Raw genomic sequence first — 57,157 nt, 5'->3', positions numbered from 1 at the left:
CGCGGATTTGCCACAAAATTTTATACAGATGAAGGTAACTATGATTTAGTAGGTAATAATATGCCAGTATTCTTTATCCAAGATGCTATTAAATTTCCTGATTTTGTACATGCAGTTAAACCAGAGCCACATAATGATATTCCTCAGGGAGCTAGTGCTCATGATACATTTTGGGATTTTGTTGCGCATAATCCCGAGTCTACTCATATGGTTATGTGGCAGATGAGTGATCGCGCAATTCCGCGTAGTTTACGAATGATGGAAGGTTTTGGAGTTCATACATTTCGACTTATTAATAAAGAAGGAAAAGCCCACTTCGTAAAGTTTCACTGGAAACCTACCCTAGGGGTTCATTCATTAGTATGGGATGAGGCTCAAAGGATTGCTGGGAAAAATCCTGATTTCCATCGTCAAGATTTATACGAAGCAATTGAAAAAGGCGATTATCCGGAATGGGAGCTTGGATTACAGTTAATTCCGGAAGAAGATGAGCATGCATTTGATTTTGATATTTTAGATCCAACGAAACTATGGCCTGAAGAAGAAGTTCCTGTAAAACTAGTTGGTAAAATGACACTGAACAAAAATGTTGATAACTTCTTTGCCGAAACGGAACAGGTAGCTTTTCACCCTGGCCATGTCGTACCAGGTATTGATTTTTCAAATGATCCTCTTCTGCAAGGAAGATTGTTCTCCTATACAGATACACAATTATCTCGTTTAGGAGGTCCTAATTTCCACCAAATTCCTATTAACCAGCCTGTATGTCCTTTTCATAATAATCAACGTGATGGTATGCATCAAATGCAGATTCATCGCGGTCAAACAAGCTATCATCCTAATGGCTTAAATAACAATCAACCAGCAACCGTCCAAGCCGAACAGGGCGGATATGAACATTATCAAGAAAAGGTTGATGGACATAAAATTAGGGGGCGCAGTAAAAGCTTCCTTAACTTTTATTCTCAGGCTAAACTTTTCTACAATAGTATGAATGCTATTGAAAAGCAGCACATAAAAGACGCATTTTGCTTTGAAGTTGGGAAGTGCAAATCAGACATGGTGAAGGCAAATGTAATTGCTCTTTTAAACCACGTCGATCGTCAATTAGCAAAGGAAGTCGCTAACATGATTGGAGCTCCCTTGCCTAAGGAAAATCAAGAAATAAATTCGGATGCAAAATCACCTGCACTCAGCATGTCCAATACTATTTTTAAAGCTGATTCCAAAAATGTGGCAATTCTATTAAATGGCGATCCAAGCATTTCCCTTCTGTTCGAATGGATTCAAGCTTTTGCACAGCACCGAATTAACTATGGCATCATAGATAATAAAATTCATCATTTCAATGATTCTATTAAAGTAACGGATACTTATACAACAGCAGACTCCTCACTTTTTGATGCAGTCTTAGTGTTTAGTAGTGAATCTGTCATTAAACCCCCTGTTTTAGAATTTGCAGAAACTACTTTTAAACACTTTAAACCGATAGCCTATGTCCTTAGCGACCCTCATGCTTTAGACCATAGTAAGGTTAAACTGGATGGAGGAGGAGTTTACAACTTAACAGATACTTCAATTGAATCATTTATAGAAGGCATTGCCCAAGGACGATTCTGGAACCGATAATATAATGTAAGGAGCGGATTAGAATGAGTAAAAAAATTGCTACTTTAATAACAGATTATTTCGAGGACACAGAATACACAGAGCCAGCAGAAGCTTTTAAACAAAAGGGATATGAATTAACAACTATTGAAGCAGAAAAAGGTAAAACGGTACACGGTAAACAAGGAAAAAGTGAAGTTGTAATTGATAAAGGTATCGATGATGTTTCTCCAGAGAACTTTGATGCCCTCTTCATACCAGGCGGATTTTCCCCAGATATACTTCGTGCAGATGAACGTTTCGTTCGCTTTAGCAAAGCATTTATGGATGCGAAAAAACCTGTTTTTGCTATTTGTCACGGCCCCCAATTACTCATCACTGCCCAAACGCTTGAAGGACGTGATGTGACTGGATATAAATCCATTTCGGTCGATTTGAAAAATGCCGGCGGAAATTTTCATGACAAAGAGGTTGTCGTATGCCAAAATCAGCTAGTAACAAGTAGACAACCGGAGGATATCCCAGCGTTTATTGAAGAATCATTGCGTATATTAGGATAGTTATTAGAGGTTAACCAAAATAGCTGTTTAGCTACTTTGGTTAACCTTTTTATTTGTATGAAAATTAAAAAGGAATATCATTTTTAATGACCTGTGGATTCCTCCCTTCTTCGTCCCCAAATTTCTAATCACTTTTCATAGGCATTTCTCATATAGTGAAAATGACTATACGATTCCTATCCATAAGTTAAATAATAATTTTACACATATATAAATAAAAAAAGATGGGAGCCTAGCTATGAACAATAATCCACCTTCAACGCCCCCAAATCCAACGGAAACGAATAATAATGAAGTAAGCTTACAAACGTTACGCGTCATTGGGCTTATTGTACTGATTAGTGGCTACATATTAGTAGCTCTTTCTGAAGTAGGAACGTTAAAAAATCTTTTGCTACAGCCTAGTACTACTCCAAATTTAGCTGAAGTTGATCCGTTTTAAAAAGAAAAAACATACCCTTCTTCTTTAAAAAATGTAACAATTGATTCATTCGGCTGGGCAAATTTTGCGAAATTATGGATACAGCCATCCCCGCATTAAATATGGGGATGGCTGTAATTATTAAATGATTTCTTCTAAATGATTCTTCAAGTTCTCTAAATACTTATCAATTGTAGGATTCTTCACCACATCATAACAAGCAAAGCTCTTTAACGGACTCATGCCAAGAAACTTTTGCACGCGGTGTAAATGGCTAAGCGTTGACTCTAAACTTTCCCCTTCAAAGAACTTCGTCTTATCTCCAAATGCCTTTTCAGGTGCATTCCAAGTTGTAGAAAACATATACTGCTTCTCTTTTAATAAACCACCTGTTCCATATTCATCAGCACCTTTAAAGAACAAACCATATTCATATACTTCATCCATATACGTTTTAAATAAGCCCGGTACACTAAACCAGTAAATCGGTGTTTGATAAATCACAACATCCGCCCATAAAAACTTCTCTTGTTCTTCTTTAATACTATAGCCATCTTGAATCGTTGTTGTTTTCACATGATGCTTCTCACTTAATACAGTTATCATATAATCAACTAACGTTTTATTTAATCTGCCTTCCTTTGTACCGTATTTTTCATGTCCATTTATAATGAATATATTTTTCATCGCTTTTCTCTCCCTTATTTTACTCCTCGGCTATTAACCCCAGTTGCTGTTTCAGCGTAAGATTATCTTCTAAATGCCAGTCTTCCGTTATCTTTCCGTCTTTCACATGTAAAATATCAATTGCAAAAAAATTGATTTTCTTATCCTTATGCGTTCCTGTAAAAGAAAGACGAGCTGTTACTTTATCACCGACGACTAATAAATCTTCAATCTCGCAATGTATATTAGGAACGACTTTACGAAAATTTTGTGCCGCAAACTTTAATCCTTCAGTGCCTTGTGGTCGCCCTTTCGGCAATGTATTATCGGAAAAATTTTCAGAAACAGTTTGCAGAATAAGTTCCTCCTTACCTGTATCCCAAAATGCATAAAAACGCTGCGCTGCATGAACCATTTCGGTCGCTTCCTTTTTACTTAGTGAGGGATCAATTGTCATTGCTTTTGGCTTCGGCATTTCTTTTAATAACTGGATTTCCGTTTTTTGTTCCCCGCTACATGCTACAAGTACAATACAAACAACAAACAAACTAAGGAATCCAAACAACTTTTTTATCCCCATGAAAATCACCTCCTCCTTCATATAAACCCTTTGTATTTCATATTGCTATTGTATATGCACTAACTTCCTTTATGGAAGTAGTGATATTTTTTTCATATAGTTACCAAAAGTATAGTTTTGTGATACTATAAAGCAAATTCATCCAAAAAAATTTTATGGAGGCTAGTTCCATGAACAATATAGATCCAGTTGAATTAACGAAAGGTTTACCTGGCATACCTTGTCCTATCGCTAAAACACTTGACGTAATTCGTACAAAATGGACGTTTTTAATCATTCGCGACCTTCTTATCGAAGGAACATTACGCTTTAGTGATTTACAAAAATCAATGAATGGGATTAGCCCGAAAACATTATCGCTTCGACTAAAAGAACTAGAATCTCAAGGCATTATAACGAGAAAAGTATATCCAGAAGTTCCGCCTCGTGTAGAGTACACATTAACGGATAAAGGAAAGCAATTAGAGGGGATTTTCATTGAATTAAAACGGTTTGGATTAAGCTTATAAAGTGAAACTTTTATGGGCAGTTGATCCCCCACCTAAATTCTTTGCTTTCAGTGAATTTTGAGGCGGGGGTCTTACTGCCCATTAAAGCGGGATAAAATAAAAACCCCTTACCGTCGTAAGGGGTTTTATTACTTCGCAAAACTTTCAGCTAGCTGTTTCTCTCTCCACATAAATGTAATGCCAAGACCAACTATTAAAACAACTCCTGAAAATGCATATGGATAATGAATATTCATATCAAATAATATTCCGCCCATCGCTGGTCCTGCAATATTTCCTAAACTCGTATAAGTCGAGTTCATACCAGCAACAAATCCTTGCTCTTTTCCAGCTGCTTTTGATAAAAATGTCGTTAAAGCTGGACGAAGCAAATCAAATGCAAGGAAAATAAAGCAAGTAACGAGAAGTACAATCCAATAATTAAAGACTACAGTTGAAACAAACGCTAATACTGCACCTACAATTAAACATATTTGAATCAACACTTTTTCACCGAACATATCAACCAATTTACCAAACATAAATACTTGCACAACTACCCCAAAGATGGAGCTAATCGTAATAATTGCCGCAATATCTTTGGGTGTGAATCCAAACTTATGATCAGAAAATAGACTAAACACAGTTTCATACGCTGATAATCCGAATGCGAGTACAAATACGATAATAAATGCAATTGCATACATTGGATGTAATGATTTCTTTAAATCACCAATAAAACTTGATTCTTTCGTGTTAGCAGAAATCTCTGCAAGTTCTTCTTTCGTTAACGGTTCTTTTAAAATAAAGATCGAAATTACACATGCTATAAAGGCAATTGCTGCTGCAACGAAAAACGGCACACGTATACCGTATTCTGCAATAAATCCGCCAATTCCAGGTCCTATAATAAAACCCGTACTAATCGCTGCTGATAAATACCCCATCGCTTTTGGACGTTCCTGCATAGATGTAATATCCGCAACATATGCCGTAACACCAGGCATAATAAACGCCGCACTAATTCCGCCTAACACCCGTGCTGCATAAAGCATCCAGACATCTTTTCCTAATCCAAAAAGAAGTTCTGAAACACCAAAAATAAATAATCCAATGATGATCATTTTCTTCCTACCGTAAAGATCGACCCACCGGCCTGTAATAGGTGACGTAATGAGCTGAGCCATTGCGAATACTGCAACGAGATATCCCATCGTCTTCCCTGTTAAACTCATGTCATTCATAAAGGACGGCATAACCGGAATGATTAATCCAATCCCTAAAAAAGCGATAAATATATTACTCAAAAGAATGACCAATACCATCTTTTGTTCTTTTATCGGTTTCTTCACTTTTTAACACCTCTTCCCGTAAGTTCCTCAAAAAAATAATGCCCAAGAAGTTTTTTCTTTATCCTGCTATTTGTGGGCTAGTCATGAGTAGAGATGCCCCCACTCATTAGAATTTCACTCTATCCTTCCACACATACATACGCATTAGGTGAATGACTATCATTCAGTTTTCCTCAAAAATGAACCTACCTTTTCAGACAGGTTCATCTTACTACTTCTTTATATGTAGTGCATGCGTTAAAAAATCTAGTACTTCTGCCTTTTGTAGCTCGACTTGCTCATCATCTTTATGGTCATATAAATAAACTTGTTCCGCTGCAGATTCAACAAGAGCGATAAATAACTTAGCCGTTCTTTCCGCGTGAACCGAATCACGAATTTCACCAGCTTCTTTCGCCGCACTTAAAAACTCGCTTAGCCACATATAAAGAGGCTCATACACAGCTTCCCATTCTTTTATATGCTCTGTAGATGCAAGACCCGCATACATTAAAGCTTGTATTTCACGATATTCCGCTATAAAGTGAAACACCGCATCTATTACTTGCGTCACTTTACTTGAGAAAGGCGCATCATTTTGCACTTTTTCTTTCACTGCAAGTATCATCTTTTCAACCATTACTTCTGCTATTGCAGGCATAACAGATAACTTAGAAGGAAAATATAAATAGAAAGTTCCTTGTGCAATGCCAGCCAATTTCACGATATCAGAAATCTTCGTTTTTTCAACGCCCTTTTCCTGAAACACTTCAATAGCTGCATAGACAATTTTTTCTTTTTTATTCATCATCTAAACCCTTTCACACACATATTGAATGACTGTCACTCATTTTATAAGATAATCGATTGTACTGTCAATGATAGTGAACTCTAAGAGGAAATCATTTTTTAATAATAAAAATCTCCTAATAAACCATTAGGAGATAAATACAATATATCTTTAAGAAAGAGCCTTCAATCCTGTCACTCCGCATACAATAAGAGCCACACTAATGATACGTGCTTTACTTTTCGACTCACCAAACAGGAACATGTTTAATAAAACGGCACCTGCTGTTCCAATACCAATCCAAACCGCATAAGCGACACTTACTTGTAAAAATAAGAAAGATGTATACAAGAATGCGAAGGATGTAGCAAATCCACCTATATAAATTGCACCATTTGCTAACGTTTTATCTTTACTATACATTTTAAGACCAATCACACCGACTATTTCACTAATTGCAGCACAAAATACGAAAAACCAACCCATCTTTAAGCAGCTCCTTCCACAGTTTCTTCTTTATTATCAGCCAGCTTTAAACCGATAACACCGGCTACAACCATCATGATAAAGAATAGTTTCCCTACGCTAAAACTCCCGCCGAAAAGGAATACATCCATTAAGAAAGTACCTACCGTACCAGCTCCGGCAAAAATGGCATATACAGTCCCTGTCGCAAGATGTTCACACGCTTTAGAAAGGAAGTGAAAATCAACAGCGATAACTCCTAAAATAATAATCCAATGCCACCAAGTATCCGCGGTATTAAAACCAAACACCCAAAAAATTTCAAAGATACATGTTAATATGACATATAACCAAGCTCTATTTTTCATACCTCTCACCTCTTATGACTGACTATCAGTCATTTTTGTTTTAAAAAAATATACTCCTTCATCACTAATATATAAACAACTATCATCCTCATTTACCATTTATATTTGTTCCATTGCCAAACTAACTAAATCCTGCCACACGAAAATGACTGAATGTCATTCATATGTATTGTACATGAATATTTTAAAAACTGTCAATACCGAAAGATTATTTGAAATTTCTTTCATCCGATTTGTATATTTCCTAATAACCTGTCAATACTGCTAGTAACATAATATTTTCTCCACTCCCCCTTGGAGAGATCCCTTGAATAGAGCAGTTAGCTTTTGCTAGCTGCTCTTTTTTATTTGCCGGCACACTATGAGATCAAATCCATTTTTATCATAAAGAATTAAGGGTCGGATTATGTTTTCTATTTACTTTCCAAAGAGGCCTTATATGCAATAATTTTATTCTCCAGCATCTTTTCTGTAATTACTAAGTTTTCTCTTTGAATCTGAATAGATTTCCTATGATCTTCTAGGAGCTGTAAACGAGCTTCGGTTGTATGCTCCCCTTCTAAATATAACCTAGCATATTCTCTTATTTTCGCTATTGGCATTTGCGTTTGTTTTAATTTCATGACAAAATGCAACCACTTTATATGTGACTCTTCATACATTCGATTCCCATTTGTATCGCGATTTGCAATTAATATATTTTCCTTTTCATAATAACGTAGTGTATGTGTACTCACTCCTATTAATTTAGCCACCTCGCTAATTGTGTACATACTCTAACTCCCTCCACGTGCTTATCCTCATATATTTTATAGCCTTATCAAATTCATAAAAAACATTTGACTTAGAGTATACTCTAACAAATAAAATCTAACCATAATATATTTATTTGAACTTAGGGGGATTTTATATGAAATACACTGTTATTACTGGTGCGAGTTCTGGAATTGGCTATGAATCGGCTTTAGCCTTTGCAGCTCGCGGAAAGAACTTAATACTTGTAGCTCGAAGACAAGAAGAATTAGACGGATTAAAATTAAAAATTAACGAAATGAATCCAGAATTGGATGTTGTTATTCGAAGAACGGATTTATCTATCACGGAAAATGTTTATAAGCTGTATGAAAGCCTACAAGCCTTTCAAATTGAAACGTGGATTAACAACGCCGGTTTTGGTAATTTCGCCTCCATTGCTGAACAAAATTTAAATAAAATAGAAACGATGTTACATGTAAATATAGAAGCACTAACAATACTCTCCTCTCTTTTCGTTCGAGATTATTCAATGGTTGATGGCACACAACTTATTAACGTTTCATCAGGCGGTGGATACACAATCGTTGCTGATGCTGTTACGTATTGCGCTACGAAATTCTATGTAAGTGCATTTACAGAAGGTTTATCTCACGAATTGAAACAACAAGGTGCAAAACTGCAAGCAAAGGTTTTAGCACCTGGTGCAACTGAAACAGAATTTGCAAAACGTTCATTTGATATTGATGAATTCCAATACGATAATGTTGTACCGAAATTCCACACCGCAAAACAAATGGCACAATTTATGCTTGATCTTTACGAAAGCGATAAAGTTGTAGGGCTTGTCGATGGTTCTACTTATAACTATGAGCTTAAAAATCCCATTTTTAATTTTGCGGTAAGAAAAACGAATTCAAGTTCTTAAATTCCCCTAAAATATAGATGCCCACTATTACGTACATAATAGTGGGCCTTTTTTCTCTGAAAATTTCACCCAACATATCGAATCATCGCCACCTCATCACAATAATCCACCTTTGGACAATGTCTACAATCGATCCATACTTTCTCTGGTAACGCATCTCTATTCACAAAATCAAACCCGCACTTTTGAAAAAATTCCGTTTCATATGTTAAAGAAATGACTCTATTCACTTTTATTTTCGCTGCCTCATTTATTACATGGTTCACTAACATACGCCCGATTCCTTTCCCTGCATATGTATGCGAGACGACTAACGACCGGACTTCTGCAAGGTCCTCCCCTAACACATGTAAACCAGCAACCCCAACAATCTCATCGCTTTCTTTCACAACATATAAACATTGTAAATATTGATAGAGAGATAAAAGAGAACGTGGTAAAACTACTCCTTCTTTTGCATAAGCTTCAATAAGACTATAAATTTCTTTCACATCACTCGTAACCGCATTAAAGATTTTCATATTATATCCCCTTGTCCCCGATATTAATATTTATAACCTAAATTGAATTTTAATACATAATTTTATATAATAATACATCTCTCTTTTCTCCCCGTCAATCACTTTATACAAACAAAAAACCAAGCAATCTAATCGATGCTCGGTTCCTCATTTCGGATCGGTAATACTGTCGAATATTTAATTTCACGAAGTGCTAAACTCGTCTGTATCCTTGTAATACCCAGCTTATTCAACTTTCTAATAAACTGCTCCAGCTCTTTACGATCACGATTTGCAACCTTTAATAAATAATCATATTCTCCTGTTAAACAGTGACATTCTAACACTTCAGGCATCGCTTCTAATTCTTTCTCCAACACCTCAAGTTTATCCGATTGATGAATATTCGTACTCATAAAAATGAAACATAACAAATCAAAACCAAGCTTTTCTTGATTTAAAATGGCTACTTGCTTATCAATGAACCCTTCTCCATCTAATCTTTTTATTCTCGCATGCATCGCAGCTGGTGATAAATTAACGCGTCGCGCAAGCTCAGCATTACTTACTTGAGACTCCTTCTGCAATATATCTAAAATTTGTACGTCCAAATCATCTAACACTTTAATAACAGACGACTCCATTACAATTCCCCCTTTTTCTTACCGATGATTATTCGAAAAAACACCTTACAACATATACAAAACTGAATATCATTCTACAAACACTATTTACAACAAAATATTTTATCGACTTTTAACCATTATACAAAAGAATATATTACACAACGAAGAAAAATGCTAAAATTATTTACAATTCACATTGATTATAACAAAGGGGATTTTAATATGCCTTATTTTTATGTCTTTTTACTATTACTAACGAGCTTATTATGGGGAGGAAATTTCGTCGTTGGAAAATCGCTCGTTGATCATGCATCACCGATGACACTAACAAGTTTAAGATGGATGATTGCGATCGTTTGTTTATTACCGATCGTATGGTTTAAAGAAAAGAAAATCATTCCACCTCGTGCCGCAATACTTCCGTTAATACTAATGGGAATCTCAGGGGTCGCTCTTTTTAACATCTTTCAATTTCTAGCACTAGAAAAAACATCCGCAACGAATGTAGGGCTTATTTCTACATTAAATGCGATTTCAATTGCACTATTTTCAGTATTATTTCTAAAAGAAAAAGTAAATACACTTCAAATTCTATCCATGATTCTTTCATTCTTTGGGGTTATTCTTGTCCTATTAAAAGGTAACTTTGCACTTTTATTTTCACTACATTTTAATAGCGGCGATTTATGGATGATTGCGGCTGTTTGTATTTGGGGAATCTATTCTGTTTGTAGTAAATGGGCAACAAAAACAACGACACCACTCATGGCAACATTATACTCTGGTATTTTCGGCGTTATTCTATTACTGCCATTTAACATAGGGAGCTTCACCGTTTCCAATATTAATACTTCTTTCATAACATCACTTTTATATACTGGGCTTATTTCCACAGTTCTTTGTATGGTGTTTTGGAATATTGGCGTGCAAAAATTAGGAGCGACTACATCCGGTATTTTTCTAAACTTCAATCCGATTTTCACAGCTATTTTAGCATTCCTTTTCCTCGGTGAAGATCTAACGTGGATACAAATTTTAGGGACAATGATCGTTGTGACAGGATGTTATTTATTTTCTCATTTCAAAACGGTTACTGTTCAACCAACTAGAGCTTTAATGCGAAAACATTCTTAATGAAAAAAACATCGTCATCCGGGTGGCGATGTTTTTATTTACTCTTCATTTCTTTTATATACCGCTTTTCCTCTTCTGGCGATAAACGTTCCGTCGCTTTGCCGGTATCTCCACCTTGAAGGCCCCATAAAAAGTTATGCTCCTCAACTGTTTGTGAAAAATCTCCTTTTTCCCATCTATTTATAATAGAAAGTAACCTCGTTTTATATTGAAAACCTATACTATTTTCAATATCTTTCTTTACGCTATAAATTTCTTTTGTTGTCATTTCTACAAATCCCCATTTCTCAGAGGATTTTACCTTTTGGTGTACCATTTTGTGCATAGTAGAAATAATTTCACCTTCGCTAACTCGTGGGGCTTCTTCTGCAACTTTCTTCTCCTTTTCGTTTGCCACTCGCTCAATTTGAATATTTTTATTCTCTTTTTCCACATATGCAAGCAATTTCTTTCCGCCAACTATAGACGTGATAATTACTATAATTGTAATACATATGCCTACAATCCATTTAAAAAGCATTAGCTCTTCATCGCTTCCTTAACAATATGACTATCTACATACTGCTTAAACTTCACGATTTTTCCGTTCTCCAGTTGCCATACATGAACAAACTCTGCTTCAAATGATTTTCCCGTTTCTTTATAAACTCCTGAATAAACACCTTCAGCAATAATTACATCTTTTCCGTTTACTTCATGGTACATATTTACACTCGCCTTAAAATCATCCCATTCTGATCCTAATCGGCTAAATACATTTTCCATTATTGCTTCTACACCTATATAAGTTCCCCCGTATGGGAATCCTTCTGCCTCTGTCCATTCTACTTTTTCAGAGAGGGCTTCTGCTAAATGTTTTGCATTCGAAGAAGCTGATCCTTCATACGTGCTTCGAATAATTTCTAAATTTGATTTAGGCATGTTACTTCCTCCCGTTTTATTTATTTTTTACACAAGTCGTAACCACCTCAGTTACAGCTTTTGTAAAAAAATATTTATATTGTTTTATTCTTAATCAACTAGTTGTAATCATTATAGTTACAATTATGATTCAAGTCAACAATTTATAAATAAGTTTACTTCGCTTTCATTACTTTCTCTTTTACGAAACGATCTACATATCCTTCTGCTTTTACAACGAATAAATACGCACCCATTGCTAATAATGCAAGATCTAATTCATACCCTGGATTCTTTCCATCTCCTAATAAACCTGCTGCTCCATTTACCTTTACGATAGCTCCAGCTAAAATAAGAGCGAATAACAATCCTACATATTTTACGCCTAAACCGATAATTAATAATATACCACCAACTAATTCAACTGTTGCTACGCCGTATGCAAGACCACCTGGTAAGCCGATGCTTGTAAACCATCCTGCTACGTTATCGATACCTGATTGAAACTTCGCTAAACCGTGCGCAAAGAATGTCACTCCTAACACGATACGAATAATTAAATTCCCAATATATTGGTTCATTTTGAACTCTCCTTTTTGTTTTGTTATGGTGAACTTTTATTTACAAGTCAAAACAATACGGTATTTCATTTCATTCGTCAAATACTTTTTTTAAGAAAACAAAAAACATTATCCCTTTTACGGATAATGTTTTCCTACAAAATAGTGCTAATTCAAGCTTTTACTCTATTGCACAAAAAAGTTGAAACATTTTTCCAGCGCCAACATACGGCAATAAAGACAAGTCCTCTTCTACAACCATGCCAACAACATTCACTTTCTCATCTTTAGGCAAATCATGTGTGGCAACTTGCATCTCTCCTACATATCTACCGTACAATTCATTATCAATTGTAATGCTGCCTTTCTTTCTTGCAATTGTATGCATCGGCTTTAAAATCACTTTATTTCCTTCTCTTGATTCAACTGAACGAATGACATCACGAGCTGGATCTAGTCTATTTGTATGCACTCGCTCCACCACTTTTAACACTTCACTTTTCTCTATCAATGGCTCGTATCGCAGCGGAATAATTCCTCTACTCGCACTCGCTATCTCTTGTACACTTTCTATACTTCCGCTTATATCCCCGATTAACACCTTATCGACACCACAATCTTGTACAAGTTCTAAGTACGCTTCAAGCGGGCGCATATTGCGGTGCTTTTCTAACGTTGGTAAACCTTCACATAGCGGACCGCGTTTTTCACCATCTCCCGGAATAAATGCCATCGTTTTTATTCCGCACTCATGTAAGTATGCGTTTTGTTTTTGTAAGAATGATTTTGCTAGTCCTGTTTCTGGGCGCGGGTAAAAATTATGCCACGCTTCTACATTCTCTACTTTTATATTTTCTATGATTAACTCTTTCCAAAATGAATCTGTAATCGTACTCGCATTTAAAGCTACTTTCATTTTATGAGATACGCGTGCGATTTCTTTCGGCGTGATGCCGTAGTCCATTCGTAAACCAGTAATGCCCCATTCCACTAACTCTTCTACATTTTCGTAAGTTATCCCTAAATGGTGTAACGATTTTGGAGAAACATCGACCATTAATTCCATTTCATATTTGAGCGCTTGTTTCCCAAGTATTTGAATTAGCTCTTTGTACGTACCAGGATCATCTTCAGGAATGTGAAGTGATGTAAAAATAGATGAAAACCCGTTTTCCTTCGCTACTTTTAGCCACTCTTCTTGCTTCTTTACTCGTTCTTTTGAAAGATAAATTGAAACTCCTATCATATGAATCTCCCTTTCTATGAATAGAAAAAGAGAAAGGAATCCCTTTCTCTATATGTTTTCTGCCATTTCTTCTTTAAAGCCAAAGAAGTACGTAAAAATGAATCCGAAAGTATATGCCACTACTAATCCAAGGAAATATAATAAATATTTATTATCAGCAATTAACGGAATTAATGATAACCCTGATACACCGATTCCGAGTGCGGCTGTTTTCATAACTGCTTGGAATGCACCGCCAACTGCTGCACCTAAACAAGCTGTAAGAAACGGTTTCCCAAGTGGTAATGTAACCCCGTATAATAACGGTTCGCCAATTCCTAAAAATCCAACTGGTAATGCACCTTTAATTACGTTACGAAGTCGTTTGTTTTTCGTTTTCACATAGATGGCAATCGCTGCTCCTACTTGCCCAGCGCCAGCCATTGCTAGTACTGGTAATAAAGGCGTTACGTGCGTTTGATTAATAAACTCCATATGAATTGGTGTTAAACCGTGATGCAATCCGACCATAACGAGAGGTAAAAATGTTCCCGCAAGCACTGCTCCAGCAAATGCGCCGCCAATACTTAAAATACCATTAATTCCGCTTGTAATTCCTTCAGATAAGAAACCTGCTACCGGCTGAATGGCTAACATCGTTACAATACTTACGACTAACACAGTAATGAGCGGTGTCACGATAATATCAACTGCATTTGGCACTGCTTTTCGAACTTGTCTTTCTACTACAACCATAAGCCATGCTGCAAAAATAACTGCAAACAATCCGCCCCGTCCGGGTACGAGCGCTTCACCGAATAATTTTACGTTCGCCATCGCCGGGTTAAAAATTAAAATACCCGCAATCGCCCCAAGAACTGGTGTCCCGCCAAATTCTTTCGCTGTATTCCAGCCGACTAAAATTCCTAAGAATGTAAAGATACCGCCACCAATGAGTAGTAGCATTTGTAGCCACGTTGCATTCGGATCAGCACCTGCGTTTTTCGCAAAGTTAGCGACCCCGTTTATAATTCCTGAGGCAACAAGACCTGGAATTAAAGGAATGAAAATACTTCCTATTTTTCTTAAAAAGTTTTTCACTGGTGTATTATTTTTCTTCTTAATCTCTGACTTCATTTCTTGCCCAAGGTCTTCAAGGTGATGATCTGCCACCTCACCGATTCGCAGTCCCGTTAAACCTTCCATTTCAGCTGCTACTTTATTTACTGTCCCTGGGCCAACAACAACTTGAAGCGTCTCATCTTCAATAACGCCCATAACCCCTTCAACCTTTTTCAAAAGGTCCATATTCACTTTACTTTCATCATGAAGCGTTAATCGTAGCCTCGTCATACAATGAGCAATGCCACGAATATTTTTTACTCCCCCAAGTTGCTCTGATATTTCTTTGGCCATTCTCTCTTCTTTCTTCATAATAGAATCCCCCTCCCTATTATTTTATAGTGCCTTCTTCACAAACCCTTTCGCTTCTTTTAATTTCTCCAGTGCTTCCCCATACTCACACTGTAGTAACACCATAACAATCGCGGCTTTCACATTACGTTCTGCTTTTTCATAACACTCTGCTGCTATTTCATAGCTCACACCTGTTGCTTCCACAATAATGCGTTTTGATCGTTCTACTAACTTTTCATTTGTAGATTGAACATCTACCATTAAGTTTTTATATACTTTCCCCACACCAATCATAGAAGCTGTTGAAATCATATTAAGTACTAATTTTTGCGCTGTACCAGCTTTCAAACGCGTTGAGCCTGTTAAAATTTCTGCGCCTGTTTCTACTTCCACATTTAGTTTTGCATATTTACTTATTTCAGCATTTTTATTACAAGAAATACTCGCCGTGCTCGCTCCCACGCTAGCCGCGTACTTCAAACCGCCAATTACATAAGGAGTTCGACCACTTGCCGCAATTCCAATCACTGTATCTTTCTCGTTTAATCCAATACTTTTTAAATCTTCTTCTGCTAACTCTTCGCGGTCTTCTGCACCTTCCACCGCCTTAGTAAACGCTTTCAATCCACCTGCTATAAATCCTTGTACCATTTTATCATCTGTGCCAAATGTCGGCGGACATTCCACCGCATCCAAAATACCTAAACGGCCACTCGTACCAGCCCCAATGTAAATTAATCGTCCCTCATCTTCAAAGGATTTAATGACAATCTGTACAACCTTTTCAATTTCTTCTATTTCATTTTCAACTGCTAACGCAACAGTTCGATCTTCTTCATTCATACTTTGTAACACTTCTTTTATACTCATCTCATCTAAATTCATCGTCTTCTCATTACGATGTTCTGTCGATAAATTTTCTAACATATTATCACCTGCTTTGAAATTTAATTTCATACTTTTATTATAACTTTAAGAAATTTAAAATCAATATCACTTTATTATTTTATGAAATTTTATTTCTTTTCATGACGAATTTATCCCACTTTAACTGGCAGTAAGACCCCCACCTCAAATTCAGCGAAAACAAAGAAGATAGGTGGGGGATCAACTGCCTGTAAAAGTCCGATTGGTTCAACTAATAATAAGTGGGGGATGCCCCCCACTTATTAAAGTTTCACTTTATGTCAGTACGCAAAAAAAAGATGGGTTTCCCCATCTTCTCATTTTAACTTCCGTAACCGTAGAGCTTCTTCCCTTGTCTCCATAAATTGATCCAGCACTTTATTACCAATACGATTAAAAGTAATCACATATAAAGCATCAATCATATTCAGCTGTGTCATTCTCGAAGCAATACTCGCAATACGATGATCTTGCTCTACATCTGGCATACAAAGACGAATATCCGCTTCTTTATATAAAGGTGATGATTGGTCAAGCTTTGTAATCGCAATAACTGTTGCACCTTGTCTCTTCGCATATTGCGCCATTTCAAGTACATCTTTCGTACGACCAGATGTTGAAATGGCAACAAATATATCGCCCTCTTTTAAATTCGTCACAAGCGGCAACATCATATGAAAATCTGATAGCATCATCGCTGTAAATCCGAGCCTTGTAAATTTGTAAGCCCCGTCCATCGCAGGAGTAGCTGATCCGCCTACTCCATAAAATATAATTTTATCTGCATTTACAATACGATCTGCAGCTTTCTCAAGTTCCTTTTTATCTATCGCAGTAACGCTCGCCTCAATTGCAGCTTTATTCACATACGTAACTTTATTAAACAAATCATACGGTCCATCTTCCGTATTCATAACTGAAAAATCATTAATATTATAATCAGCAATCGTCAATTCACGAACGAGCGCGATTTTAAATGCTTTAAAGCTTCCGATTCCAATTGACTTACAAAAGCGAACAACACTTGCTTCACTCGCGCCTGCATTCGTTGACACTTCTTTCGTCGTTAAGTTCGGAACAATCTCTGCATTCTCCATTATGTACATGGCAACCTTCTTTTCAGCTGGTGAAAATTGATCCATATTACTTTCAATTTTAAATAGTAATGTTGAAGCTTTCACTATTTAACCTCCACTTCTTACGGTTGCGTTTATTCTCTAATATCATTTACATCGTATAGATAAAAACCATCATTACCAGGTGGATGGTGAACAATTACAGTTCGATCCCCTTTTTTATACGACGTTATTTCACCTTCAGATCGCTGTTTTTCCCATCCATGTATCCAAATTGCAAAGTCAGGTACAAAAGCAGTATAATTATAGTCTTTCGGGTTTTCGTCTTCTACATAGGAAGAAAAAATAGAAACAGGAAAGTCTTTCGCTTTTGACTCTTTCCATGCAGTAAATGGTATACATAGCGCAATAAGTATGATTATACCGATAACCTTCCCCTTCGTAATCCTCACACATTTTCTCTCCTCGACTTATCATATACGTAGATTTTACCATAATTACAACCTATTCACGCTATATGACTATTGCTTTTTTCCAATAAAAAAGAGCTTACCTACATCAGATAAGCTCTTCCTCTCTATACAAAATACTTCTTCAAAAGCGGCGGCGTAATAATCGTCGTTAATATAACAACAATAACAATCGCTGTGAAATTTTCTTTCGCTAATAAATTCGCCGCAAGTCCATTCGCTGCGATGATAAGCGCCACTTCTCCGCGCGAAACCATCCCCGCACCAATACTAATAGAAGATTGAAGGTTGAACCCTGTCAGTCTTGCTCCTAAACCTGATCCGATTAACTTTGTAAAAATTGCAATAAGCGTCATGATGATAATGAACCAAAGCTGGCTTCCGATACCTTGAAATGTAATTTCCATTCCGATACTTACGAAGAACACCGGTACAAATATTGCATAAGCAATCGGTTCAATTTTATGTTCTACTTCGTGCTTATACTCTGTTTGCGAAATGGCAATTCCGGCTGCAAATGCCCCAATAATACCTGCGATCCCCATCATTTCACTGTAATACGAAAATGAGAAACAAATAATAAGAGCTGCACTAATTAACGCTTCTGTTACGCGAAGTGGTACGAGCATTTTCATAATCCATGGAACAACTTTCCAAGAGATGAAAACGATACTGACAAAAAAGATAATTTTCTTTGCAATGACAAGCGTTACATTTACATCTTGTGTACCTAAAAAACTCATCACAAATGCTAATAAAATAACAACAATTACATCATCAAATACAGCTGCCCCTAAAATCGTCGTACTTTCTCTCGTATTCATTTTCCCTAAATCTCTTAGTGTTTGAACAGAAATACTAACGGAAGTGGCACAAAGTAATAACCCTAAAAAGATCGCATGCGACTGTAACATTCCAAACGCAAGTCCCGCTAAATACCCACCAAGGAATGGGAAAATAATTCCTCCCATCGCTACTGCGAATGCAGATTTCAAATTTCGATTTAGCTCTTCTAAATCTGTTTCAAGCCCTGCCATAAACATAAGTAGTAAAACACCAATTTCACTCAGTTCATCGATCAATTCAGAACTATTAATAATACCAAGCACAGCCGGACCGATAATAATACCAACGATTAATTTACCAAGTACAGAAGGCTGGCCAAGCCTAACGCTAATATCACCAGCTAATTTCGTACAAAGTAAAATGACGACAAGTTCAAAATAAAATAACATAACATCTTCTCCTACTTTAACTTTAATCAGTGGGTTTTCTCCATCCAAAGTAAATTTACAACCCTCGTCCATTCCTGCCAGTAGTTTCCCCTATTCATCCGCATTTTATTTGTCACATTTTTATTTGACAAAATATTCTGAATTATATTAAGATTAATCCAGCAATTTTAAAAACAACCTACCATAACTGTACCTCCATTTACTTACATACTCTTTTCTAGTGGGCTCATACTATATTCGCAGTTATGGAAATGAAAAAACGGGGGGGAGAGTCCAAAGTGAAGTCATTATTACGAAAAAAACCGCTTAGTACTGAATCACCACGGCAGTTAGATAGAACATTAACTGCACTTGATTTAACATTTTTAGGAATTGGCGCCGTAATTGGGACAGGGATCTTTGTATTAACAGGTATTGTCGCAGCGAAACATTCTGGTCCTGGTATTATGTTATCATTCCTTATTGCTGCATTTACTTGTGCTTGTGTAGCCTTTTGTTATGCTGAATTTGCTTCTTCTATTCCTGTCTCAGGAAGTGTGTACACTTACGCATATATGACAGTCGGAGAAGTCGTCGCCTTCATCGTCGGCTGGTGTTTAATGCTCGAATATTTACTTGCAGTCGCGGCAGTAGCTGTCGGTTGGTCTGGTTATTTACAATCTTTACTACAAGGATTTAACATCCATTTGCCCACCATAATAGCCTCGGCCCCTGGCGTAGGAAAAGGCGGCATTATCGATTTACCGGCTGTTTGTATTTTACTACTCATTACGGGACTTTTAAGTTTCGGTATACGCGAAAGCGCACGCATTAATAATATTATGGTTCTTATCAAGTTAGCTGTTATTATCGCCTTTATCGTAGCAGGGGCAAAATATGTAAAACCTGAAAATTGGACTCCGTTCATTCCATTCGGATACGACGGTATCATTACTGGGGCTGCCACTGTATTCTTCGCCTTCTTAGGCTTTGATGCAATCGCAACCGCTGCAGAAGAAACGAAAAAACCACAGCGCGATTTACCAATTGGCATTATCGGTTCCCTTCTTATTTGTACTGTTTTATACATGATTGTATCTTTCGTTTTAACAGGTATGGTTCCGTATACACAATTAGATGTTTCTGATCCGGTTGCGTTTGCCTTACATTTCGTTGGCGAAGATACAATTGCAGGACTACTCGCTGTTGGGGCGATGACTGGAATGACAACCGTTCTCTTAGTCGTTATGTATGGACAAGTTCGCGTTTCGTATGCAATGAGCCGCGACGGTTTACTTCCAAAAGCGTTAGCACGTGTGAATAAAAGAGTAAAAATCCCTTTATTAAACACGTGGATTACTGGCGTTGTGTCAGCTTTATTAGCAGGACTTTTAGACTTACATTTACTAGCGAATTTAGTAAACATCGGTACGTTAACAGCATTCACATTCGTTTGCTGCGCTGTACTTATTTTACGAAAAACACATCCTGATTTAAAACGTGGATTCCGCGCACCTTTCGTACCTGTATTACCAGTTGTTGCAATTCTTTGCTGTTTATATTTAATGATCAATTTGTCTAAAACGACATGGATAAGCTTTGCAGTTTGGCTTCTAGTCGGCTTATGCTTCTATTTCTTCTACTCTAGAAAACATAGTCATTTAGCTACTGAAAAAACAAGTGATGAAAAGAAAAAAGCATAACAAAATAGCTCGCCGATAAAACGGCGAGCTACCTTCATGTCTGATTATTTTTTTTCGTTAACGATTGTAAAATGAAAAACATGCCGATGCAAGCTGTAAACGATGCCCAATTCCCTATCGGTGTGGCGTATTTAAAAACGCCAATACCTACAAGCAATAGGAAAATAATCACCTGATATATAAGCTTCCACTTTTGCATATGTTCCCTCCTTTACTTCGTTCCCTTCTTTTTCTTCTTCCATGCATTTAAACTATCAAAGAAGAAGTTAATAAATAACGTGCCTAAACCCGCTAATAAAAACGTCATTAAAAATAGAACCCATATACTTTTCTCTTTTAAGAAATAATATCCTACAAGGAGCACAACCGCGATCCATACATATTCAAGAATTCTTTTTAGCTTTTTCTCTTCCAAATTATTCGCTCCCTCATACTATGCTATTTTTAGTATAACAAAAAAGAAGCCTATCATGATAAGCTTCTTTTTCTTCTCTCTTATTTGCTTATGCTTTTTTCAACGAGTGAAATCGCATATTCTATCGTACGATTCATCGTTTCTACTTGTGCATCTTTTACTTTCGCATCTTTTAATACAGCTTCTGCCACTGTAATTTTTTGACTCAATGATTTCACTGAACCGTCCGTTACATTTGCAGCTTGCGCTTTTTTCACTACTGCTTTTGCAGTTTCAATATTGATTTGTAATTTTTCTTTCGGTGTTTTCGGTTGTTCTTCTGCTACTTTAGATTGTACAAATGTTACATTAGCTGTTTTTAATTCGTTATACGCTTGAACGATTTGCTCTCCAGTACTTCCTACATTTTCAAATGCTTGCTTTGCAGTGTTATAGCTTTTCTCTAGTGCTTGAAATGCTTCCTTTGAATATTGACCTGGTTTGTCACCAAACTCATACGTTCCAGCTAACACTTCTTTTACTTTTCCAAGCTCTTCATATAAAGCGTTTACTTCTTCTAATTTTGTACGATTAGAAAACTCATTATACGCTGCTAATACTTCTGAAGAACTTAACGCTTTACTATATAATTTCGCAAGCGCAATTTGTCCATTTAGCGGAATACCACCATTCCCATTACTATCAGGGTCTGCCCCAAGCGCAAATGGTACGTTCGGGTGATATACTTTCCCTGTAGCTGGTTGGCTATTTACTTTTTTACCATCTACGTAAATTGCTACTTCACTTCCGTTATACGTTCCTGTTAAATGGTACGTTTTATTAGCCTCTAATTGAACGCCAACACGTTTATAACTTCCACCAATATGAGCCCATAATTCTACATAACCACTTCCTGTAGATTCAAAACCAATTCCGCCGCTCTCTGTATTTTGTAAAATACCTTGTCCGCAAATTTCATTCATTGAAAACACAGTTTCTAATGTAAATGTATTTGCTACTTTCTCTTTTTGTGCTGCTGAAAATGGAAGGTATCCAAATGTATTTGCTTTTCCGTTTAGCTTCATAACATTCTTTTTCAACACTTTATCATATTCAATAGTCACATTACCCTTAACATCACCTTTTGTACCAAATGATGAATTGTCTTTAAATGTACCATCTGCAAAGTTTACATCAAAAACATCCGCCTTTGGTACTTTCACATTCGGGTCAATATTATCTTTTTTCGTAGTAATCTCTGCCGTTAATGGTTGTACACTTTCGTTGCCGAATGAATCAATCGCAACGACTTCCAGTGTATATGTTTTCCCGCCATCTAGTCCTGCAAGCGTAAATGTCAGTTCTTTCGGCACTGGATCACGATAAAACTCTGAGAATGCTAACAATTTATTTTTTATTTCTCCCGTTTGCTTATCTCTCGCTTGTACACGGTAAGAATGAACAAGAAGGTTGTCCAACGCTTGCTGGAATGTTACTGTTGCTGCATTTTCTGTTACATTTGATACCGACAACTTCGCATCTTTTGCAAAGTATGGCTTTTCTTTATCACGATCTTCTACATGTGTAAATGTGTCTTTCTTTGATGGTAATTTAATTTTCCAAGGCTCGCCTGTCCAAGAATTTGTATGGAAATCACGGCGATTAATCGTTACTTCTTTATCATCTACTTCTACTAATAAACCTTGGCTTAATGTACTAGCTCCTGACGGGATATTTCCTTGTACTTTACCACCTTCAACCTCCATATAACTTACTGAAGATGTGCCAACTGATGTAAAGTCTTTTTGATGAATCGATCTTGGATCATCTAACGGATAATGTGAATGACCTGAAAACGTAATAACTTGTGGGTATTGTTTTAATACCTCATTAATTTTCGCACTATCTTTTGTTCCCCATTCTTGACTACCGTATACTGTATCTTTAATATGTTGATGTAAAAATACGAAAATTGGTTTTTCTGGATCATCTTTTTGCGCCTTTGCCATCTCTTCTTTTAACCAATTAATTTGCTTGTCTGAATAATATCCGTGAGTTGTCCCGTCCTCTGGAGACATTACAAGGAAGTGATACCCTTTCACCACTTTATGATAGTAAATCGATTCCATACCTGTTTTTTCTAAGAAACGTTTCTGCGCTCCCTCTACAGTTAAACCGTTCCAATAATCATGATTGCCTAGAGAATTCATTCGTACCGCATCTTTATTTGCATTTTCATTATATACTTGCATGAAACGATCATATTGTTGTACCGATCCTGAATCAGTAAAGTCTCCCACAATTACGAACGCATCTTGTTTAGGTGCAAGTGTATTAAGTTGCTCGATTGCTCGTTTCCAGCGAAACGTATCATCCGTTCCACTATTTTTAATATGTACATCACTTACGACTGGAAAAACGATCTTCTTCTCGCTTGGTGCCTTTTCTTGCTTCTTCTCTTCCGCTTTGACTGATGTACTCCACGGAAATGATACGAACGCTAATACAAAAACCATTAATAATCCAATAAGGCCTTTTACTTTTCGTAAAATAGTTCTTTCCACGTGAATCCTCCTCATAATAATTGATTCATTACAAGGGCTATTTTATCTAAAACATATTAATGCCGTTTAAATAACAAATTAATTTTATTAGATTTTTGTAAATATACAGTTAATTAGAAGTTAAGTCCAACATTCCTCGTACTATTGTATACAACCACCTTTTGTCTAAAAGAGTCTGATCATTCTTTTCCTATGACTATTCACATATAATCTTTTCTATAACACTAATGATAAATTAAAGTTTAAGCCTATTGGACAATCTTAATTTTTAACATTTCCTTCTTTTTTAACACATCGGCCATGCTTCTACATTTAATAGTAGTAAAAGACAACTTAAAAGGAGGGGTTATATTGAAGAATAAAAGAAATATTGGCTGTTTCGCTCCTTTATCTATTATTTGTCCAGACCCTTGTCCACCGCCCCCTCCCCCAAATCCAAATTGCGAGCGAGTAACAAATGAATTTGCAGGGAATTTCCTCATAACTAATAACACCATCCCATCTGCCAAAGATGCATTACAGTCAATGATACTATGGCAAAGTGATGGGATACTACTTATATCAGGTACTGTCTCGGTTTACAATAGTACTAGCAGCACAGAAGCAATTACAATTCAAATCACTGGAGCAGTAACTAATGTTTTCACTGTGTTTCCTGGTAATACAATATCGTACACAGGAAAAGACTTAGAGTCAGTCAGGATTATCAATATACAAAGTAATCCTTCACTATATTTAGAAGGTAAGTACTGTTGCCAATTTACATGTTGCTTATAAAATACCAATTTCATTACGTCCTTAATAAAAAAAGCATACCATTTACGGTATGCTTTTTTATGAAATTGGATAACGTACAGTAATACAAAACTCTCCTTGATTAACAGTTGTTCCTGTCGTAGTAATTCGGACAGTCGTAAAATATCGTACAGTGAAAGTACCACTACTTTGTGGTTGTACAGTAATTGTATCAACTACTGTAGCACCTACTAAAAAATCAACTGTAATCGGAGCTGCCCCTACATCATATTTCACGTAACCTGAACCATATACTTCTTGTGTAATATTATTCGTATATACAATTTGAGTACCAGCACCTGTAATAGACCAGTCTGTACATACTTGATCTTGCACAAGTGTTTTATTAGAACAACAAGACAAACCGGAACTTCTCATTCCCATTTTGATCCTCTCCTATTCTGCTATGAAAGTGGATAACGTGTTGTAATACAAAATTCTCCCTGATACGTTCCAGCAGGTGTTGCAGGTAACACAACTTGTATACTATCAAAGCGACGATACGTGAAAGCAATACTCGTTCCTGGGTTTAATGTTTGTGTATCAATTGTAGCCCCAGCAGAATCAAGCGCTTCTACAGTAATTGGACCTGGGCCAACATCATATTTAACAAAACCAGTACCAACTACATTTTGGTTAATATTATTTGTATAAAGAACATTATCAATTGCTGTTGCAACTACAGTAGCAGACCATGGACTACACACTTTATCTTGCACATAATTTTTATCTGGACAACACGTTAATGCCGCCCCTGAGCATTCACAAGACATAGAAGTTTCCCCTCTCTCTTACTTATTCCTTATATGTGTATGTCCCTCAGAGTCTTTTGCCTGTACTATTCATCTATTTTCAAAAAATAAGACAACTCCTGTACTAATGACTAGATAGATTCCGTTCTGTTTCTTTTTTTCATAAATTTATAGATTAAAATACCACCTACAACAATAACTACGACTAGTAATATCGGTAGCATATATTGTCCAACAACATCCGCCGCTTTTGCCCAATGCGGACCTAATTTCATCCCAAAATAAATATACAAAGTCGTTAACGGGAACATTGCTACAAATGTATATATACTAAATTTCCATATGTTCATTTTTGCCATACCACATGGAACAGAAATAAGCGTTCGAACTCCCGGTACAAAGCGTCCAACAAATGCTACAACTGGTCCATATTTCTCAAAGAAATCATCTGCTTTTTGAATTTGTTCTTCTTTAATAAAGAAGTATTTCCCGTACTTTATTAATAGAGGACGACCACCGTAATAACCGAGTGCGTATAACGTTAATGGTCCTGTCGTTCCCCCCAGTGTTCCAGCTAATACAGCTAGCCAAAAATTCATATCCCCCTCGTACACCCAATATCCAACCATGGGCAACACTACTTCTGCTGGAATAAATTCAAACGTTAATGCTAACACAACTCCAAAATAAGAAAACTGCTTTAAAAACTCAATTATATCTAAAATAATTTGCTCCATATTTTTAACTCCTATCCTACGTTTACGTTATGCTTTTCTTGTAATTGAACTGGCGCCATTTTTACAATTCGGTTCAAAATGAATAACACAATTCCAATATCATCTAAAATACCGATAAACGGCAGGAAGTCTGGAATTAAATCAAGCGGCATCGCAACATACCCAACTAAAAAAGCAACAGATAAAATTTTCTTCTTTATTGAAACCTCTTTTGAAGTAAAAAAGTCAAATAGGAATGGAACGAAACGACGGACATGAAATACAACTCTTAATCTACTAATAAGTTTTTTCATTTTTATTTCTCCTCTCTTTGTATACAAAAAGGACCCTACCAAATATGGTAAGGGTCCTAAAAAAGACAATAAGGGGCCTTTACCATTGCTGGTAAAGGTCTCACTAACAACGAAACGTTGCCAATAAAGCCGAGGGTTTCTCCCTGTAATGACGACTTTACTGTAATAAGTTACTCCCCTTTATACACAATTTTATACACTCACATTAAAATATTTCAGAGGGCTTGTCAATATATTTTATATCCCAATCCCTCCTGCTTACCCTTCCGTAAAAAACAAAAAACGTATAGGAAATTTCTTACTATCTCATAATATACATAATCATTTTTGAATGAAAGGAGAGGTTTCATTTGCATACCGTATGGAAAGGTGCACTTTCACTTGGACTATTAAATATAGGAATTAAACTATATAGCGCCGTAGAAGAAACCGATATAAAATTTTTAAGTCTCCATAAAGAATGCTTAACACCTATTAAATATAAAAAATTTGCTCCTGATTGTACGGATGAAGAAATTGATGATAAAGATATTGTAAAAGCCTATGAATATGCACCTCATAAATACATCATTATTGATGAAAAAGAATTAGCTGCGTTGCAAAAAGCTCACGAACCACGATCCATTCGTATTATATCTTTTATCCAAAATAACGAAATCGATTCTGTTCTTTATGACCGTTCTTATTTTATAGGCCCTACCCCAGGACATGAAAAATCATATTTATTATTAAAAGAAGCTCTTGAACGTACAAATAAACTTGGGCTTATTCATATTTCTATTAGAAAAAAACAACATTTAGCTATTATCCGTAACTTTGAAGATGGACTTATGTTACAAACCATCCACTACCCTAATGAAATTCGCGATATAACAAATACACCTAACTTACCAAGTAATGAAAATTACCCTATCCAAAAACAAGAACTCACCGCAGCAATTAATTTAATCCACCACCTTACAAATCCTTTTGAACAAGAAATGTATATAGATGAATATACAGAAGCCCTTACCGAATTAATCGAGAATAAAATTGAACAACAAGAAAAAACTGAAACAATCTCTCCAGCTCCGAACATCATTAATATTATGGAGACATTACAGGCAAGCATTGAACAAGCAAAAATAAAAAGAGAAAACAAAAAAGAACAAGAGGCCAAATGAAATTGACCTCTTGTTCTTTAAAGCGGATTACATTTCGGCATTTCGAGTCCAGATGATTGAGCTAATTTTAATAAATAATAACATTCCTCTCTTGCCATATGATCTGCCATTCTAGCTGATAGTGCACTTAATACTTCATGCGATAACTCCAGCTCTTCCACTTCATGTAAAAAATGCGAAAATAATTTCAATTCAAGTGAAACATCTTTTGTAAACTTCTTTAATGCTGGAAAATGATGAAGCTCCGTTCGTAAATACCCAGTCATCTCAACTGCCTTTAAGTAAAATTGTTCAAAATGCTTCGTAAATTCTTCGCTTTTCTCTTTTAATCTTTTTTCAACAAGATCTAGCCCACCAGAAATAGAGCCCGCATGACCAGCCGCATCCGTTAACCAAACGAGATGATAATGCAATTCATGAAAAACAGGCGGAACTTCCCCTTTCTTCAAAAACTCTAAAACCGTTATATACTCTTCCACTTCGTTTACCATATGATTAATAAAAGTTGGTGTAAAATGAATAGTAATTTTCCCTTCCAACTGCTTCTGTATAATACTTAATTTAAACGTCCGAATTTCCTTTGCAGCTTGTTCTGCCTCTTTTGAGAATGCCATCAGATTCACATTCCGAACTTTATTTAACAGGTTCGTAAATGTTTCAACAAAGTAAGTAGCTTTTTTTATATCCTCTTTTTCCTTCGGAGCTAATGCATCAAGTAAAAATTGTGCATGATCAGTAAGTACCTTTAGCCAAAATTGATGCTCAAACAACGCACTTTCTTCATAATTTCTCTCCACTAAATCCCCTCCGTTTATTCATCCTTCTCTACCACTTGAAGTTTATATCCATCTGGGTCTTGTACTACAATACTTTTCTCACTTTTGTTTTCTGTATATGCAATTTTATAAAATACTAACCTCTTCTTTACATTCTCTATGTTAGAAATTGAAAACGTTAGAACATCAACTGAGTCCGTAACACTCTTCTCACGCCCGCCCAAGCTGCGATTCATAACAAAACTAATTCTCGTTGAATCGGTATCATACCAAACCCCTGTAATATCTAATTGCGGCCTCTCTGAACTAGGTGTTATTCCTAAAATCCCTTCGTAAAAATACAGAGTTTCCTTTAAGTTCTTTACTTCTAACACAATTAAATTCTTTACATTCTCCACATTCATTCCCCCTGTACTTATTACTTTTTTATATGTGTCATAAATGCTCATTATGTCTGAATACAATACGTAGTAATGAACATTTAAGGAGGTTTATTCGTGAATAAATATATGAGATCATTCGTGCCCTATCATAGTCCTCTCGACCCTTGTCCTCCTATCGGAAAAAAATATTATTCTACTCCTCCTAATTTATTTTTAGGCTTTCAACCGCCAAAAGAAGCGCTACAAAAAGGGACTTTATGGCCTATTTTTTATGACTATTATGAAAATCCTTATAAAAAAGGGCGGTGACTACTGACGTGACTCAATCGCTACCAGAAGAATACTATCAGCTTTTACTGGAGCTTCAAGAACTGGACTTTGTACTAGTTGAACTCACTCTTTATTTAGATACACATCCAGATGACACCGCTGCGATTAATCAATTTAATGATTTTTCCTATAAACGGCGAGTATTAAAACAAAAGATGGAAGAAAAATACGGGCCACTCCAACAGTTTGGAAACAGCTATTCCAATGCTCCTTGGGAATGGAGCAAAGGTCCTTGGCCATGGCAAATATAAAGGAGAGAAACTATGTGGATTTATGAAAAGAAATTACAATACCCAGTTAAAGTGGGAACTTGCAATCCAGCACTTGCAAAATTATTAATTGAGCAATATGGCGGTGCAGATGGCGAGCTAGCTGCTGCACTACGTTACTTAAATCAACGTTATACAATTCCTGATAAAGTCATTGGCCTACTTACTGATATTGGTACAGAAGAATTTGCTCACCTTGAAATGATTGCTACGATGGTTTATAAACTAACGAAAGATGCAACTCCTGAACAAATGAAAGCCGCTGGACTTGATCCTCATTATGTTGATCATGATAGTGCACTTCATTACCATAATGCTGCTGGTGTTCCCTTTACTGCAACCTATATACAGGCTAAAGGTGATCCAATTGCCGATCTATACGAGGATATCGCAGCTGAAGAAAAAGCACGTGCAACATATCAATGGCTCATTAATTTATCAGATGATCCAGATATAAATGACAGCCTACGCTTCTTACGTGAACGAGAAATTGTCCATTCACAACGTTTCCGAGAAGCAGTTGAAATTTTAAAAGAAGAACGTGATAAAAAAATATTTTTTTAAAACACGTATCCTAGTGATATGTGTTTTTTTACGTTAAAAGTTAAATCCTTCCTATTAAAGATATAAATAGTATATTTATTCGATTTAATGTATTATTTTTTAATATTTTCAAAATTCCCTATTGCTTTCTAGTCATCAGACCTTTAAAATAGTAACAGTTACTCGACAAATTATTTGAATTTTCGACAAAAATACTCATTAGGAGGATTTTCTTTATATGCGTACAACTTTAAAGCCAGCGCAAATACTTTCGATTAGTTTATTACTATTCGCAGTTTTCTTCGGTGCTGGTAATATGATTTTTCCGCCCCTTCTCGGTCTTTCTTCCGGAGAAAATATGTGGGTCTCCATTACAGGATTTATTATTACAGACGTCGGTTTATCTTTACTAGCTATCGTCGCTGTTGCCCTTGCCGGTGGTAGTTTTAACACTTTAGCAAGCCGTGTTCATCCAAAATTCGCAGCAATATTCGCTATCATTATTTATCTTTCAATCGGCCCACTATTTGTTATTCCACGAACTGGATCTGTATCTTACGAAATTGGGGTTGCACCACTTTTCCCGGACCAATGGTACTCTATGTTAATCTTTAGTGCGATTTTCTTTACAGTCGTTTACTTCTTATCATTAAATCCATCAAAATTAGTAGATCATATTGGAAAAATATTAACGCCAATTTTACTTGGAATTATTGCAATTATGGCAACAAAAGCGATTCTTTCACCAGGAACGTTTACAGAACCTATTGGTGACTATAAAGAAATTCCACTTTTCAAAGGATTTCTTGAAGGATTTTTAACGTTAGATGCAATCGGTGCTCTCGTATTATCAACAATTGTTGTAAATGCAATTCGCCAAAACGGTATACAAGAGAAGAAATCAATTGCGAAATATACAATTATTTGCGGAAGCATTGCAGCCGTATTCTTAACAATTGTTTATTTCTTACTTGGTTATATCGGCGCTTCAAACGGCAACTTAGGACAATTCGAGAACGGTGGTCAACTGTTAGCTACTGTTATGTACCAATTCTTTGGGACAAGCGGTAATGTTTTATTAAGTATCGCCATTATCTTCGCTTGTTTAACGACAGCAATTGGTGTTGTAAGTGCATTCGCCAACTATTTTGCAACAGTATTAACAAACGTTTCTTACAAAAAGCTCGTACTATACGTTTGTATTTTTAGCTTCGTGATTTCAAACTTAGGATTAAGTTTATTAATCAAAATTACATTACCTGTATTAATTATTTTATATCCAATTACAATCATTTTAATTTTCGTATCATTTCTTGATAAATATACGAAACGTAAACCTTCTGTCTACATCGGAGCAATGATCGCAGCATTCATTATTAGCTGTATTCATGCACTGGATAATGTGGGAATGATACCAAGTTTTATCGCTAATATCGTACACACCATTCCTTTTTATAACTTAGGAATTGGTTGGATTATTCCAGCAATCGTTGGTGGTATAATCGGATACTATATTCCTCAAACAGAAGCTGAAGGTGAAGTTTCTACAAAATAAAGAAAAGAAGCAAGCATGAAATCCATGCTTGCTTCTTTTCTTTATTTTGTATCGCTACATACAATATTTGTGTACGAACGGACCGTTAACGTATAGTAACCAAAGTAAATGATTATATACACACCTATACTGCCTAGTAAAGGAAGGCTATATTCAAACATTCCTGTAAAGCCCATCAAACTTAAAAATGCAAAGAATGTATGACATATTGCCAGCAGTAATGGTACTACGAATATCGCCCCCACTTGCTTTCTTACAGACTCTGTTGCTTCCTTTTTCGTTAGTCCAATTTTCTTTAACATTCCGTACGCTGGTCGCTCTGCCATCGCTTCTGTTATTTGTTTAAAGTATAAAATACAACCTGTTGCAAGAATAAAAACAATCCCTAAAAATACGCTAGCAAATAATAATACTGCACCATCTTGCAGTTCAGATTGGCTCGCCTCTTCAAATGATTGGAATTTCACTTCTTTAGGAATGATTGTCCCTAGCTCTTTCGTTAGCTCTCTATTACCGTTTCCTTCAACGATAAATCCGCTAACTGTTGAAACATCCTTTCCTTGCTGCAACTTATTAAATAGCGAATCTCGAACAACAAGCCCCACTGGTGCAAGTTTCGCACTAACAACTGTTTCTTCGCGGTGATCAACGATTGTTAAACCACTCTTCATCCCTTCAAAGGACACATTACTTCCTTCAAGCGAATTCTTTTCGATGTTATATGATTTATATGGATCTAATAAAATAACTTCCTTTTCAGAACCGAGAATAACTTGTTTATTGCCTAACATAGAAGCTGATTTATTATAATCTGTCACTTTTATAACTTGTACATTACCATTACCTATTAAATACCCTGTTAATATTTGTTTTCCATCTATCTTCCCTTGCATAGACAGCATAGCTACAGACGTTTCATGTTTGATTGCTAACTCATGCTTTTGAATTTCTTCTCTAACTTTCTTATCTAATCCTTTTCCAGTTGTTACATATTCATAACTAACTGGATTCATTAATGCCGCTGTCTTCTGCGCTCCATAATACATACTAGAACTAATTCCAATCGTACATAATGTTACCGCACTTAATAAAGATAATAGCGCCAGCATCTTTACGTTCCCTTTTATTCTAAAGAACAATGAAGAAATCGATAAAATGTTCGTTCCATTCCAATATTTCGTTTTATCTCCCTTTATTTTATGGAGTGATTTCACTGTATATTGCTCAAATAGTAAAAACGTACCTTTTACAATACAACCAAAATAAGTAGACCTGTAATGAAAATGGCCCCAAACCCAAAGATTTGTGTAAGTAGCGCAATGATATAACCTGTAATTAATAAAGCAATCGCTCGTTTTGCCTTCTCACTTGCATACGTAGGTGCCTCTTCTTTCTGATTTTCACCATATAGTAATTCAACTAAACGATGCTCATAAATTAACCTTTTACTTTTCCATGATGCAATAAAGAAAATTGCGCCTATCGTTATAAGAACTTCTACTATAGATAAAAATGAAATCGTAAATGTGAACGTAAACGCACTTCCCATTAGCTTCACAAGAAGCCCTGCGCACATATTCGCTATAAATAAACCAGCAAGAATACCTAACACACTTGCCGCACCACCAACTAATAACGTTTCATAAAAGAGTAACTTCACAATTTCTTCTTTACGGATACCTAATAAACTGTATAGCGCAATTTCTTTTTTCTTCTTTCGCAAAAAGAAGCTATTACAATAAAAAATAAATATCGTTAAAAAGATAATTAACAATATTTGTGCAAACGTAAATGTCGTTTCCACTTTATCCGACTCTTTTAAAAGAGTTACTACACTTTCATTTCGTTTAATCGATACGAATGTAAAATAAATAATAATGCTGCCTACTAATGAAATAAAGTATAGAAAATAATCTTTCATATTTCGTTTTATGCTACGTTTTGATACTTCTAAAAAATCCATCGTACACCTTCACCCGCTCTCGCATTTCTCTATACATGAAGTGTATACGAAATTGTATTTCTCCCCTATCGATTTTCATTACATCTCTCTTACGATATTGTAATATAGCAAAATAAAAGAACCTAGTTTCCTAGGTTCTTCACATCGTATGTTTAAAAGTAAATAACTCTTCTTTTGACTGCACAGCAGATTGTTCCTCTTCTGCAACGTCCTTCTTTATCTCTCCTCCTAACCTTACTTTCATCATCGCCTCTTCTATACTTTTTACAATCATATTTCCTGAAAAAATAGTAAGTCCAAAAAATGTAATGGGAACGAGAGGAATCCATGGATTCACTGTTAATGATCTAAAATAGACTCCAATTAAACCTGACCATAAAAAATCACTAGGTTATGATCCTAGTGATTCTTTATGCGCATGCCCTTCTCTTTTCGCAAACGGCATATACAAAATAAAACATCCAATAAGCGCAGCTATTTCTAATGAAATAATATAGTAAGGGTGTGGCCCTAACATATCGAGTAATGAAGCAGTTTCTGGCTTACGAGCTAAAAACATATAATTGCCACCTGTTTTGTAGTTCACAAAAGAAACGATTGGAATTATTATGTTTAAAAATATCATCGTACGCTTAATTGATTGCAAGGTCGGTCTATATCCTTCTACCCACGTCATAAAGAGTGGTGCCCAAATGAGTAATACATGTGCAACGAAGAATTCTATAAAGCGAAAATGCGGAAAAGCATATTGCACGTTCGGCGTTACAATAGCTTGTGATGCACCGATAATCCCTGTAAAAAATACAATCTCATATATGCGGTAACTTTTCGTTACAATCATAATCGATGCTAACAATAAACTAATCGTACATAGCTCAAATGGTAATGAAGTGCCTAGTTCAAAAATCCCCGCTTTCCATTCCCACATATGGAGCCCAATTTCACTCCCAACAAATAAAAATGCAATCGCATATCGAACCGTTATATTCCACTCATTTTGACGCAATAAATCTTGGTATTGATATAGAAAAAATATCCCCACCAACATAATAAATAATATAAGGACATGTTGCCTTGAGTATGGAATAAATGGTTTTAATGGATGCGCACTAAAATAAGCTTCCATCTTGCCTCCTCCTCCCTTTCATACAATATTATTGTTAGAAAGAAACGACGAGTCAATTCATTTGCTCACACTTGGACAAGCTCTACCTTACATTTACATATTCATACCTTACAAAACTGTAAGGTTATTGTAAGCTAAAACGATTTGTCAGATTCTTCACCTCTTCTATACTTAATGTAGATACTAAAACGAACGAAAAGGTGATAAATAGATGAAGAAGAAAAATAAAGTGTTAATTACTAGTGTAGTAGCAATCGGTATTGCAGCTGGATCATATTTTGCATTTGCTGGCGGTAGTTCAGAAGTAGCAATGGCATATAGCGGATATAAAGTAACAGAAAAACAAATTGAAAACGCGCAAAAATTTGGCGGTGAAGTCATTCCAAACGGCATCGAAACAATTTCATTTGATCCAACAAAAGGTACGTATGAATTAGCTGTTAAAAAAGGCGATGAAGTTAAGAAAGGGCAGCTTCTGTTTAAATATAATGACCCTACTGCGAAACAAGGTGTAACGGAAGCAGAAATGCAAAAGAAAATCGCACAAAAAGAAGTAACATTGTTCCAAAAACAAATTGATACAGCGAAACAAAAATTACAAAAAGATAAAAATGCAGGCCTTCCTGCTGAAGCATTAAAAGCATCAGAAATCGAAGTACAACAATTAGAATCACAAATTGAAATGAAAAAGTTTGAAGTTGAAAAATCTGATGAAATGATTAAAGCAGCAAAAGAGAAAGTAAATACACTTTCTGTAACGAGCCCTACTGATGGCGTAATTGATGATATCGTAAAAACTGCTGATGAAAAAACAGGTATGAGCGGCATTACACTTCGCCACGCTGGGCCATTTAAAGTAAAAGGTCAACTTTCTGAATATGAGCTTGCTAGTATGAAAGTCGGGCAAGAAGTAACTGTTTCCTCAAAAACTGTCGCTGGTAAGACTTGGACAGGAAAAGTAACAGAAATCGGTTCTACACCATTAAAGAGCATGGATGAAAACAAAACAGTTTCTAACTATCAATTCACTGTCACATTAGATAATAGTGAAGAATTACAAAACGGCTTCCACGTTTACGTAACAAGTAAATCTGGCGAAGCAACTGGTACGATTGTTCCGAAAAGCAGCATCGTGAAAAAAGGTGACAAAAATATTGTCTTCGTTGTAAAAGACGGTAAAGCGAAAGAACAAGCTGTTACTGTTGAATTCGAGACTGATAGCGAAGCAAAAGTTTCTGGAGTGAAAAAAGGAGAGCAAATTATCTCTAAACCTGAAAAAGACTTAAAAGATGGTATGGAGGTCGTCGCCCGATGATTAACTTAAAAGGCATCACGAAATCTTTCCAAAATGGTGCAGAATCCGTTCAAATATTACACGGCATTGACGTAACACTGAACCAGGGAGAATTCACTTCTATTATGGGACCATCTGGTTCTGGTAAATCAACATTAATGAACATTATCGGCTGCTTAGATAAACCAACGACAGGTGCGTATGAACTAGCTGGTCAAAATATTTCAAACATGTCTGAGACAGAACTTGCACGCGTTCGTAATAAAGAGATTGGGTTCGTATTCCAAAACTTCATGTTATTACCGAGACTTACAGCACTTCAAAATGTAGAGCTACCTCTTATTTACGCTGGAGTCGATAAAAAAGAAAGACGCGAGCGCTCATTAGCCGCTTTAACAAAAGTAGGTTTAGCTGATCGTGCTACTCACCTACCGAACGAATTATCAGGTGGACAAAAACAGCGTGTCGCAGTCGCACGTGCAATCGTAAATAATCCAAAGTTCATTTTAGCCGATGAACCGACAGGAGCACTTGATACGAAAACAAGTACACAAATTATGGATCTCTTTTACGAATTAAACAAACAAGGCTCAACAATCATTATGATTACCCATGATCGTGAAATTGGGGAAGCTGCAGCAAGGCAAATTGTAATTCGTGACGGAAACATCGTCCAAGATTGGAGAGGTTAATTTTGAACACGAGTGAAAATATACGCATGGCCCTTTCCTCTATCTTTGCCCACAAAATGCGTTCTATCTTAACGATGCTAGGAATTATTATCGGCATTAGTGCCATTATTACTATCATTTCAATGGGTGATGGTACAAATGCAAAGTTTAAAGAAGAATTAGGCCAAGGAAAAGATAATGAAGTAACGATTTACTACAACAATCCTGATTATGGAACGGATAGTGCCAAAATCACACCTGATATGCTAAACCGTCTTCAAACCGTACCAGGCGTTAAAGATGTGTATCCAGATGTAAGTATGAAAGTAAAAGCATCTGCTGGTTCAAAAGATGTAAATCTTGATTTAAAAGGTGGAACAGGCGCCTTTATGACAGATTCGAAAATAAAATTAGTTCACGGTCGTGAATTAAACGACAGCGAATTAAACCAAGCAATCCCTGCTGTTATATTAAATGAAGAAGCTTTCAACAAATTATTTAGTGGTTGGGAATCAAATCAATACACAGATATAAAAGGAAAGCCGTATAAAATAGTCGGTGTATACGAAACGAAAAACGAATTTGGAATGGCTATGCCTGAAGGTTATACATCACTGGAAAACGCGCCTGTCATTTCAGGAGTAAATGAGTATGACTCTGTAAGATTAACGATGACCTCTCCAACAGAACGTAAAAGTGTAGAAAAACAAGCCGTTTCTATTTTAAACGAAATGAAAGCTCCTAAATTTGAGCACAAATTCGAAGCACAAGATTTAGGTGAATTTACGAAGCAATTAGACGAATCAATCGGCATGATGAAAATGGTATTCGGTGGTATTGCTGCTATCTCCTTACTTGTTGGTGGTATCGGCGTAATGAACATCATGCTTGTATCTGTAACAGAACGTACACGTGAGATTGGTATTCGTAAAGCACTTGGTGCAACACGTGGTAAAGTATTAACACAATTCTTAATTGAATCTTGTATTTTAACAGGACTCGGTGGTTTTATCGGATTCATGCTCGGTATCTTCTTCGCTTGGATCGTCTCAATCTTTGCCGGATGGCCACTCGTTGTCTCAAAAGAACTTGGACTTCTTGCAGTAGGTATCTCCATGTTAATCGGTATTATATTCGGTTTACTACCGGCTAACAAAGCTGCAAAACTGGATCCAATTGAATGTTTACGATATGAATAAACAAAAGCGTAGGAGTTTACACTCCTACGCTTTTTATTTATCCCGCTTTAATGGGCAGTAAGACCCCCACTGATTAAAGTTTCACTTTATCTATTAAATCGTGTTTCTTCTATTATATATGTTTCACGTTTTACATACCTTTAACTATTTCAAAGTACTAAAGCTATTATAGAATCCTATTATTGCAAAAATAATATGTGACAGACTAAAATCAAGGCGTAATTTTTTCCATACCTCGACTTATTTTGTAACAATTATGGCGATATTTTATCGATTTTCACCTCATTTATATTTCTCTACAACTAAAATAGTTATTTTTACATAACTACTTTCCTGTTCCAATAGAAAAAAACGCCGTTTTTGTAATGATTTCGAAATGATTACGTAACACTACAGAAACGTTATTAACCTATTAGAAATTGAAATACTCCTCTTTTTATGTATTGTATGCTCTAACCTCCCCTATAAACTATAAGAAAGCGCTTTTAGGATATTACTGGAATTATTACAGAATATTAATGACCCGTTACGAAACCTTTGTAATTTTATGTTTTCCGCAAATAAGAAAATAATGGTTGCTATAATGAGGTCAACGAAAACAAATGCAATGGAGGCTATTATGAAAAAATTTATGGGTATAGCAACAGCAGCGGTTTTTGGTCTTGGGATTTTCACAACATCTGCTAAAGCAGAAACAATCGTAACGACTGATGTACTAAATGTACGAGAAAACCCAACTACTGAATCACAAGTTGTAGGAAAATTATTAGATGGATATAAAGTTAACGTTTTACATACAGAAAACGGATGGTCAAAAGTGAAATTAAACAGCGGTAAAGAAGCTTTCATTAGCGCTGACTATACTAAAGACACTTACTACGTAACAGCAAACGTATTAAACGTACGTGCTGGTGCAAACACAGACTCAGAAATTCTTGGTAAATTGAAACAAGATGATGTAATTGAAACAACACACCAAGTACAAAACGACTGGATCCAATTTGAATATAACGGCAAAACAGCTTATGTTCATGTTCCTTACTTAACAGGTAAAGCACCAGTTAAAGTTCAACCAGTAGTTAAAGCTGAAAAAACAACTAAAGTTCAAGATACAGCTAAAGCAGTGGAAGCAACTAAAGCTCGTGAAGTAGCTGAAACGCAAGCTAAAGCTAAGGCGGAGGAAGCAACTAAAGCTCGTGAAGCAGCTGAAGCTCAAGCAGAAGCTAAGGCTCAAGAGGCAGCTAAAGCTCGTGAAGCAGCTAAAGCCGGGGCAGAAGCTAAAGCTCAGGCAGCAGCTCAAGCAGAAGCTAAGGCTCAAGAAGCAGCTAAAGCTCGTGAAGCAGCTAAAGCTCAAGAAGCAGCTGAAGCTCAAGCAGAAGCTAAGGCTCAAGAAGCAGCTAAAGCTCGTGAAGCAGCTAAGGCTCAAGAAGCAGCTGAAGCTCGTGAAGCTGCTAAGGCTCAAGAAGCAGCTGAAGCTCGTGAAGCGGCTAAAGCTCAAGAGGCAGCTAAAGCTCGTGAAGCGGCTAAAGCTCAAAAACCTGCTACACAACAACCTGTTGCAAAAGAAACTGAAACAAGTGCACCATCATCTTCTCGTGAACTACGCGTTGTAGCAACAGCTTACACAGCAGATCCACTTGAAAATGGTTATAAAGCAGGCGACCAAGTAAAATCAGCTTTAGGTCACAACTTAACAGCTAACCCAAACATGAAACTAATTGCAGTTGATCCAAGTGTCATTCCATTAGGTTCAAAAGTATGGGTTGAAGGTTACGGAGTAGCAATCGCTGGTGATACTGGTGGAGCTATTAAAGGAAATAAAATCGACGTTTTAATGCCTGATAAAGGTACATCTAGTAACTGGGGACGTAAAACAGTTACAGTTAAAGTATTAAACTAGTTCGTATAAAAAGAGTCAGTCTCATTGAGGCTGACTCTTTTTTTGATTCTCACATTCTAACTTTCTCTTGAAACTTTCACTCTGACATAAATAAGTTCCCTCGGTTTTTATATACTTTATCAAACGCCTTTAAAACTTCTTCATGATTAACAAACTTAGGTAAAAAACGAAGAGCGATGACAATCTCCTTCTCTCCCGTCCAAATTAAATCTATCTCTTTGCATTCTATATAATTTCACAAAAAAAAGAGGATGCCATAGCATCCTCTCCTGCCCTTCCCTATTCCACACAAGTAAACTGCGTCCAAGCTCCTACATAATCTAGTAAGAATAACTCTTCTTCTGCAATTGTACCGACAATATTTTTCCGTTCATCTATCGGCATTTCTTTTAGAATGATTTGTAGTTCACCTTTATACTTACCAAACGAGTTGTTACCAATTACAACTTGCCCTCTTTCCTGTAATACACTTTCGCGCACTGGGAAGTCATAGTCTTTGTACTTTTTACGCACTTCTGTAGAACGTACCATATACTCTGTTATGTCACCGCGCCTTACATGTAATTCTTGCAGCGTGGCTCTCTTTTCTACTTCAGTCGCTTCGTCTACAAAGTGTACTTTCAGCTGTAACATGTAACGATTTAAGTTTCCTAGTTTCTCTAACTCTTCTTCACTCGCGTAAGCATTTCCAATAATAACGTCATCAATAAGCCCTGTCGCCCATAAATGTTTCGCTTGTACTTCAATCGGTAAGTTACGATGCTCTTCTAACGTACATAATCCGTCATTAATATCCCATGGACCGATGTTAGCTGCATGGGACGTAATAAACGCTGCCGTGCGAATGCCATGCTTTTTAAAGCGTTCACTACAGCGAATGAAATAATCATACGGAAGACCAGTGAATTTTTGCGGATAAAAGTTATGACAGCCAATTAAAGCTGGTTTATTCGCCTGATGCGAAAGGATATTCTCTAAGTATGCAATATCGTTACTTACGTTTAGTTCAATTTTTAAGCCGTACGGATTATTCGTCATTTTTGCTTCTGTTAATCCGTCAAAACCTAAATCTAAACGAATACCGTCTGCACCTAACTCTGCAAAGAATGATAGATCACTATAGCTAATACTAAGTTGATCGAATACTGCCGGAGCTACATCTAAAATAACTTCCATATTGTTATCTTTTGCATGATTAATAATTTCTTTAAATTCAGCTACAATTTCTTCTTTTGGACGATTCACAGATAATAGACATGTGAATATTCTTGAAAAACCGTGGCGTGCCGCTGCCGAAATGTATGCCATATCTTGTTCTTTCGTTGAATGCTCTGGATAAAGTGAAATTCCTAATTTACGCTCCATGCTTTTGCATCTCCTTCACACGTTGTATTAATGCCATGCTCGTAAATCTATATTTTGCAGATAAACATGTTGCACATAAAATCGTTGGTACAATAATTACGTACGGTGATTGTAAGTTTAGCATTACATATGCACCCATTGAACTACCGATAAATACAATTGATACGAGTAGTAACACTAATAAAGATTTACTTTGTACCCATTTTGAATAATGTGCAATACACTGCCCCGCTACGAATGTAATTAAGATGATAATTGCTCCGAGCATTCTGTTTTCTCCTCTCCTGCTAATTGTTGTTTCTCATACATTTTGAAGAATGGGTAGTAAATAACGAATGAGATAACAAAGTTAATAAGTACAAGTACACCAGCCATAATTGTCCAGTCTGTACTAATAATCGCTGCAATTGGTGCTAACATCGTAAATGGCAGTTTCGCCATCATGAGCGGAATCATGCCTGAAACAACTGCGAAATATGATACTGTCGTTGTAACTAACGGTGTTATAACGAATGGAATAATTAAGATTGGGTTCATTACAATTGGTGCCCCGAAAATAATCGGTTCGTTAATATTGAATAAACCTGGCACGAATGATAATCTACCTAACTCTTTTAGGAATTTAGATTTAGAGAACATAAACATAATAACTAAAGCTAATGTTGAGCCTGATCCACCGATCCATACAAACCATTGAATAAATTGCTCTGTAAATAAGTTTGGTAATTGATGTGCATTTCCTGTAGCTGTGAATACTTCCATATTTTCAAGAATTGCTGAATCCCACATCGGACGAATGATTGGTCCTAAAATCGCTGGGCCATGTATACCGAATGACCAGAAGAACACGATTAAGAATACTGTTAATAAACCGCCGAATAAATTATTTCCTACTAATACTGATTTTAGTGGTGCGATTAAATATGTGATTGTTGTATTCACATCGAATTTTAAACCGTAACGAATACCCCAGAATAAAAGAATAACGACTAAAGTTGGAATTAATGCTGCAAACGAGTTTGCAACTGCTGGTGGTACACTATCTGGTAATTTAATCGAGATATTATGCTTAATCATAAAGTGATAAATTTCTACTGCAATTAAAGCTGTAACAATTGCGCCGAATAAAGACGTTGCACTTAATGTTCCTACTGAAATATATCTTCCCGCATCAATAACACCTGGTACAGCTTTCGTAATTTGAATTGGTTCAACTGATGCTAGTAAAAAGGCGAGTACAGATAACAACCCTGCACTTAACTGATTGAGCTGATAAAAGTTTGCGAGTGAAGCTCCTACCCCAAATGCTGCGTATAACGCCATTAAACCTACTGTAAACCGGAATGGAATATCTAAAATATGGCGAAATGGTGCAATCCATTCCATATATGCATCAATTGGTAAATTTAAAAAGATAACGAAAAATGATCCGACAATCGTTAACGGCAATGTAGAAATAACTCCGTTTCGAATTGCTAATAAATGTCGTTGTCCTGCAATCTTTTGCGTTGTTGGCATAATCTTTTGTTCCATAAAACTCATAAAACCATTCATCAATACCCCTCCTCTTTCTCTTTACTACGTAAGAATAAAAAGTTATAACATTATAATGTTTATATTTAAAAAAATATAATTATGCTAAAACTAATTGTTCTGCTTGTTTCAGTACTTTTAAACCGTCACACATGCCATAATCTCTTTGTTCTATTATTGCAACCGGTATATCGTATGACTTCGCAAGAAACTGTACCGCCGGAAACAAATACTTCACTTGTGGTCCGATTAAAACAACATCAGCATTTTTTATTTCCAGTTTCACAAGTTCTGAATCAACTGCTTTAATTTTATAATCCTTCCCTTGTTTCTTTGCCTCTTCTTGCATTTTTCTTACAACCATACTCGTTGACATGCCTGCTGCACAACATAATAAAATGTACATCTTATACCGTCACTTTCTCTTCCACTCGTTTATGAAGAGTAATAAATTCTTCAGCAAGTTCTTTCACTGTAATTGCATTCATTAAATGATCTTGTGCATGCACTAACAGTAAACTGATTTCTGCATGATTTCCTCTTGCTTCTTCTTGAATTAAGTCTGTTTGAATGCGATGAGCTGCTGAAATCTCTTCACTAGCAAGTGTCATCTTTTCACTAGCATTCTCAAAATCTCCTTGTCTTGCAAAAGCAATTGCTTCAAGCGCTGCGCTTCTCGCATTGCCACCATGTAAAATTAACGCAAATGGAGTTTGCATATCAGTCATTTTAAATTCCCCCAAGCTATCTTTTTTCTATATTGTTATCTTATTATGAAAACGCATACAATTAAACATAAAAAACTTCCGTTGTGTAACGGAAGTTTTTATATACTTTTTCAAAACGATAGTAAAATCTCTTGAAATTCTTCAATCATTCCAGCCTGAGTTAATTTTTCTATCGTATGCTGACTAGACATAATATCATATAAAAAATCATAAAGCTTTTGTAAATCTTCATTATTATTGCGCTTTACACTAAATAAAATAATAACTTGTACTTTCTTATCTCCCCAGTCAACCGCTTTATTAAGTGTACAAAACAGCAAAAATGTATTCTCACTTAATAACTGCATCGGATGTGGAATTGCAACTAAATTCCCAACGGCTGTAGGAGATGTATTCTCTCTTTCCATAACAGAATCATAAAAGTTTTCTGGTACATAGTTTTTCTCAGCGGCTTTCTCACATAAAAATTGGATAACCTCTTCTTTCGTAGAAGCGCTATGATTTAAAAAGATCAAATCTTCCTTTATATACTGCTGTACACTAGTATTCACATGCGTAAACAACTGCTGACCGATGGATTTAATTTCTTTATCATCAAATATTGAGTTCACTTTTATAACTGGAACAGGCAAACCACTCGGTATATGAATCGTACTAATAATACAATCTATTTTATCTTTATAAAGGTCTTCCACTTTCAATTGATAATAACCTGTAATCCCTACAATCTCTAATTTATCTCGGAACTGTGATAAAATTTTATATTTCAATAGCTGGGCGCTTCCTTGACCAGTCGCACAAACTAGTAAACATCTTTTCTTTTGATTCTGTTCCTGTAAACGACTCATCGCTCCGCCAAAGTGAATCGCAATATAACCAATTTCACTTTCCGGAATCGATTCTCCCGTATATTCACCAATTATATCTCCTACGAGAACCGCAATTTCAAAAGCATACGGATAATTCTTTTTCACTTCTGCCAATAGAGGATTTCTTGTATTTAACTTATACTTCAAACGGTTTAATAACGTTTTTAAATGAACACCAAAACCAAATAATAATTCTTCATCATAATAAAAAATAAGATTCCGTTCTTCCGCTACTTTAAAAAGAATATGTTGCATAAATGCATATAGATCTTTCCCTAATAGTTCTTCCACATTTTCATAACGATCTCTCGCTGTAACAGCAGTACTCAATAAATGCATCGTCACATATAAAACTTCTTCTTCTGGAAATGAAAGATGCAACTCTTTCTCTAAATCCCCTACAATCTCTTTCGCAATTGTATATTCTTTCTTTATTATGAGTTCTGATTGCTCCGCATTCAGTCCTTTCATATAATGTTGATCTTCACAACGCCTTATTGCAATTGCAATATGAATGACTAAATTATCAATTTCTATATCTGATAAATATATCGTTCCTCCCTCGATATACTTTAAGATAACCGAACGGATAAGCGGTATATGAGGTAACGATAAATATGTATCCCTCTGCTCAAACTGCTCATGAAACGGAGTATGATCATAGCGCGGTAAACCATATTGTGATAAACAAGACCGAATATGAAACTCCTCTCCCACAATACGTATACCATAATACGGTCTCTTTTCAATTTGTAATTGATAGCGACCACATATATCTGTCACATCTTTCATAATTAAATTTACAGTCGATTTACTCACATAAATCTCCTCTGCTAACTGTGAAAGCTTTACATATCCCTCTGTCGTTACAATACGTTGCAGGATGTACGCTATCCTTTCTTCATAAGAAGTCGGGATCTTTTCAGTCTGTTTTTGAAATAGACCCACGCAAAACTCTTCAAACTTCTTCGTTTGTATAATTTCCAGTTCGTATCCAGTCCCTCTTTGCGATTCAATTTTCGCTCCGTTTTCTTCCAATATATCATTTAATAATTTTATATCTTTTTGAATCGTCTTCGTTGATACATGTAAACGGCTCGCTAAAAAAGCTCGATTTAACATCGATTTCTCTTCTAAAAACTCCTCTAAAATAGAAATTAATCGCTGATGCACTTTTGTCATAGCTCTTCCTCTCACAATTTATATATAAAAAGGAAAAAGCTGCTGAGGTCAGTAGTTGTTTCCTTTTTCATTTTATCTATTTCTTTAATGTAAATCCGAATTTATCCCACGCTTGTAAATAATCTAATAAGAAAATTTCTTCTTCCACAATTTGGCCAACTACATTTGTTTTTCCTGTATTCACCATATCTTTTAAAGCAATTTGTAATTCACCTTTGTATTGACCATACTGTTCATTATCAATTAAAAGATCACCGCGTTTAATTTCGCGTGTATTATGCGGTTTGAACTCTTCTTTCTTATATTTCACACGACTTTGTGTCGAACGAATCATATATTCAGATACATCTCCGCGGTAAAAATGAGGCTCGTCTAATACGATAATTTTTTCTAGTTCTGTTGTTGTATCATATAATCCTATATCAAATGTTTGTTTCTCTTTATTTAATGCACCTAGTGCTTGTAATTCTTCTGCTGATGCATACGCGTTCGCAATAATAACATCATCAATTAATTCTGTCGCAAATAAATGCTTCGCTTGTGTTGTCATCGGTAATTCACGATGCTGCTCTAACGTACATAACCCTTCTGTTACTGGCCAAGGTCCGTATGTTGCATCAAATGATGATATAAACGCAGCCGTTCTCATACCGTAATCTTTAAATTGTTTCGAGCATTTAATGAAATGATCGTATGATAATCCTGAATAACGATGCGGATAAAAATTATGGCAACCAATTAAATTTTCACGATTTGGTCTATGGCTCATAATGTTATCTACATATTTCGTACCGTTACTCATATTAATTTCAATTTTTAAGCCGTATGGATTGTAAGTCATAATCGATTCTTCTAAACCAGAGAATCCAACATCTAAACGAATGCCGTACGCTCCCAACTCATGGAAGAACGATAAATCATTATATGAAATACCTAATTGTGTAAAAACAGACGGACTAATATCAACTAATACTTGGAACCCTAATGCATTTGCATGAGAGATGGTTTCTTTAAACTCTTCTATAATTTTCTCTTTTTCTCCATCTACAGACAATAAGCATGTGAATACACGATTAAATCCGTATTTACTTGCTAATGTTAAATATTCCTTATCTTTCTCTACTGTTGAATGTTCTGGATAAATAGAAATACCTAATCGTCTCATATGTACACGCCTCTTTCTTCATTGTTTTGTAAACCTTTTCAAATATATGTAGTGAAAAAGTATATTTCCCCTTCTCATTCACTACTTTTTGAATCCGCTTTCTTTAAAGAAAAACCAATTTCTATCATTCATAACAACTACAAGTCTATACATCTATACTTTACAACTTTTTTTCATAGTTGTGTAGCTTTTACACAAATTTGTCAGTTTTTCCACCTCGAAAATTGTTATACGTTTTCAAGGCACCTTCCTTGACTGTTACATTGACCAATACATATACTCGAAAGAAAAGAGAAAATTTTATATAGGGGATGAATATATGGGAGAAGCAATACTCGTAAAACGAGAATCGTTATGGACGAAAGAGTTTGTCGCTTTAATTTTTGCAAACTTATGTATGTTTTTAGGGTTTCAAATGTTAATTCCTACTTTACCTGTTTATGTGAAAGAAATTGGCGGCACAAGTTCTAATATCGGATTTGTTGTAGGCATGTTTACCGTGGCGGCACTTTTTGTTCGACCACTGACTGGAAACGCCTTGCAAAAATTCAATAAAAAAATCATTTTAATGATCGGTACTGCTATTTGTTTACTCGCTATGGGTAGTTATCTTTTCGCTTCAACCGTCTTCCTATTGCTTGCCGTGCGAATTTTACACGGAGCTGGCTTTGGTATTACAACGACTACATATGGAACTGTCGTTTCAGATTTAATTCCGCAAGCTCGTCGCGGCGAAGGTATGGGATATTTCGGTCTTTCTGGAACGATTGCAATGGCGCTCGGTCCACTTATCGGACTTTGGCTCATGCAAACATATAACTTCACGATTCTTTTTTTATGTGCACTTTCATGTACAATTGTTTCATTAATATTAACGAAACTACTTCAAATCAAAAAATCGCCGCAACCACCACAGCAAACATCTGGTACTTTTCTCGATGGATTTATTGAGCGCAAAGCTTTACTTCCTTCATTATTAATATTATGTATTACATTAATGTACGGCGGAATCGGGAGCTTTATTACATTATTTGCTACGGAAGTCGGAATTGCTGATATAAGCCTCTTCTTCTTATTTAATGCACTTGCAATCGCTGTCACTCGTCCGTTTTCTGGAAAGTTATACGATGCGAAAGGTCATGCATTCGTTATTATTCCAGGGGTTATCATTACGTTTACAGGTATTATTTTATTGTCGTATACAACTACAATTCCGAGTTTAATTATTGCAGCAGCATGCTACGGAAGTGGTTTTGGAGCGATTCAACCTGCACTACAAGCATGGATGATCGACCGAGTAGCACCACACCGACGAGGAGTCGCAACAGCTACATTCTTCTCAGCATTTGACCTCGGCATTGGCGCTGGCGCAATTATATTTGGATTCATTGCACACTTTACCAACTATGCAACTGTATATCGATATTCCTCTCTATTACTTATCGCTTTTCTTTTCATTTACATCACAAGCTTACGGAAGCAAAAACAAGGGGATAAAACAAAAGAAAAAGCCGTTGGGTAATGCTAATGGGTTCTTTTTCGAAGTACTTGGACCAAAAAATCATGTATACACATTTGTAAAAAGCAGTGGATTCCTAAAAAATCACACTGCTTTTTGCATTGTATTGAAGAGTGAACCGCTGTTCTATTTATTCATGTTGTTCGTATGATATTAACATATAGAACGAATTGGAGGAAATATTAATGAAAGCAATAGTATATACAGAATACGGTCTCCCCGACGTTCTTCAACTGAAAGAGATAGAAAAACCTGCTCCTAAGGACAATGAACTACTAGTAAAAATAAAAGCGACAACCGTAACAGCAGGAGATATTCGCTCACGAAGTTTTACGGTTCCCTCTTCTGTTTGGCTACCCGCTCGAATCGCACTTGGCTTTAAGCAACCGAAAAAACAAATACTTGGAATGGAATTGGCTGGTGAAGTTGAATCAGTAGGAAAAGACGTCACACGATTTAAAAAAGGAGACCAAGTTTTTGCAGCTACCCAAGTAAATTTTGGTTCTTATGCTGAGTATATTTGTCTACCTGAAGTTGGAGCAGTGTGCATGAAGCCCTCCAATATATCCTATGAAGAAGCCGCAGCCATCCCAATTGGAGCACGTACAGCTTTGTTTTTCCTTAGGAAAGCTAACGTTCAAAGCGGTCAAAACATTCTTATTTACGGAGCTTCTGGAAGTGTCGGAAGTTATGCAGTACAAATTTCCAAGTATTTCGGCGCAACAGTTACAGGTGTGTGCAGTAGCTCCAATTTAGAATTGGTCAAATCTCTAGGAGCTGACGAAGTAATTGATTACACCACAAAAAATTTTTCTACTACAGACGAAACTTATGATGTTATCTTTGAAGCGGTAAACAGGAGCTCCTTTTCAGAGTGTATTAAAATGTTAAAGGAAGATGGTACCTATATAAATATTGTTGAACCGTTACCAAGTGCTCAAATGTTCTGGACTAAATTGACAAGTCGCGTGAAACTCATATTAAGTCAAAACGCACCTGAAACTTCCGAAGCATTAAATTTCCTTAAAGAACTTGTTGAGGACGGTAAAATAAAAGTGGTCATTGATAGGCAATACACTTTTGAGGAAATTATTGAAGCTCACATATATGTTGAAAAAGGACATAAGAGGGGAAATGTCGTCATAACTATGGAGCATGATGACGATTCTAAATAAAGAAAAAACACTTTGCATAATTGTTAAAATGCAAGGCACCGAAAGTTTTTAACATAAAAAGGCAGAGCAAATTCATATGCGAATTGCTCTTTTTTATTGTTGCGAGCATCTCAAAAGAAAACAGTTTAAAATAATTTAATCGTTTTTTACTTTCATTAAATAAATCCATTTCAAACCTCCCCCGTTTCCCTACATATTTTTCTAACTTTAATCAAAAAATATGCAAAGAACCATCATCATAACAAAATAAAATTCCAATCCGCATACCCAGTTGGGTAGTTTCCCTTCACCTATTTTTACTATCAATAAATAGTGTGACAAATGTGACTTCTTTACAAACCGATTAGATATATCATCTAAAAAACCAATTAAATCCAGGTGTTTCTTTAAAGGTTTGTAAACTTTTTATCACTTTGTAAATTTAGTGTAAATTTTACTGATAAACCGTTTACAGTGCCTCAAGGTTTAGTTAATAATTACATCGTACATGAAATTTAAGGAGTGGAATGCGTGGAATACAATATTCAAGATATGATCTTCCAGTTCATTGGTGGATTAGGTATTTTCTTATTCGGTATTAAATACATGGGCGATGGACTGCAACAAGCAGCTGGAGATCGTCTTCGCGATATTTTAGATCGCTTTACAACAAACCCACTTATGGGTGTGCTAGCAGGTATGTTAGTTACTGTATTAATCCAATCAAGTTCAGGAACAACCGCTTTAACAGTCGGACTTGTAAGTGCCGGATTTATGACATTAAGACAAGCAATCGGTGTTATTATGGGTGCGAACATCGGTACGACAGTTACTGCATTTATTATCGGAATTAAAATCGGAGAATACGCTCTCCCAGTTATGGCAGTTGGAGCAATTTTGCTATTCTTCTTTAAAAATAAAAAAGTACATTCTGTAGGTCAAGTTGTATTTGGTTTTGGTATGTTATTCTTCGGTTTAGAATTAATGAGCGCAGGTATGAAACCTCTTCGTTCTTTAGAGGCATTCCAAGAGTTAATGGTTAGCATGAGTGACAATCCAATTTTAGGAATTATTGTCGGTACAGTGTTCACTTTAATTGTACAAAGCTCAAGCGCAACAATCGGTATTTTACAAGAACTATTCGGTCAAGGTGCTATTGATTTACAAGCTGCTCTTCCTGTATTATTCGGTGATAATATCGGTACGACAATTACAGCAGTATTAGCAGCAATCGGTACTTCAATTGCTGCAAGACGTGCAGCATTAGTTCACGTTATCTTTAATATTATCGGTACCCTTATCTTTACGATTATATTAATACCATTTACAAGTTTAATTCAATATTTCCAAACGTCATTAAATTTAAATCCAGAAATGACAATTGCATTTGCACACGGAACATTTAACGTAACGAATACAATTATTCAGTTCCCATTCATTGCAGTATTAGCATGGATCGTAACAAAAATCATTCGTGGTGAAGATTCATCTATTAACTTCAAACCGCAACATCTAAACCCAATCTTTATTGAGCAATCTCCAGCTATTGCTTTAACAGAAGCTCAAAAAGAAATCATCCGTATGGCTGAGTTTTCATTACACGGATTAAAAGAAGCGAATCAATTTTTAAATACACAAGACAAAAAACACGCTGATATGGCTACTCAATTAGAAGGAGCTATTAACAATTTAGATAAAAAAATTATCGAGTATTTAGTTTTACTATCAGAAAAACCACTTTCACCTACAGACTCTGAAAAGCATTCGGTGCTAGCAGGTGTCGTTGGAGATATTGAACGTGTCGGTGATCATGTAGAAAACCTTGTAGAACTTGTAGATTTCCAAATTTCACATCGTGTTTCACTATCAGACGAAGCACTAGCTGAATTAAATGAAATGCTTGAGTTAACAATTTCAACATTACAAGATGCAATCAATGCTTTAACTAACTTCGACACTGAACTAGCTCAAACGGTTATTGCAAAAGAACGTAAAATTGACCAAATGGAACGTGTTCTTCGTAAACGTCACGTATTACGTCTGAATGAACGTAGCTGTTCAGGTGATGCAAGTATCATCTACGTTGATATGGTAAGTAACTTAGAGCGTATCGGTGATCACGCTGTAAATATCGCTGATGGTGTTTTAGGTGAACAAGGTAAAATCAATTTAAAACAATCATTATAATAAAAAAGAGACGCTTAAGTTAGCGTCTCTTTTTTATTTCATATTTACAACCGTTCTTCCTTTTAACTTTCCTTGCAATATAAGTGTAAACTTTTCATCTAACTCTTCCAATGTACATTCTTCTGTATAAGATAGTAACTCATTATTTTCCCATTCACTTGCTAAGAGCGTCCACACATTTCTTCTCACATCCACTGGGCATTGCACAGAATCTATTCCTAAAAGACTTATACCTCGCAAAATAAACGGATATACCGTTGTTTGTAACTCCTGCCCTGCCACATTACCGCATGTCGTTACACAACCACCATACTTTACCGTTTTTAAAGCGGTTTCTAGCATATGTCCACCTACAGTATCGATAACCCCGGCGTATATCCCTTTTAACATTGGTCTTCCTGATTCATCATTCAACTCCGTACGATGAATCACTTGTTTCGCTCCTAGACGTAGTAGCATCTCTTCCTCTTCCATTTTCCCTGTCGCTCCTACTACGTTAAATCCTAGCTTACTTAAAATACTAACAGCTACACTCCCTACGCCGCCTGTGGCACCCGTTACTAAAACATCTCCCATACTAGGCGTTATGCCTGCTCCAATAAGCTTATATACTGATAAAGCAGCTGTAAAACCTGCTGTCCCGTACATCATACTTTCCTTTAATGACATTCCCTCTGGTAAAGGGGTGATCCAAGATGCTGGCACGCGAATATATTCTCCGAAACCACCAGAAGTATTCATACCTAAATCATATCCCGTTACAATGACTTGATCTCCTACCTTAATGGTTTCCCCTTCACTACTCACAACTTCTCCTGCTGCATCAATTCCTGGCGTATGAGGATATGTTCTCGTAACACCTTTATTACCCGTGGCTGAAAGCGCATCTTTATAATTTAATGAAGAATAGTGAACCTGTATTAATACGTCCCCCTCAGGTAAACTACTTACTTCTCTCTCTACAATGTTTCTTACAAACTGCTTACTTTCTGTTTCGTTCACAACGATTGCTCGGAATGATGTATGATTCACTATGCCCGCTCCTTTATCCGTAAAATTCTTCTTTATTATATAGAAGAAACCAGTAAACCTACTCATTTCTTCTTGGCTATATTTCAACAAATCTTACTTCTCTATCACTTTCTCACAATACATGTTTTCATTTCCACTAAAACAACTTATACTTATTCTACATCTGAAAAATAAAATATAGAAAATCTGACTTTTTATAAATATATTGAATTTTTACGAAATGTAAATGATTTGTAATGTCTTTTTTCGTCAAATTTCATTATAATAAGTGGATGTGAGTGTCGTATTTCAATCCAAATGAAGGAGTACAGGAAATGGAGCAAAACCCATCTTTGCAAGAAAATACACGCAGTAAACCGAAAAAAAGTAGGAAAAAAACAAAAATTATTATAAGCGTTATTCTATTCTTTTTAATAATAGGTGGCGGTTATACTTGGTTTTTAGTAAATAAAGCATCTTCTGCTGTTCGAAATGCCGCACACGATTTAGCGCGCGGTGATAAATCTGATTTACGTGATAAAGCTGTAAAACCTATCACAAATAACGTCTCCGTCTTAATCATGGGTGTTGATGAAAGCGATGTCCGCGGGAAAGAATATGGAGAAGCTATAAGAACGGATGCACTACTACTTGCAACGTTTAATAAAGATAGCAAAACTGTAAAACTATTAAGTATTCCACGAGATACATATACTTATATCCCAGTGGAAAAGAAAAAAGATAAAATTACACACGCTCATGCATACGGTTCTACTAAAAACGGAAAAGATGGTGGACCCCAAGCAAGCATTGATGCAGTTGAAAAATTAATGAATGTTCCCGTTGATTACTTTGTAAAGTTTAACTTCAAGTCATTTATGAAAATTGTCGACGATTTAGGTGGTATTGAAGTCGATGTACCAGTTGAATTTACTGAACAAGATAGTAATGATACTGCTGATGCGATTCACCTGAAGAAAGGTGTTCAAAAGCTAAATAGTGAAGAAGCTCTTGCCCTTGCTAGAACGCGCCACATCGATAGTGATGCAATGCGTGGACAACGCCAACAGCTCGTTATTGAAGCTATTTTAAAGAAACTAACAAGCGTTGGATCTGTAACAAAAGTTGGTAACATCATTGATGATATTAACGGCCAATTCGTTACGAACTTAACATTCGATGATATGCTTTCATTCTATAAGTACGGATCGGATTCGGAAATTGAGAAATTACAAATTCAAGGTGAAGACTGCTATATGGAAAAAGGTGACGATACATGTAGCAAATCTGCTGGCGGCGGCCGAACATATTACTACAATCCAGATAAAAAAGAATTAGCAAATGTAACAAACGGGCTTCGCGCTCACCTTGGATTACCTGCATATACAAAAACAGACTCTGATTCGAAGAAAACAAGCACAGAGAAAACAAAAGAATCTAAGTCTGAAAATTCAAGTGAACGCGAATCAAGTAACAATGAAGTGAAAAATAAGAATAAAAATAGCAGTGAAGATACAGAAGCATCGTCTAACGACAATGAATAAAAAAGAAGCAGTTCTCTATGGAGGTAGAGTACTGCTTCTTTTTATTTCTTCTAAATCAAAAATCAGAACTTTCTAACTATCTTTTTTAATATTTTTAAATTATAATAAATAGTAGCAATCTATTCCAATTATCAGGGGGCTCATACATATGAAAGCTGCAGTAAAACATAACATCTCAGATTTTAAAGACTACTTAAAATCCAACGATATATACATGGAAGAAAATATAGATGAAAATGATGGTTCTGTTCATTTTTCAGTAGGCTTAGAAACAGAAGCTGGCGCAAAAATTCAACTTATCGCTGCTTTCCAAAACGAACATCCTACTGTGGATATATACTGCTTCAATGTTGCTCACGTACCTGATGCAACATCAACAAATGATATTTTGCATGTTATCAATGAATTAAACACATCTTATCGATTTGCAAAATTCACATTAAACAAGCAAAATGCAATTGATATTTCAGCATCGCTTGCATTCTCAGAACCAAACTTTAATCCAGCACTTGTCTTTGAACATACGAGAATGCTATATAAATTAGCAAATGACGAATATAAAAACTTAATGAAAGTTATTTGGGCATAAATCAGCCTGCACCAATCAGGCGTTTACTACCTTCAAATAGCGGCATAAATAAAAGGATGAGCTGCAAGCAGCACCATCCTTTTATTTCGATATCATATCAATCCACATCTTAACAGCAGTGCCTACAATCAAAATCGATAACATATATTGCAATGCTTTTTGATTGATCCTCTTCCCGACTCGCACTCCAAGCGGCGCAGCAAAGATACTTGCAATCGCGATAATAAGAGCTGGAATTACAACTACTTGCCCAGTTATTACTTTTCCAGTCGTAATTCCTACTGAGGAAATAAACGTAATTGCGATAGATGTTGCTATTGTTGTACGTATCGGCAATTTTAAAATGACCAGCATAATGGGAACTAATAAGAAAGAACCTCCAGCACCTATAATGCCTGATGCTCCGCCTACAATAAATGCTAACAAACTTGCTAACCATTTATTATATGTCACTTCACCACTATTATTTCGTTTCGGGACAAACATCATAATAGCAGCTATTGTTGCTAACGCTGCATAAACAACATTGACCGTATGTTCCGCTAATACGTTAGCACCAAAACTCCCTATGAAACTTCCTATTAATATACTAGCTCCCATATACACAACTAGTGTTTTATCCATATCATTACTTTTCCGATAGGCCCATGCCCCTGCAAAAGTTGCAAAGAATACTTGAACCGCTGTAATACCACTTACTTCATGTGACGTATAGCCAGTAAACCCCAGCAATACCGGAATGTATAAGATCATCGGATAATTAATAATCGCACCGCCAATTCCAACCATTCCTGATATAAACGATCCTATAAACCCAATTATAAAAAGTAATACGACTAAGCTCATCTTACATCCCCTCCCTTCTAAAAAGAAGGTGAATTAAATGAATAAGTTTACATTCCCATCCGAAGCATCTGCTAAATAAGCTCCTACTCCTGCAAACTCTACCCCTTCCATAATCTCTTCCTCTTTTAACCCTAATAAATCTACTGTCATTTGACAAGCGACAAGTTTAATCCCCTGTTCTTTCGCCAAATCGATTAAATCGGGTAAAGGCATCGCATTATGTTTTTTCATAATACCTTTAATCATCTTTGGTCCCATACCTGCAAAATTCATTTTTGATAATCCCATCTTATCCGCACCGCGTGGCATCATCTTTCCAAATACTTTTTCGATGAAAGTTTTCTTCACCTTCACATGCTCATCTTTCCTTAAAGCATTTAATCCCCAAAAAGTATGAAAAATAGTTACCTCTTGATCATACGCCGCTGCACCATTTGCAATAATATAAGCAGCCATTGCTTTATCATAATCTCCGCTAAATAAAACGATTGTTGTTTTCTTCTGTTGTTCCATGTTTTTCTCCCTCCGATTACCTATAGGGGTATTTTGTCATTTATAAAAAGGCTCAAATCATGTATCTCTGTACTATACGACTTTACCTTCCCATGCTAACATACCACCTACCATATTAATTGCTTGAAAACCGTAGCTCTCTAAAAACTGAACTGCTCGTGCACTTCTTCCGCCAGAACGACAAACGATAATATACTCTTTCTTTTTATCCAACTCATGCATACGAAACTCTAATAGTCCTAGTGGAATATTACATGCTTCTGGGATTTTCCCCTCGGCAACTTCTTCTACTTCACGTACGTCTACGATATTGACTGCTTCTTTACGTAACAATTTTTCTTCTAATTCTTTTACTGTCATTTCTTTCATTTTAAATTTCCTCCTCACAAACCATTCATACCGCCTGAAACATTGATAACGTGCTGAAATCCTAATTTCTTTAATACCTTTGCTGCTTGCTTACTTCTCATCCCGCTCTGACAAATAACGATTACTTCCTTATTTTTATCTAATTGATTTGCTTTACTAGCTAACTCATTTAATGGGATATTCTGAAACCCTTTCATATGATTCCCTCTATACTCACCTACTGTACGTACATCGATAAATTGTTTATTCTTTTGCCCCATCATCCGTTTTAAATCTTTTCCTGAAATATTTTTTACTCCTCTAACTGGTAAGAAGCGAGAAATAATAAACCACGATACAAGTACAATTAAGATTACATTTAATATTGTCTTTACATCCATAAAACTATTTAAACTCCTTTTGTGCTTTTTTCCCGTCCAAATATATACTATAGCTTTGAATATGGAACCCTTTCTTTCTTAAAAAACGAACACTTAAATTCCGATCCACTTTATTATGAACAATAAGATGCAAAGGCTTATTTGGTATTTCATGATAATACCGTTTTAAATACGCAGACGGTATACACATAATTCTAGAAGTGTTATCACTGTGACTCTCTGTATAATTGCGTACATCTACAACAACACTTTCCATTTTCCTTACTTGTTCTAACGAAATATATGCAACGTTTAAAACCGGAATGTAACGTTTTACTAAAATTCCTAGCATCCATACTAGTAGAGATATAACTATATAAAACATATATGATTATCCTCTTTACTTTCAATAATAAGCATAGGATGTAATCTTCCACTTGTTATTGAACTGCTATGCTTTCTTGATCCAGAATTTTAATTCACCAGACTCTTCCGTGTGTTTTAACACTTCATGACCGCCTTTTTGTGACCATGCTGGAATATCTTTAATCGCACCTTTATCTGTTAAGTGTACTTCTAACACTTCCCCCGATTGTAATGCTTCCATTGCCTTCTTTGTTTTTACAATTGGCATTGGACATGCTAATCCTTTTACATCTAATACTTCTTTCACTTTCATCTTATATGCCTCCTATTTTTATAATTAAGCTTTCTTAATCCAGAACTTTAATTCGCCGTCTTCTTCTGTATGCTTTAACACTTCATGACCGCCTTTTTGTGACCATGCTGGAATATCTTTAATCGCACCTTTATCTGTTAAGTGTACTTC

The 57,157-nt window shown here is 36.0% G+C and carries 65 protein-coding genes and 3 pseudogenes (1 of these 68 cut by a window edge); 22 read left to right on the top strand and 46 right to left on the bottom strand.

The features are described 5' to 3' along the window. The 3 genes from JDS99_RS09780 to JDS99_RS09770 form a co-directional block, all read left to right on the top strand. Window positions 1-1,629, top strand: partial view of a catalase gene (locus tag JDS99_RS09780; RefSeq protein WP_199694988.1) — the 3' portion only. The gene continues 369 nt to the left of window position 1, outside the view; the window shows 1,629 of its 1,998 coding nt (coding positions 370-1,998); its start codon lies beyond the left edge, outside the window; its stop codon occupies window positions 1,627-1,629. A 23-nt stretch (window positions 1,630-1,652) separates the two neighbouring features. Beyond that, window positions 1,653-2,168, top strand: a complete 516-nt coding sequence (locus JDS99_RS09775; protein WP_088062087.1) for a type 1 glutamine amidotransferase domain-containing protein — start codon at window positions 1,653-1,655, stop codon at window positions 2,166-2,168. Window positions 2,169-2,406: 238 nt separating this feature from the next. Continuing rightward, window positions 2,407-2,610, top strand: coding sequence for a hypothetical protein (locus tag JDS99_RS09770; RefSeq protein ID WP_001063864.1), 204 nt, complete (start codon window positions 2,407-2,409; stop codon window positions 2,608-2,610). Between the two features lie 120 nt (window positions 2,611-2,730). On the opposite strand, the gene JDS99_RS09765 is transcribed toward JDS99_RS09770, so the two are convergent. Further along, window positions 2,731-3,276, bottom strand: coding sequence for an NAD(P)H-dependent oxidoreductase (locus JDS99_RS09765; protein ID WP_199694987.1), 546 nt, complete (start codon window positions 3,274-3,276; stop codon window positions 2,731-2,733). 19 nt (window positions 3,277-3,295) lie between these two features. Further along, a complete protein-coding gene (locus JDS99_RS09760; protein WP_087985769.1) occupies window positions 3,296-3,835 on the bottom strand; it encodes an ester cyclase in 540 nt (179 codons plus the stop codon). A 170-nt stretch (window positions 3,836-4,005) separates the two neighbouring features. Here JDS99_RS09760 and JDS99_RS09755 point away from each other — a divergent pair, with 170 nt between their 5' ends. Next, entirely contained in the window at window positions 4,006-4,344 is a 339-nt protein-coding gene (locus JDS99_RS09755; protein WP_061113258.1) for a winged helix-turn-helix transcriptional regulator, read from the top strand. 128 nt (window positions 4,345-4,472) lie between these two features. Here the strand turns inward: JDS99_RS09755 and JDS99_RS09750 are convergent, their stop codons facing one another. The 5 genes from JDS99_RS09750 to JDS99_RS09730 all read right to left on the bottom strand — a co-directional run bounded on the left by JDS99_RS09750 (window position 4,473) and on the right by JDS99_RS09730 (window position 8,050). Then, window positions 4,473-5,675, bottom strand: a complete 1,203-nt coding sequence (locus JDS99_RS09750; RefSeq protein ID WP_048545666.1) for an MFS transporter — start codon at window positions 5,673-5,675, stop codon at window positions 4,473-4,475. A gap of 211 nt (window positions 5,676-5,886) precedes the next feature. Next, window positions 5,887-6,465, bottom strand: coding sequence for a TetR/AcrR family transcriptional regulator (locus JDS99_RS09745; RefSeq protein WP_001993037.1), 579 nt, complete (start codon window positions 6,463-6,465; stop codon window positions 5,887-5,889). 150 nt (window positions 6,466-6,615) lie between these two features. Then, window positions 6,616-6,930: a DMT family transporter gene (locus tag JDS99_RS09740; protein WP_000539670.1), complete on the bottom strand. Its 315-nt coding sequence runs from the start codon at window positions 6,928-6,930 to the stop codon at window positions 6,616-6,618. Window positions 6,931-6,932: 2 nt separating this feature from the next. Further along, entirely contained in the window at window positions 6,933-7,277 is a 345-nt protein-coding gene (locus JDS99_RS09735) for a DMT family transporter (protein WP_048545668.1), read from the bottom strand. A 413-nt stretch (window positions 7,278-7,690) separates the two neighbouring features. Continuing rightward, window positions 7,691-8,050, bottom strand: a complete 360-nt coding sequence (locus JDS99_RS09730) for a MerR family transcriptional regulator (RefSeq protein WP_098147873.1) — start codon at window positions 8,048-8,050, stop codon at window positions 7,691-7,693. Between the two features lie 137 nt (window positions 8,051-8,187). Here JDS99_RS09730 and JDS99_RS09725 point away from each other — a divergent pair, with 137 nt between their 5' ends. Further along, on the top strand, window positions 8,188-8,958 hold the full coding sequence (locus JDS99_RS09725) for an SDR family NAD(P)-dependent oxidoreductase (protein WP_048545673.1): 771 nt from the start codon (window positions 8,188-8,190) through the stop codon (window positions 8,956-8,958). A 65-nt stretch (window positions 8,959-9,023) separates the two neighbouring features. Here the strand turns inward: JDS99_RS09725 and JDS99_RS09720 are convergent, their stop codons facing one another. Continuing rightward, entirely contained in the window at window positions 9,024-9,479 is a 456-nt protein-coding gene (locus JDS99_RS09720; RefSeq protein ID WP_048545675.1) for an N-acetyltransferase, read from the bottom strand. A gap of 128 nt (window positions 9,480-9,607) precedes the next feature. After that, window positions 9,608-10,102 carry an Lrp/AsnC family transcriptional regulator gene (locus JDS99_RS09715; RefSeq protein WP_000446106.1) on the bottom strand — a complete coding sequence of 165 codons (495 nt, stop codon included), beginning with the start codon at window positions 10,100-10,102 and terminating at the stop codon, window positions 9,608-9,610. 204 nt (window positions 10,103-10,306) lie between these two features. Here JDS99_RS09715 and JDS99_RS09710 point away from each other — a divergent pair, with 204 nt between their 5' ends. Further along, window positions 10,307-11,218 carry a DMT family transporter gene (locus JDS99_RS09710; protein ID WP_088062075.1) on the top strand — a complete coding sequence of 304 codons (912 nt, stop codon included), beginning with the start codon at window positions 10,307-10,309 and terminating at the stop codon, window positions 11,216-11,218. A gap of 34 nt (window positions 11,219-11,252) precedes the next feature. On the opposite strand, the gene JDS99_RS09705 is transcribed toward JDS99_RS09710, so the two are convergent. The 9 genes from JDS99_RS09705 to JDS99_RS09665 all read right to left on the bottom strand — a co-directional run bounded on the left by JDS99_RS09705 (window position 11,253) and on the right by JDS99_RS09665 (window position 19,078). After that, the gene (locus JDS99_RS09705) at window positions 11,253-11,738 is read right to left on the bottom strand and encodes a PRK06770 family protein (protein WP_088062072.1); all 486 of its coding nucleotides are present in this window, start codon (window positions 11,736-11,738) and stop codon (window positions 11,253-11,255) included. Beyond that, complete coding sequence (locus JDS99_RS09700; protein WP_088062071.1) at window positions 11,738-12,139, bottom strand: nuclear transport factor 2 family protein; 402 nt, start codon at window positions 12,137-12,139, stop codon at window positions 11,738-11,740. The genes JDS99_RS09705 and JDS99_RS09700 overlap by 1 nt, the downstream gene beginning before the upstream one ends. 155 nt (window positions 12,140-12,294) lie before the next feature. Beyond that, window positions 12,295-12,699, bottom strand: a complete 405-nt coding sequence (locus JDS99_RS09695) for a DoxX family protein (protein WP_046957250.1) — start codon at window positions 12,697-12,699, stop codon at window positions 12,295-12,297. A 160-nt stretch (window positions 12,700-12,859) separates the two neighbouring features. Continuing rightward, a complete protein-coding gene (locus JDS99_RS09690; RefSeq protein WP_199694986.1) occupies window positions 12,860-13,924 on the bottom strand; it encodes a DUF871 domain-containing protein in 1,065 nt (354 codons plus the stop codon). A 48-nt stretch (window positions 13,925-13,972) separates the two neighbouring features. Beyond that, window positions 13,973-15,337 (bottom strand): PTS transporter subunit EIIC, encoded by a 1,365-nt coding sequence (locus tag JDS99_RS09685; RefSeq protein WP_000711311.1) that lies wholly within the window; start codon window positions 15,335-15,337, stop codon window positions 13,973-13,975. A 24-nt stretch (window positions 15,338-15,361) separates the two neighbouring features. Continuing rightward, a complete protein-coding gene (gene murQ / locus JDS99_RS09680; RefSeq protein WP_088062067.1) occupies window positions 15,362-16,246 on the bottom strand; it encodes an N-acetylmuramic acid 6-phosphate etherase in 885 nt (294 codons plus the stop codon). 296 nt (window positions 16,247-16,542) lie between these two features. Further along, window positions 16,543-17,406, bottom strand: a complete 864-nt coding sequence (locus JDS99_RS09675) for a MurR/RpiR family transcriptional regulator (RefSeq protein ID WP_000648163.1) — start codon at window positions 17,404-17,406, stop codon at window positions 16,543-16,545. A 29-nt stretch (window positions 17,407-17,435) separates the two neighbouring features. Next, window positions 17,436-17,753, bottom strand: a complete 318-nt coding sequence (locus tag JDS99_RS09670; protein WP_199694985.1) for an outer surface protein — start codon at window positions 17,751-17,753, stop codon at window positions 17,436-17,438. A gap of 125 nt (window positions 17,754-17,878) precedes the next feature. Continuing rightward, window positions 17,879-19,078, bottom strand: coding sequence for a cation:proton antiporter (locus tag JDS99_RS09665; RefSeq protein ID WP_060487615.1), 1,200 nt, complete (start codon window positions 19,076-19,078; stop codon window positions 17,879-17,881). Between the two features lie 206 nt (window positions 19,079-19,284). Here JDS99_RS09665 and JDS99_RS09660 point away from each other — a divergent pair, with 206 nt between their 5' ends. Next, window positions 19,285-20,688 carry a branched-chain amino acid transporter BcaP gene (locus JDS99_RS09660; RefSeq protein WP_088062060.1) on the top strand — a complete coding sequence of 468 codons (1,404 nt, stop codon included), beginning with the start codon at window positions 19,285-19,287 and terminating at the stop codon, window positions 20,686-20,688. A 34-nt stretch (window positions 20,689-20,722) separates the two neighbouring features. Here JDS99_RS09660 and JDS99_RS09655 read toward each other — a convergent pair whose 3' ends face one another. From JDS99_RS09655 to JDS99_RS09645, 3 genes are all read right to left on the bottom strand, one after another. Then, window positions 20,723-20,887 carry a hypothetical protein gene (locus JDS99_RS09655; RefSeq protein ID WP_075312097.1) on the bottom strand — a complete coding sequence of 55 codons (165 nt, stop codon included), beginning with the start codon at window positions 20,885-20,887 and terminating at the stop codon, window positions 20,723-20,725. Window positions 20,888-20,899: 12 nt separating this feature from the next. Beyond that, a complete protein-coding gene (locus tag JDS99_RS09650; protein ID WP_000391504.1) occupies window positions 20,900-21,103 on the bottom strand; it encodes a hypothetical protein in 204 nt (67 codons plus the stop codon). Between the two features lie 80 nt (window positions 21,104-21,183). Then, window positions 21,184-23,646, bottom strand: coding sequence for a LamG-like jellyroll fold domain-containing protein (locus tag JDS99_RS09645; protein WP_199694984.1), 2,463 nt, complete (start codon window positions 23,644-23,646; stop codon window positions 21,184-21,186). Window positions 23,647-23,997: 351 nt separating this feature from the next. Here JDS99_RS09645 and JDS99_RS09640 point away from each other — a divergent pair, with 351 nt between their 5' ends. Beyond that, window positions 23,998-24,423, top strand: a complete 426-nt coding sequence (locus JDS99_RS09640; RefSeq protein ID WP_088062056.1) for an S-Ena type endospore appendage — start codon at window positions 23,998-24,000, stop codon at window positions 24,421-24,423. Between the two features lie 57 nt (window positions 24,424-24,480). Here JDS99_RS09640 and JDS99_RS09635 read toward each other — a convergent pair whose 3' ends face one another. The 4 genes from JDS99_RS09635 to JDS99_RS09620 form a co-directional block, all read right to left on the bottom strand. Continuing rightward, a complete protein-coding gene (locus tag JDS99_RS09635) occupies window positions 24,481-24,825 on the bottom strand; it encodes a DUF3992 domain-containing protein (RefSeq protein WP_000525802.1) in 345 nt (114 codons plus the stop codon). A 20-nt stretch (window positions 24,826-24,845) separates the two neighbouring features. Then, window positions 24,846-25,214 carry a DUF3992 domain-containing protein gene (locus JDS99_RS09630; protein ID WP_088062054.1) on the bottom strand — a complete coding sequence of 123 codons (369 nt, stop codon included), beginning with the start codon at window positions 25,212-25,214 and terminating at the stop codon, window positions 24,846-24,848. Window positions 25,215-25,324: 110 nt separating this feature from the next. Continuing rightward, a complete protein-coding gene (locus JDS99_RS09625; RefSeq protein ID WP_000435010.1) occupies window positions 25,325-25,930 on the bottom strand; it encodes a DedA family protein in 606 nt (201 codons plus the stop codon). Window positions 25,931-25,941: 11 nt separating this feature from the next. After that, entirely contained in the window at window positions 25,942-26,223 is a 282-nt protein-coding gene (locus tag JDS99_RS09620) for a YkvA family protein (RefSeq protein ID WP_000733852.1), read from the bottom strand. Between the two features lie 350 nt (window positions 26,224-26,573). On the opposite strand from JDS99_RS09620, the gene ku reads away from it, so the two are divergent. Beyond that, window positions 26,574-27,386 (top strand): non-homologous end joining protein Ku, encoded by an 813-nt coding sequence (gene ku, locus JDS99_RS09615; protein WP_088062052.1) that lies wholly within the window; start codon window positions 26,574-26,576, stop codon window positions 27,384-27,386. Between the two features lie 17 nt (window positions 27,387-27,403). On the opposite strand, the gene JDS99_RS09610 is transcribed toward ku, so the two are convergent. Together JDS99_RS09610 and JDS99_RS09605 are read right to left on the bottom strand one after the other, a co-directional pair. Beyond that, window positions 27,404-28,183, bottom strand: a complete 780-nt coding sequence (locus JDS99_RS09610) for a DUF2935 domain-containing protein (RefSeq protein ID WP_000440978.1) — start codon at window positions 28,181-28,183, stop codon at window positions 27,404-27,406. A gap of 14 nt (window positions 28,184-28,197) precedes the next feature. Then, window positions 28,198-28,611, bottom strand: a complete 414-nt coding sequence (locus JDS99_RS09605; protein WP_097891327.1) for a VOC family protein — start codon at window positions 28,609-28,611, stop codon at window positions 28,198-28,200. 48 nt (window positions 28,612-28,659) lie between these two features. On the opposite strand from JDS99_RS09605, the gene JDS99_RS09600 reads away from it, so the two are divergent. From JDS99_RS09600 to brnQ2, 4 genes are all read left to right on the top strand, one after another. Next, complete coding sequence (locus JDS99_RS09600; RefSeq protein WP_199694983.1) at window positions 28,660-28,854, top strand: spore coat protein CotJA; 195 nt, start codon at window positions 28,660-28,662, stop codon at window positions 28,852-28,854. A gap of 8 nt (window positions 28,855-28,862) precedes the next feature. Continuing rightward, on the top strand, window positions 28,863-29,126 hold the full coding sequence (locus JDS99_RS09595; RefSeq protein WP_000194492.1) for a spore coat protein CotJB: 264 nt from the start codon (window positions 28,863-28,865) through the stop codon (window positions 29,124-29,126). A 12-nt stretch (window positions 29,127-29,138) separates the two neighbouring features. Continuing rightward, window positions 29,139-29,708: a spore coat protein CotJC gene (cotJC, locus tag JDS99_RS09590; RefSeq protein WP_000265275.1), complete on the top strand. Its 570-nt coding sequence runs from the start codon at window positions 29,139-29,141 to the stop codon at window positions 29,706-29,708. Window positions 29,709-29,925: 217 nt separating this feature from the next. Next, entirely contained in the window at window positions 29,926-31,242 is a 1,317-nt protein-coding gene (gene brnQ2, locus JDS99_RS09585; RefSeq protein ID WP_199694982.1) for a branched-chain amino acid transport system II carrier protein BrnQ2, read from the top strand. 41 nt (window positions 31,243-31,283) lie between these two features. Here brnQ2 and JDS99_RS09580 read toward each other — a convergent pair. The 3 genes and pseudogenes from JDS99_RS09580 to JDS99_RS09570 form a co-directional block, all read right to left on the bottom strand. Further along, window positions 31,284-33,205: pseudogene (locus tag JDS99_RS09580) on the bottom strand (FtsX-like permease family protein). A 139-nt stretch (window positions 33,206-33,344) separates the two neighbouring features. After that, window positions 33,345-33,581 (bottom strand): annotated as a pseudogene (locus tag JDS99_RS09575) (peptide ABC transporter permease); the annotation flags it as partial. Between the two features lie 15 nt (window positions 33,582-33,596). Beyond that, window positions 33,597-34,331: a YwaF family protein gene (locus tag JDS99_RS09570; protein ID WP_199694981.1), complete on the bottom strand. Its 735-nt coding sequence runs from the start codon at window positions 34,329-34,331 to the stop codon at window positions 33,597-33,599. Between the two features lie 211 nt (window positions 34,332-34,542). Between JDS99_RS09570 and JDS99_RS09565 the strand changes: the two genes are divergently transcribed. From JDS99_RS09565 to entC, 4 genes are all read left to right on the top strand, one after another. After that, complete coding sequence (locus tag JDS99_RS09565) at window positions 34,543-35,646, top strand: efflux RND transporter periplasmic adaptor subunit (RefSeq protein ID WP_097891335.1); 1,104 nt, start codon at window positions 34,543-34,545, stop codon at window positions 35,644-35,646. Next, window positions 35,643-36,317, top strand: coding sequence for an ABC transporter ATP-binding protein (locus JDS99_RS09560; RefSeq protein WP_000609098.1), 675 nt, complete (start codon window positions 35,643-35,645; stop codon window positions 36,315-36,317). The genes JDS99_RS09565 and JDS99_RS09560 overlap by 4 nt, the downstream gene beginning before the upstream one ends. Window positions 36,318-36,343: 26 nt before the next feature. Continuing rightward, window positions 36,344-37,495 (top strand): ABC transporter permease, encoded by a 1,152-nt coding sequence (locus JDS99_RS09555; protein ID WP_414017851.1) that lies wholly within the window; start codon window positions 36,344-36,346, stop codon window positions 37,493-37,495. A gap of 496 nt (window positions 37,496-37,991) precedes the next feature. Continuing rightward, entirely contained in the window at window positions 37,992-39,395 is a 1,404-nt protein-coding gene (entC, locus tag JDS99_RS09550; RefSeq protein ID WP_199695028.1) for a cell wall-binding protein EntC, read from the top strand. A 76-nt stretch (window positions 39,396-39,471) separates the two neighbouring features. On the opposite strand, the pseudogene JDS99_RS09545 reads toward entC, so the two are convergent. The 8 genes and pseudogenes from JDS99_RS09545 to JDS99_RS09510 form a co-directional block, all read right to left on the bottom strand. After that, window positions 39,472-39,594: pseudogene (locus JDS99_RS09545) on the bottom strand (HEAT repeat domain-containing protein); the annotation flags it as partial. Window positions 39,595-39,674: 80 nt separating this feature from the next. Continuing rightward, window positions 39,675-40,760 carry a DUF871 domain-containing protein gene (locus JDS99_RS09540; RefSeq protein WP_087985792.1) on the bottom strand — a complete coding sequence of 362 codons (1,086 nt, stop codon included), beginning with the start codon at window positions 40,758-40,760 and terminating at the stop codon, window positions 39,675-39,677. Beyond that, window positions 40,750-41,028, bottom strand: coding sequence for a hypothetical protein (locus JDS99_RS09535; RefSeq protein WP_199694980.1), 279 nt, complete (start codon window positions 41,026-41,028; stop codon window positions 40,750-40,752). Before JDS99_RS09535 ends, JDS99_RS09540 begins: the two co-directional genes overlap by 11 nt. After that, window positions 41,004-42,314 carry a PTS sugar transporter subunit IIC gene (locus JDS99_RS09530; RefSeq protein ID WP_002063903.1) on the bottom strand — a complete coding sequence of 437 codons (1,311 nt, stop codon included), beginning with the start codon at window positions 42,312-42,314 and terminating at the stop codon, window positions 41,004-41,006. Before JDS99_RS09530 ends, JDS99_RS09535 begins: the two co-directional genes overlap by 25 nt. 79 nt (window positions 42,315-42,393) lie before the next feature. Then, window positions 42,394-42,699 carry a PTS sugar transporter subunit IIB gene (locus tag JDS99_RS09525; protein ID WP_000275638.1) on the bottom strand — a complete coding sequence of 102 codons (306 nt, stop codon included), beginning with the start codon at window positions 42,697-42,699 and terminating at the stop codon, window positions 42,394-42,396. Window position 42,700: 1 nt separating this feature from the next. Next, window positions 42,701-43,021, bottom strand: coding sequence for a PTS lactose/cellobiose transporter subunit IIA (locus JDS99_RS09520; RefSeq protein ID WP_000131328.1), 321 nt, complete (start codon window positions 43,019-43,021; stop codon window positions 42,701-42,703). A gap of 110 nt (window positions 43,022-43,131) precedes the next feature. Then, the gene (locus tag JDS99_RS09515; protein WP_199694979.1) at window positions 43,132-45,072 is read right to left on the bottom strand and encodes a BglG family transcription antiterminator; all 1,941 of its coding nucleotides are present in this window, start codon (window positions 45,070-45,072) and stop codon (window positions 43,132-43,134) included. Between the two features lie 76 nt (window positions 45,073-45,148). Next, window positions 45,149-46,237 (bottom strand): DUF871 domain-containing protein, encoded by a 1,089-nt coding sequence (locus JDS99_RS09510; RefSeq protein WP_199694978.1) that lies wholly within the window; start codon window positions 46,235-46,237, stop codon window positions 45,149-45,151. 319 nt (window positions 46,238-46,556) lie between these two features. Here JDS99_RS09510 and JDS99_RS09505 point away from each other — a divergent pair, with 319 nt between their 5' ends. The 3 genes from JDS99_RS09505 (at window position 46,557) to JDS99_RS09495 (ending at window position 51,097) form a co-directional block, all read left to right on the top strand. Further along, entirely contained in the window at window positions 46,557-47,759 is a 1,203-nt protein-coding gene (locus JDS99_RS09505; RefSeq protein ID WP_097891344.1) for an MFS transporter, read from the top strand. 182 nt (window positions 47,760-47,941) lie between these two features. Continuing rightward, window positions 47,942-48,931 carry an NAD(P)-dependent alcohol dehydrogenase gene (locus JDS99_RS09500; RefSeq protein WP_199694977.1) on the top strand — a complete coding sequence of 330 codons (990 nt, stop codon included), beginning with the start codon at window positions 47,942-47,944 and terminating at the stop codon, window positions 48,929-48,931. Between the two features lie 510 nt (window positions 48,932-49,441). Then, window positions 49,442-51,097, top strand: coding sequence for a Na/Pi cotransporter family protein (locus JDS99_RS09495; protein ID WP_048545730.1), 1,656 nt, complete (start codon window positions 49,442-49,444; stop codon window positions 51,095-51,097). Between the two features lie 33 nt (window positions 51,098-51,130). Here the strand turns inward: JDS99_RS09495 and JDS99_RS09490 are convergent, their stop codons facing one another. Then, window positions 51,131-52,129: a YhdH/YhfP family quinone oxidoreductase gene (locus tag JDS99_RS09490; RefSeq protein WP_088608429.1), complete on the bottom strand. Its 999-nt coding sequence runs from the start codon at window positions 52,127-52,129 to the stop codon at window positions 51,131-51,133. Between the two features lie 314 nt (window positions 52,130-52,443). Between JDS99_RS09490 and JDS99_RS09485 the strand changes: the two genes are divergently transcribed. After that, window positions 52,444-53,652, top strand: coding sequence for an LCP family protein (locus tag JDS99_RS09485; RefSeq protein ID WP_088062034.1), 1,209 nt, complete (start codon window positions 52,444-52,446; stop codon window positions 53,650-53,652). Window positions 53,653-53,800: 148 nt separating this feature from the next. Then, a complete protein-coding gene (locus JDS99_RS09480; RefSeq protein WP_000642361.1) occupies window positions 53,801-54,241 on the top strand; it encodes a hypothetical protein in 441 nt (146 codons plus the stop codon). An 81-nt stretch (window positions 54,242-54,322) separates the two neighbouring features. On the opposite strand, the gene JDS99_RS09475 is transcribed toward JDS99_RS09480, so the two are convergent. The 7 genes from JDS99_RS09475 to JDS99_RS09445 all read right to left on the bottom strand — a co-directional run. Further along, window positions 54,323-55,087 (bottom strand): sulfite exporter TauE/SafE family protein, encoded by a 765-nt coding sequence (locus JDS99_RS09475; protein WP_088062032.1) that lies wholly within the window; start codon window positions 55,085-55,087, stop codon window positions 54,323-54,325. Between the two features lie 33 nt (window positions 55,088-55,120). Continuing rightward, entirely contained in the window at window positions 55,121-55,600 is a 480-nt protein-coding gene (locus JDS99_RS09470) for a DsrE/DsrF/DrsH-like family protein (protein WP_000437728.1), read from the bottom strand. Between the two features lie 72 nt (window positions 55,601-55,672). Further along, the gene (locus JDS99_RS09465) at window positions 55,673-55,969 is read right to left on the bottom strand and encodes a rhodanese-like domain-containing protein (RefSeq protein ID WP_000661816.1); all 297 of its coding nucleotides are present in this window, start codon (window positions 55,967-55,969) and stop codon (window positions 55,673-55,675) included. 14 nt (window positions 55,970-55,983) lie between these two features. Beyond that, entirely contained in the window at window positions 55,984-56,349 is a 366-nt protein-coding gene (locus tag JDS99_RS09460) for a rhodanese-like domain-containing protein (RefSeq protein WP_000382694.1), read from the bottom strand. 4 nt (window positions 56,350-56,353) lie between these two features. Further along, on the bottom strand, window positions 56,354-56,713 hold the full coding sequence (locus tag JDS99_RS09455) for a sulfurtransferase (RefSeq protein WP_199694976.1): 360 nt from the start codon (window positions 56,711-56,713) through the stop codon (window positions 56,354-56,356). Window positions 56,714-56,779: 66 nt separating this feature from the next. After that, window positions 56,780-57,007, bottom strand: a complete 228-nt coding sequence (locus JDS99_RS09450; RefSeq protein ID WP_000864996.1) for a sulfurtransferase TusA family protein — start codon at window positions 57,005-57,007, stop codon at window positions 56,780-56,782. A 24-nt stretch (window positions 57,008-57,031) separates the two neighbouring features. After that, a partial coding sequence (locus JDS99_RS09445) for a sulfurtransferase TusA family protein (protein ID WP_199694975.1) occupies window positions 57,032-57,157 on the bottom strand: 126 nt, incomplete at its 5' end.

Source organism: Bacillus cereus group sp. N6 (assembly GCF_016483705.1).
Lineage (GTDB): Bacteria > Bacillota > Bacilli > Bacillales > Bacillaceae_G > Bacillus_A > Bacillus_A wiedmannii.
This window is presented reverse-complemented; position numbering and strand designations above follow the sequence as displayed.

What these genes read in the sequence shown, in the direction of transcription:
- JDS99_RS09465 (WP_000661816.1), bottom strand. Translation starts at nt 55,969, where the DNA reads ATGAAAGAAATGACAGTAAAAGAATTAGAAGAAAAATTGTTACGTAAA.
- JDS99_RS09510 (WP_199694978.1), bottom strand. Translation starts at nt 46,237, where the DNA reads ATGAGACGATTAGGTATTTCTATTTATCCAGAACATTCAACAGTAGAG.
- JDS99_RS09480 (WP_000642361.1), top strand. Translation starts at nt 53,801, where the DNA reads ATGAAAGCTGCAGTAAAACATAACATCTCAGATTTTAAAGACTACTTA.
- JDS99_RS09530 (WP_002063903.1), bottom strand. Translation starts at nt 42,314, where the DNA reads ATGAATGGTTTTATGAGTTTTATGGAACAAAAGATTATGCCAACAACG.
- cotJC (WP_000265275.1), top strand. Translation starts at nt 29,139, where the DNA reads ATGTGGATTTATGAAAAGAAATTACAATACCCAGTTAAAGTGGGAACT.
- JDS99_RS09665 (WP_060487615.1), bottom strand. Translation starts at nt 19,078, where the DNA reads ATGGACGAGGGTTGTAAATTTACTTTGGATGGAGAAAACCCACTGATT.
- JDS99_RS09540 (WP_087985792.1), bottom strand. Translation starts at nt 40,760, where the DNA reads ATGGAGCGTAAATTAGGAATTTCACTTTATCCAGAGCATTCAACGAAA.
- JDS99_RS09475 (WP_088062032.1), bottom strand. Translation starts at nt 55,087, where the DNA reads ATGAGCTTAGTCGTATTACTTTTTATAATTGGGTTTATAGGATCGTTT.
- JDS99_RS09555 (WP_414017851.1), top strand. Translation starts at nt 36,344, where the DNA reads ATGGCCCTTTCCTCTATCTTTGCCCACAAAATGCGTTCTATCTTAACG.
- JDS99_RS09620 (WP_000733852.1), bottom strand. Translation starts at nt 26,223, where the DNA reads ATGAAAAAACTTATTAGTAGATTAAGAGTTGTATTTCATGTCCGTCGT.
- JDS99_RS09705 (WP_088062072.1), bottom strand. Translation starts at nt 11,738, where the DNA reads ATGCTTTTTAAATGGATTGTAGGCATATGTATTACAATTATAGTAATT.
- JDS99_RS09470 (WP_000437728.1), bottom strand. Translation starts at nt 55,600, where the DNA reads ATGGAACAACAGAAGAAAACAACAATCGTTTTATTTAGCGGAGATTAT.
- JDS99_RS09725 (WP_048545673.1), top strand. Translation starts at nt 8,188, where the DNA reads ATGAAATACACTGTTATTACTGGTGCGAGTTCTGGAATTGGCTATGAA.
- JDS99_RS09455 (WP_199694976.1), bottom strand. Translation starts at nt 56,713, where the DNA reads ATGTTTTATATAGTTATATCTCTACTAGTATGGATGCTAGGAATTTTA.
- JDS99_RS09485 (WP_088062034.1), top strand. Translation starts at nt 52,444, where the DNA reads ATGGAGCAAAACCCATCTTTGCAAGAAAATACACGCAGTAAACCGAAA.
- JDS99_RS09560 (WP_000609098.1), top strand. Translation starts at nt 35,643, where the DNA reads ATGATTAACTTAAAAGGCATCACGAAATCTTTCCAAAATGGTGCAGAA.
- JDS99_RS09685 (WP_000711311.1), bottom strand. Translation starts at nt 15,337, where the DNA reads ATGAAGAAAGAAGAGAGAATGGCCAAAGAAATATCAGAGCAACTTGGG.
- JDS99_RS09635 (WP_000525802.1), bottom strand. Translation starts at nt 24,825, where the DNA reads ATGGGAATGAGAAGTTCCGGTTTGTCTTGTTGTTCTAATAAAACACTT.
- JDS99_RS09740 (WP_000539670.1), bottom strand. Translation starts at nt 6,930, where the DNA reads ATGGGTTGGTTTTTCGTATTTTGTGCTGCAATTAGTGAAATAGTCGGT.
- JDS99_RS09775 (WP_088062087.1), top strand. Translation starts at nt 1,653, where the DNA reads ATGAGTAAAAAAATTGCTACTTTAATAACAGATTATTTCGAGGACACA.
- JDS99_RS09755 (WP_061113258.1), top strand. Translation starts at nt 4,006, where the DNA reads ATGAACAATATAGATCCAGTTGAATTAACGAAAGGTTTACCTGGCATA.
- brnQ2 (WP_199694982.1), top strand. Translation starts at nt 29,926, where the DNA reads ATGCGTACAACTTTAAAGCCAGCGCAAATACTTTCGATTAGTTTATTA.
- JDS99_RS09570 (WP_199694981.1), bottom strand. Translation starts at nt 34,331, where the DNA reads ATGGAAGCTTATTTTAGTGCGCATCCATTAAAACCATTTATTCCATAC.
- JDS99_RS09625 (WP_000435010.1), bottom strand. Translation starts at nt 25,930, where the DNA reads ATGGAGCAAATTATTTTAGATATAATTGAGTTTTTAAAGCAGTTTTCT.
- JDS99_RS09720 (WP_048545675.1), bottom strand. Translation starts at nt 9,479, where the DNA reads ATGAAAATCTTTAATGCGGTTACGAGTGATGTGAAAGAAATTTATAGT.
- JDS99_RS09765 (WP_199694987.1), bottom strand. Translation starts at nt 3,276, where the DNA reads ATGAAAAATATATTCATTATAAATGGACATGAAAAATACGGTACAAAG.
- JDS99_RS09700 (WP_088062071.1), bottom strand. Translation starts at nt 12,139, where the DNA reads ATGCCTAAATCAAATTTAGAAATTATTCGAAGCACGTATGAAGGATCA.
- JDS99_RS09535 (WP_199694980.1), bottom strand. Translation starts at nt 41,028, where the DNA reads ATGCTCGGAGCAATTATCATCTTAATTACATTCGTAGCGGGGCAGTGT.
- JDS99_RS09770 (WP_001063864.1), top strand. Translation starts at nt 2,407, where the DNA reads ATGAACAATAATCCACCTTCAACGCCCCCAAATCCAACGGAAACGAAT.
- JDS99_RS09520 (WP_000131328.1), bottom strand. Translation starts at nt 43,021, where the DNA reads ATGACTGATATGCAAACTCCATTTGCGTTAATTTTACATGGTGGCAAT.
- JDS99_RS09730 (WP_098147873.1), bottom strand. Translation starts at nt 8,050, where the DNA reads ATGTACACAATTAGCGAGGTGGCTAAATTAATAGGAGTGAGTACACAT.
- JDS99_RS09565 (WP_097891335.1), top strand. Translation starts at nt 34,543, where the DNA reads ATGAAGAAGAAAAATAAAGTGTTAATTACTAGTGTAGTAGCAATCGGT.
- JDS99_RS09710 (WP_088062075.1), top strand. Translation starts at nt 10,307, where the DNA reads ATGCCTTATTTTTATGTCTTTTTACTATTACTAACGAGCTTATTATGG.
- JDS99_RS09715 (WP_000446106.1), bottom strand. Translation starts at nt 10,102, where the DNA reads ATGGAGTCGTCTGTTATTAAAGTGTTAGATGATTTGGACGTACAAATT.
- JDS99_RS09735 (WP_048545668.1), bottom strand. Translation starts at nt 7,277, where the DNA reads ATGAAAAATAGAGCTTGGTTATATGTCATATTAACATGTATCTTTGAA.
- JDS99_RS09655 (WP_075312097.1), bottom strand. Translation starts at nt 20,887, where the DNA reads ATGCAAAAGTGGAAGCTTATATATCAGGTGATTATTTTCCTATTGCTT.
- murQ (WP_088062067.1), bottom strand. Translation starts at nt 16,246, where the DNA reads ATGTTAGAAAATTTATCGACAGAACATCGTAATGAGAAGACGATGAAT.
- JDS99_RS09690 (WP_199694986.1), bottom strand. Translation starts at nt 13,924, where the DNA reads ATGATAGGAGTTTCAATTTATCTTTCAAAAGAACGAGTAAAGAAGCAA.
- JDS99_RS09500 (WP_199694977.1), top strand. Translation starts at nt 47,942, where the DNA reads ATGAAAGCAATAGTATATACAGAATACGGTCTCCCCGACGTTCTTCAA.
- JDS99_RS09695 (WP_046957250.1), bottom strand. Translation starts at nt 12,699, where the DNA reads ATGAACCAATATATTGGGAATTTAATTATTCGTATCGTGTTAGGAGTG.
- JDS99_RS09525 (WP_000275638.1), bottom strand. Translation starts at nt 42,699, where the DNA reads ATGTACATTTTATTATGTTGTGCAGCAGGCATGTCAACGAGTATGGTT.
- JDS99_RS09605 (WP_097891327.1), bottom strand. Translation starts at nt 28,611, where the DNA reads ATGAGCATTTATGACACATATAAAAAAGTAATAAGTACAGGGGGAATG.
- JDS99_RS09745 (WP_001993037.1), bottom strand. Translation starts at nt 6,465, where the DNA reads ATGATGAATAAAAAAGAAAAAATTGTCTATGCAGCTATTGAAGTGTTT.
- JDS99_RS09760 (WP_087985769.1), bottom strand. Translation starts at nt 3,835, where the DNA reads ATGGGGATAAAAAAGTTGTTTGGATTCCTTAGTTTGTTTGTTGTTTGT.
- JDS99_RS09460 (WP_000382694.1), bottom strand. Translation starts at nt 56,349, where the DNA reads ATGGATGTAAAGACAATATTAAATGTAATCTTAATTGTACTTGTATCG.
- JDS99_RS09515 (WP_199694979.1), bottom strand. Translation starts at nt 45,072, where the DNA reads ATGACAAAAGTGCATCAGCGATTAATTTCTATTTTAGAGGAGTTTTTA.
- JDS99_RS09505 (WP_097891344.1), top strand. Translation starts at nt 46,557, where the DNA reads ATGGGAGAAGCAATACTCGTAAAACGAGAATCGTTATGGACGAAAGAG.
- JDS99_RS09630 (WP_088062054.1), bottom strand. Translation starts at nt 25,214, where the DNA reads ATGTCTTGTGAATGCTCAGGGGCGGCATTAACGTGTTGTCCAGATAAA.
- JDS99_RS09450 (WP_000864996.1), bottom strand. Translation starts at nt 57,007, where the DNA reads ATGAAAGTGAAAGAAGTATTAGATGTAAAAGGATTAGCATGTCCAATG.